This is a genomic window from Novosphingobium clariflavum, assembly GCF_026420865.1.
In the GTDB taxonomy this organism is placed as follows: domain Bacteria; phylum Pseudomonadota; class Alphaproteobacteria; order Sphingomonadales; family Sphingomonadaceae; genus Novosphingobium; species Novosphingobium clariflavum.
The window spans coordinates 1-57671 of the sequence record NZ_JAPCWC010000001.1 but is presented as its reverse complement, the minus strand read 5'-3'; the positions used below and the strand labels follow the sequence as shown (position 1 = coordinate 57671).

General features: G+C 66.3%; 42 protein-coding genes (1 of these 42 running past the window's edge). 16 read left to right on the top strand and 26 right to left on the bottom strand.

Annotated elements, in window-relative coordinates; genetic code table 11:
* From OKA11_RS00210 to OKA11_RS00185, 6 genes are all read right to left on the bottom strand, one after another.
* Positions 1-1976: the 5' portion of an SbcC/MukB-like Walker B domain-containing protein gene (locus OKA11_RS00210; protein ID WP_267218207.1), read on the bottom strand. 1471 nt of this gene lie to the left of the window's left edge; 1976 of the gene's 3447 nt are visible here — the first part of the coding sequence; its start codon is at positions 1974-1976; the stop codon falls past the left edge of the window.
* Entirely contained in the window at positions 1973-2686 is a 714-nt protein-coding gene (locus OKA11_RS00205; protein ID WP_267218206.1) for a DUF4194 domain-containing protein, read from the bottom strand. Before OKA11_RS00205 ends, OKA11_RS00210 begins: the two co-directional genes overlap by 4 nt.
* Positions 2683-4140, bottom strand: coding sequence for a Wadjet anti-phage system protein JetA family protein (locus OKA11_RS00200; RefSeq protein ID WP_267218205.1), 1458 nt, complete (start codon positions 4138-4140; stop codon positions 2683-2685). The genes OKA11_RS00205 and OKA11_RS00200 overlap by 4 nt, the downstream gene beginning before the upstream one ends.
* 168 nt (positions 4141-4308) lie before the next feature.
* A complete protein-coding gene (locus OKA11_RS00195) occupies positions 4309-4881 on the bottom strand; it encodes a cysteine hydrolase family protein (protein ID WP_267218204.1) in 573 nt (190 codons plus the stop codon).
* Positions 4882-4894: 13 nt separating this feature from the next.
* On the bottom strand, positions 4895-6094 hold the full coding sequence (locus OKA11_RS00190) for an adenylosuccinate synthetase (protein ID WP_267218203.1): 1200 nt from the start codon (positions 6092-6094) through the stop codon (positions 4895-4897).
* Between the two features lies 1 nt (position 6095).
* Complete coding sequence (locus OKA11_RS00185) at positions 6096-6995, bottom strand: hypothetical protein (RefSeq protein ID WP_267218202.1); 900 nt, start codon at positions 6993-6995, stop codon at positions 6096-6098.
* Positions 6996-7067: 72 nt separating this feature from the next.
* On the opposite strand from OKA11_RS00185, the gene OKA11_RS00180 reads away from it, so the two are divergent.
* Positions 7068-7736, top strand: coding sequence for an NUDIX hydrolase (locus OKA11_RS00180; RefSeq protein WP_267218201.1), 669 nt, complete (start codon positions 7068-7070; stop codon positions 7734-7736).
* A 69-nt stretch (positions 7737-7805) separates the two neighbouring features.
* Complete coding sequence (locus tag OKA11_RS00175) at positions 7806-8717, top strand: 3'-5' exonuclease (RefSeq protein WP_267218200.1); 912 nt, start codon at positions 7806-7808, stop codon at positions 8715-8717.
* Between the two features lie 60 nt (positions 8718-8777).
* On the opposite strand, the gene OKA11_RS00170 is transcribed toward OKA11_RS00175, so the two are convergent.
* Both OKA11_RS00170 and OKA11_RS00165 read right to left on the bottom strand, forming a co-directional pair.
* Complete coding sequence (locus OKA11_RS00170; RefSeq protein WP_267218199.1) at positions 8778-9419, bottom strand: DJ-1/PfpI family protein; 642 nt, start codon at positions 9417-9419, stop codon at positions 8778-8780.
* A gap of 107 nt (positions 9420-9526) precedes the next feature.
* The gene (locus OKA11_RS00165) at positions 9527-11968 is read right to left on the bottom strand and encodes a zinc-dependent metalloprotease (RefSeq protein ID WP_267218198.1); all 2442 of its coding nucleotides are present in this window, start codon (positions 11966-11968) and stop codon (positions 9527-9529) included.
* A 190-nt stretch (positions 11969-12158) separates the two neighbouring features.
* On the opposite strand from OKA11_RS00165, the gene OKA11_RS00160 reads away from it, so the two are divergent.
* The 3 genes from OKA11_RS00160 to OKA11_RS00150 all read left to right on the top strand — a co-directional run bounded on the left by OKA11_RS00160 (position 12159) and on the right by OKA11_RS00150 (position 17788).
* Positions 12159-12680: an Lrp/AsnC family transcriptional regulator gene (locus OKA11_RS00160; protein ID WP_267218197.1), complete on the top strand. Its 522-nt coding sequence runs from the start codon at positions 12159-12161 to the stop codon at positions 12678-12680.
* Between the two features lie 411 nt (positions 12681-13091).
* The gene (locus OKA11_RS00155) at positions 13092-16016 is read left to right on the top strand and encodes a TonB-dependent receptor domain-containing protein (RefSeq protein ID WP_267218196.1); all 2925 of its coding nucleotides are present in this window, start codon (positions 13092-13094) and stop codon (positions 16014-16016) included.
* Positions 16017-16084: 68 nt separating this feature from the next.
* Positions 16085-17788, top strand: a complete 1704-nt coding sequence (locus OKA11_RS00150; RefSeq protein WP_267218195.1) for an amidohydrolase — start codon at positions 16085-16087, stop codon at positions 17786-17788.
* A gap of 69 nt (positions 17789-17857) precedes the next feature.
* Here OKA11_RS00150 and OKA11_RS00145 read toward each other — a convergent pair whose 3' ends face one another.
* The 3 genes from OKA11_RS00145 to pcaF all read right to left on the bottom strand — a co-directional run bounded on the left by OKA11_RS00145 (position 17858) and on the right by pcaF (position 21342).
* Positions 17858-18535, bottom strand: coding sequence for a M24 family metallopeptidase (locus tag OKA11_RS00145; RefSeq protein ID WP_267218194.1), 678 nt, complete (start codon positions 18533-18535; stop codon positions 17858-17860).
* 127 nt (positions 18536-18662) lie between these two features.
* On the bottom strand, positions 18663-20114 hold the full coding sequence (locus OKA11_RS00140; RefSeq protein WP_267218193.1) for an NAD-dependent succinate-semialdehyde dehydrogenase: 1452 nt from the start codon (positions 20112-20114) through the stop codon (positions 18663-18665).
* 16 nt (positions 20115-20130) lie between these two features.
* Positions 20131-21342 (bottom strand): 3-oxoadipyl-CoA thiolase, encoded by a 1212-nt coding sequence (gene pcaF, locus OKA11_RS00135; RefSeq protein WP_267218192.1) that lies wholly within the window; start codon positions 21340-21342, stop codon positions 20131-20133.
* A 208-nt stretch (positions 21343-21550) separates the two neighbouring features.
* Between pcaF and OKA11_RS00130 the strand changes: the two genes are divergently transcribed.
* From OKA11_RS00130 to OKA11_RS00110, 5 genes are all read left to right on the top strand, one after another.
* The gene (locus OKA11_RS00130) at positions 21551-23527 is read left to right on the top strand and encodes an alkyl/aryl-sulfatase (protein WP_267218191.1); all 1977 of its coding nucleotides are present in this window, start codon (positions 21551-21553) and stop codon (positions 23525-23527) included.
* A 77-nt stretch (positions 23528-23604) separates the two neighbouring features.
* Positions 23605-24375, top strand: coding sequence for an enoyl-CoA hydratase/isomerase family protein (locus OKA11_RS00125; protein WP_267218190.1), 771 nt, complete (start codon positions 23605-23607; stop codon positions 24373-24375).
* A gap of 33 nt (positions 24376-24408) precedes the next feature.
* On the top strand, positions 24409-26436 hold the full coding sequence (locus OKA11_RS00120; protein WP_267218189.1) for a 3-hydroxyacyl-CoA dehydrogenase NAD-binding domain-containing protein: 2028 nt from the start codon (positions 24409-24411) through the stop codon (positions 26434-26436).
* Positions 26433-27581, top strand: a complete 1149-nt coding sequence (locus tag OKA11_RS00115) for an iron-containing alcohol dehydrogenase (protein ID WP_267218188.1) — start codon at positions 26433-26435, stop codon at positions 27579-27581. Before OKA11_RS00120 ends, OKA11_RS00115 begins: the two co-directional genes overlap by 4 nt.
* Positions 27578-28009: an acyl-CoA thioesterase gene (locus OKA11_RS00110; protein WP_267218187.1), complete on the top strand. Its 432-nt coding sequence runs from the start codon at positions 27578-27580 to the stop codon at positions 28007-28009. The genes OKA11_RS00115 and OKA11_RS00110 overlap by 4 nt, the downstream gene beginning before the upstream one ends.
* 61 nt (positions 28010-28070) lie before the next feature.
* Here the strand turns inward: OKA11_RS00110 and OKA11_RS00105 are convergent, their stop codons facing one another.
* From OKA11_RS00105 to OKA11_RS00095, 3 genes are all read right to left on the bottom strand, one after another.
* Entirely contained in the window at positions 28071-29399 is a 1329-nt protein-coding gene (locus OKA11_RS00105; protein WP_267218186.1) for an MFS transporter, read from the bottom strand.
* Between the two features lie 42 nt (positions 29400-29441).
* On the bottom strand, positions 29442-30200 hold the full coding sequence (locus OKA11_RS00100; RefSeq protein WP_267218185.1) for an enoyl-CoA hydratase/isomerase family protein: 759 nt from the start codon (positions 30198-30200) through the stop codon (positions 29442-29444).
* A 102-nt stretch (positions 30201-30302) separates the two neighbouring features.
* On the bottom strand, positions 30303-31868 hold the full coding sequence (locus OKA11_RS00095; RefSeq protein ID WP_267218184.1) for an SDR family oxidoreductase: 1566 nt from the start codon (positions 31866-31868) through the stop codon (positions 30303-30305).
* Between the two features lie 199 nt (positions 31869-32067).
* Here OKA11_RS00095 and OKA11_RS00090 point away from each other — a divergent pair, with 199 nt between their 5' ends.
* Positions 32068-32826, top strand: coding sequence for an SDR family NAD(P)-dependent oxidoreductase (locus tag OKA11_RS00090; protein ID WP_267218183.1), 759 nt, complete (start codon positions 32068-32070; stop codon positions 32824-32826).
* A gap of 101 nt (positions 32827-32927) precedes the next feature.
* Here OKA11_RS00090 and OKA11_RS00085 read toward each other — a convergent pair whose 3' ends face one another.
* Entirely contained in the window at positions 32928-34637 is a 1710-nt protein-coding gene (locus OKA11_RS00085) for an acyl-CoA dehydrogenase (protein ID WP_267218182.1), read from the bottom strand.
* Positions 34634-36796: an acetate--CoA ligase family protein gene (locus tag OKA11_RS00080; RefSeq protein WP_267218181.1), complete on the bottom strand. Its 2163-nt coding sequence runs from the start codon at positions 36794-36796 to the stop codon at positions 34634-34636. The genes OKA11_RS00085 and OKA11_RS00080 overlap by 4 nt, the downstream gene beginning before the upstream one ends.
* A 358-nt stretch (positions 36797-37154) precedes the next feature.
* On the opposite strand from OKA11_RS00080, the gene OKA11_RS00075 reads away from it, so the two are divergent.
* Both OKA11_RS00075 and OKA11_RS00070 read left to right on the top strand, forming a co-directional pair.
* Positions 37155-39314 carry a TonB-dependent receptor gene (locus OKA11_RS00075; RefSeq protein WP_267218180.1) on the top strand — a complete coding sequence of 720 codons (2160 nt, stop codon included), beginning with the start codon at positions 37155-37157 and terminating at the stop codon, positions 39312-39314.
* 371 nt (positions 39315-39685) lie between these two features.
* Positions 39686-40267, top strand: a complete 582-nt coding sequence (locus OKA11_RS00070; protein ID WP_267218179.1) for an outer membrane protein — start codon at positions 39686-39688, stop codon at positions 40265-40267.
* 106 nt (positions 40268-40373) lie between these two features.
* On the opposite strand, the gene OKA11_RS00065 is transcribed toward OKA11_RS00070, so the two are convergent.
* The 6 genes from OKA11_RS00065 to OKA11_RS00040 all read right to left on the bottom strand — a co-directional run bounded on the left by OKA11_RS00065 (position 40374) and on the right by OKA11_RS00040 (position 47004).
* Positions 40374-42017 (bottom strand): flavin-containing monooxygenase, encoded by a 1644-nt coding sequence (locus OKA11_RS00065; RefSeq protein ID WP_267218178.1) that lies wholly within the window; start codon positions 42015-42017, stop codon positions 40374-40376.
* Between the two features lie 111 nt (positions 42018-42128).
* Positions 42129-43247: an acyl-CoA dehydrogenase family protein gene (locus OKA11_RS00060; protein WP_267218177.1), complete on the bottom strand. Its 1119-nt coding sequence runs from the start codon at positions 43245-43247 to the stop codon at positions 42129-42131.
* A 7-nt stretch (positions 43248-43254) separates the two neighbouring features.
* The gene (locus tag OKA11_RS00055) at positions 43255-44430 is read right to left on the bottom strand and encodes an acyl-CoA dehydrogenase family protein (RefSeq protein WP_267218176.1); all 1176 of its coding nucleotides are present in this window, start codon (positions 44428-44430) and stop codon (positions 43255-43257) included.
* Positions 44431-44496: 66 nt separating this feature from the next.
* Positions 44497-45369 carry an SMP-30/gluconolactonase/LRE family protein gene (locus OKA11_RS00050; protein WP_267218175.1) on the bottom strand — a complete coding sequence of 291 codons (873 nt, stop codon included), beginning with the start codon at positions 45367-45369 and terminating at the stop codon, positions 44497-44499.
* Positions 45369-46121: a carboxymuconolactone decarboxylase family protein gene (locus tag OKA11_RS00045; protein WP_267218174.1), complete on the bottom strand. Its 753-nt coding sequence runs from the start codon at positions 46119-46121 to the stop codon at positions 45369-45371. Before OKA11_RS00045 ends, OKA11_RS00050 begins: the two co-directional genes overlap by 1 nt.
* Positions 46122-46221: 100 nt before the next feature.
* The gene (locus tag OKA11_RS00040) at positions 46222-47004 is read right to left on the bottom strand and encodes an IclR family transcriptional regulator (protein ID WP_267218173.1); all 783 of its coding nucleotides are present in this window, start codon (positions 47002-47004) and stop codon (positions 46222-46224) included.
* Between the two features lie 296 nt (positions 47005-47300).
* Between OKA11_RS00040 and OKA11_RS00035 the strand changes: the two genes are divergently transcribed.
* From OKA11_RS00035 to OKA11_RS00025, 3 genes are all read left to right on the top strand, one after another.
* Positions 47301-48953: a long-chain fatty acid--CoA ligase gene (locus tag OKA11_RS00035; protein WP_267218172.1), complete on the top strand. Its 1653-nt coding sequence runs from the start codon at positions 47301-47303 to the stop codon at positions 48951-48953.
* A 17-nt stretch (positions 48954-48970) separates the two neighbouring features.
* On the top strand, positions 48971-50152 hold the full coding sequence (gene bktB, locus OKA11_RS00030; protein ID WP_267218171.1) for a beta-ketothiolase BktB: 1182 nt from the start codon (positions 48971-48973) through the stop codon (positions 50150-50152).
* Between the two features lie 112 nt (positions 50153-50264).
* Positions 50265-51326, top strand: coding sequence for an aromatic ring-hydroxylating oxygenase subunit alpha (locus OKA11_RS00025; protein ID WP_267218170.1), 1062 nt, complete (start codon positions 50265-50267; stop codon positions 51324-51326).
* Between the two features lie 12 nt (positions 51327-51338).
* Here the strand turns inward: OKA11_RS00025 and OKA11_RS00020 are convergent, their stop codons facing one another.
* From OKA11_RS00020 to OKA11_RS00005, 4 genes are all read right to left on the bottom strand, one after another.
* The gene (locus tag OKA11_RS00020; protein ID WP_267218169.1) at positions 51339-52247 is read right to left on the bottom strand and encodes an ROK family protein; all 909 of its coding nucleotides are present in this window, start codon (positions 52245-52247) and stop codon (positions 51339-51341) included.
* Complete coding sequence (locus OKA11_RS00015) at positions 52244-55474, bottom strand: glycoside hydrolase family 2 TIM barrel-domain containing protein (RefSeq protein ID WP_323748292.1); 3231 nt, start codon at positions 55472-55474, stop codon at positions 52244-52246. Before OKA11_RS00015 ends, OKA11_RS00020 begins: the two co-directional genes overlap by 4 nt.
* Positions 55471-56850, bottom strand: coding sequence for a family 43 glycosylhydrolase (locus OKA11_RS00010; protein WP_267218168.1), 1380 nt, complete (start codon positions 56848-56850; stop codon positions 55471-55473). Before OKA11_RS00010 ends, OKA11_RS00015 begins: the two co-directional genes overlap by 4 nt.
* Positions 56851-56853: 3 nt before the next feature.
* Positions 56854-57671: MFS transporter (locus OKA11_RS00005; protein WP_267218167.1), on the bottom strand; the 818-nt coding region annotated here is incomplete at its 5' end.

The window sequence follows — 57671 nt, the reverse complement described above, 5'->3', positions numbered from 1 at the left end:
GCCTTCAGCGCGCCCGCCTGCGCTTCGCTGCTGGCCAGCGAGCGTTCCTGCCCGGCGACCAGTTCTTCCAGCACCGGGATATTCTTGCGGCTGGCTTCCTTGCCCAACCGGTGGACCTGCGCCGGGCGGCGGTTCTCGATCGAACCGCCCGAGGCGAAGAGGCAATCCGGGGTAACGGCGCGGTCGTGCCGCAAGAGGTCGTGCTCGGTCTCGACCCGGCGCACGCCGTTCATGCGGCGGTTGATGAAGGCCCGCGCGTGGGGATTGTCCGTCTCGATCACGTCGGCAAGGCTGCCGGCCGCGGCAAGCTGCGTGCCCTCGCCGGTCTTGGTCGTGTTGACGATCTGGGTGCCGGGATAGTCGCGGCGCTGGCGGCGCAGCAGGGCGATGGCTTCCTGCGCCTGACGGGGCTCGACCACCAGCGCATCGCGCGCGGCGCCGAGCAGCGTTTCGGCCGCATCGACCCAGCGCTCGTCGGTTACCTCGACCAGTTCGGCAATCGGCCTTGCGGCAATGCCGTGCGCTTCGAGATAATCGATCAACCGCGCCGTCGGCCCTTCGACCAGCGCACCGCCGCGGGCGAGGGTCTGCAACTGCTCGCGGTTCTCGCGAAGCTGGCCGCGCAGCGTGGCGCCGGTCCGGAGATGGCCCTCGCGCGCGTCCTGCGCGGCGGCCACATAGCGCACCAGGGGATCGACGAGACGGGTGACGATCTGGTCGATGTCGCGCGCGGCAAGGCCTGTCTCGCCGGCAACGCGGCTGCGCAGCGCCTCCAGCGCTTCCTTCGCGCGCAGATATTCACCCTCGCCGTACGTCAGCAACAGCCGGTCGGCGAGGCCCGCCGCGCCGCCGATGGCGGCGAAATAGGCCTGATAGTCCTTGTCCGCCTCGGCATGGGCGCGCTGGGCGATGGGCAGGTTGAGATCGCGGAACTCGCGGATCGCCTGTTCGCGCGTGTCGTTTTCCAGCGCGCGCGAAATCTCGCGGATTTCCTCGGTCACGCGGGCGATCGCCTCGCGCGTGCGGGTCAGGCGGCGGTCGGCCAGCGCCTGTTCTTCCAGCTTGCTCTCGTGCTGGATGGTGACGAGGCGCAAGTGCTCTTCCAGCCGGTCACGCTCGGCCTTGCCCGCCACCCAGCGCAGCCGGGTTTCCTCCGAGGTCTTGTCGGTGAGCTCGCGGTAGGCGGCAATCGCCTCGCCAACCTGCTGCTTCTGGACTTCGAGGTCCTCGATCTTCTTGAGCAGCCCGCGCCAGGTCGAGACCGACTTGCGCAGCGCCTCGACATCGAGCCCGGCGGGATCGAGCAGGAACTCGCGCACGAATTCGGTGGCCGACTTCATCTCGCGGATGCGCAGGCCGTTCTTGAGCGTCTTGAGGAACTTCTCCGGGTCCGCGTGATGCCCCTTGCCGCCCAGCACCGTGAGCACGCGGCGGGTGAAATGGGTGGGCCGGTGGCCAAGGTTCTCGAAACCGGGAACCTTGCGCAGCCGCGCGGTCAGTTCGCCCCAGGGCAGGACGTAAGGCGCACCGTCGACGTCCTCCAGAAAGTCGCTGTCGCGCAGCGACTGGTCGGGGGCGATGAAGGCGCCAAGCACTTCCTCGTTCTGCTCGCCGTCGACCGCGCTCATGCCGATGCCCACGGTCCAGCACTTGCCGTCATGCTCGCGCTCGAACACCAGCGAGACATAGCTGATGCAGTTGGAGCGCAGCGTCTCGCCCGCCACGCGGCCGAGGCAATAGTCGAAGACGGAACGGTTCTCGCCCACCTTGCGCGTCTGCCCGGCGGTGACGTTCGCACTGGCATTGAGCTGGAAGTAATTGCGATTGTTACCGGTAAGCACGACCTGGATCGCGTCGAGGATCGACGACTTGCCCGCGCCGTTGGGGCCGATCAGCGAAGTGCTGCCCCGCAGGTCGATCGACAGGCGTTCGAAGGTGTACCAGTTGATCAGGTTGATGCGGCTGAGCTTGATCATTCCGCGATCTCCTCGTGTTCGCGCGCTTCGATCGGAGCGGCCTCTGCCCCGGCTTCCTCCGCATGGCTGGCGGGCAATTGCCCCTGCGCCTCGGCGGCGAGCCTTGCCTGCGTCGCGGCGATCCATTCCTCGATGCGCGTCTGCCAGGCATCGCCGGTGACGCTGCGGATCGAGGGACGGATGGTGATGCCCACGCCGTTTTCCAGCGCGATCTCGTCGCCCAGATCAATGAAGCGGCGGCGGCGGAACGCGTCGAGGATCTTGCGCACGCGCGCCCATGGCGGACGCGGCCGGGCGACCCACTGGTCATAGCGCTCCATCACTTCCATCGAGGTCGTCTCGATGTGGCCGAATTCCTCCTGGCTCATCGTCAGCACGCCCTGCTCGAACGTGGCGCGCAGCGCCAGCAGCACGATCGTCTCGTCCACCGAAAGCACGGTGCGCGAAAGGCTCTCCTGCGGGCGCAGTTCGATCATCATCTCGTCGGCGCGGATCACCAGATCGCGCCCGAGCGCGTCGAACAACCCGCGAAAATAGGCCGCTTGGCGCACGATGAGATCGTAGGTGCCTGAGGCATTGTAGTCATCGCGAAACAGGCATTGCTGGGCAAGCAGGCGGTCCGCCGCCCGCACCATCATTTCCTTCGAGACATCGCGGTTCTGCGGGCGTTCCAGCAGCTCTTCAAGGTCGTACAGCGTGGCGGCGGTCATTGTTCTGCACTCGGAAAATCGGGAGAAATGCGTTCGATGCGGAAAGCGGAAAAGACCGACCAGTCGGTCTCCACGACACGCCCCGGGTCATGGATCACGCGGAAACGCCGCAGCAGTTCCTTGTTGCCGAACATGTCGAGCTGGCGGGCGCCTTGCAGCAGCAGCGCCTGCTCGGGGCTGTCGATGCGGAACTGGCCCGCATCCAGCCCCTCGTGCGCCCCCAGATTGCGCTCGATGTAGTCGGCGATCTTCTGCGGAGTGACGGCCAGTTGCAGCAGATAGACCTTCTGCGACTGGTCATAGGCGATCAGCGCGGGATCGACCTCGACCCGGCGCACCGGGCTGGGCGCCGCGATCGGCCTCCGCATCGTGGGCGAGGCAAGGCTTTCCGGCCCCCAGTGGCGCACCGGATCGGCCAGCTCCGAGGGGACCTCCACCGGCTCCTCCCAGTCGCTTGGCACGGCGGCCACGGCGCGCAGCAGATGGGTGAGGCGCAACAGGCTCGAACCGTCGACCTCGTTCATGTAGCTGACGGTGCGGGCGATCCGCTGTTCAAGGCGGCTGCGGAAGGCGTCGATATCGTCGAGCCGTTCCTCGGCCGCATCGAAGATCCGCTTCACTTGCGCGAGATGCTGGCGGACCTTCGATAGCGCGGTGTCATGATTTCCAGCCAGCCCCTGCGCGACGTAGCCCTGCGCAAAAGCGGTCACCACGGCCGGATCATGCTCGTAATCGGAGATCATCTGGATGATCCGGTTACGGTGACGGAACGGGTTGTTGGTGGTCTTGATGACCCGGTAATCCGAGATCAGCACGTCCTCCACGAAGTGGAAGAAGCTCGCCAGGATGCGGGTGGGCTGCGGATCGGAAACGATGCGCTGCTCGTGCGCGCGCAAGTTGCCGATGATCGCCGAAAGGTGCTGCTGGAACCGCCGCGCCCGCAAGGCCGCATCCGCCAGCGAGGAGGCCTTGTCGAGCGGATTGTCGCCCAGCCGCTCGATCACGCTCTCGAGCGCGGCGATGGTCCCGCCGAAGTGAACCGCCTCGCCCTCCTCGATCGCGCTCAGCGTTTCGAGCAGCATCGAGACCGAAGCGTCAAGATCGACCATCTGCACATAGCCGCGCGAATGTTCGACCAGCCAGCCGGCCTGCTTCAGCCGGAGGTAGACATTGTGCGGGTTCTGGCTGGCATCGGCATTGGCGGCATCGGACGAAAAGTCCTCGGCAATGTCGGAAAGCCGGTCGATCTGGGTGGCGATGAAGGCGACAAGATCGTCCTTGCGGACCTGGTCGGCGTAGTTCTCGCCGAAGAACGCGCGGTAGACCCAGAGGATCAGGCGCGCATAGTCACGCCGCGCGGGCGAGGACAGCACCCCGAACAGGCTGGGCGGCAGGTGCCCGAACAGCGCATCCCGCTTTTCCTGCCCATTTTCTCCAGTACCGCCGCTTTGCATCGAAATCCCATGATCGCCTCCGCGAGAATCAGCGGGTCGGCGCAAGGGGGCGGCACATAGGAGCGCGCCGCAGCCACGGCAACTGCATGGAGCAGACTGTAAACAGGGCGATCAACAGGGATGCGGCGACCCGTTCCGCACGAAACGCCACCCGGCGGATGTCCGCTCCTACACCACCGTCACCGCGGGGCTTTGCCCAAACACGCCTTCGACACCGCTGACGATCCCGCGCGTCAGCACCCTTGGCACTTCAACTGCAAACCCGCGCGTGACCAGCCCCTCTACCGCCCAGCGCACGCAGAAGTCGGCGGCGACACCGACGACCGTCACGCGGTCGATCCCCGATGCCACCAAGGTACCGAAAAACAGGTCCCGCTCGATACGCGTGCCCTGCTCCGTCACCAGTTCCAGGCCGGGCTCCGCCCACATGTCGAACACCCCCTTGTCGAGCGTGTAGACAGGAATGCCCGCATCCACGGCGGCAATGTCGAGCACGCTCTGCCAGCCCGGCGTCGCCTTGTCACAGTGGATCGGAAACTGCCGGGCCTCGCTGGAGGCGGCATAAGTCACCGGATCATGCGTGTCGAAGGTCAGCAGTACGCCAGCCGTTTCCGCAGGCGTCAGCGCGGCAAGCCATTGCTGCATGGGCGCGACGATGGCCTCGGCATCCGGCACCGGCAGCGCGCCCGAGGCTTCGACAAAATCGCGCTGCATGTCGACGACGATCACGAAACTGCGCATGGCGGATGGTCCTTCATCGGTATTGGGTCGTGAAATCATTGTTAGGCGAGGCGAACTGCACGGCAAGCGGCAAGCCCGCCGCCTCCACGAGTTTTGCCGCAAGGGCATCGGCATCCCCGGTGACGACCGCGCCCCGCTCAAGCCAGGCGAGACACCCGCCCCGCGCCTGATCGAGGCAGGTCAGGGCCAGCGAAGCGGTGATCGCCAGTTCCCCGCCCAAGCCGCGACCCAGCCCGAGATCGGCGGCAATGCGTTCGCCCAGCCGTTCGGGGCAGAGCAGGCCGAACCGCAACGTCTCCTGCCAGGGGTTGGCATGGTTGGTGGCATCCTCCACCACGAACCACCCATCGATAGCGCGTTCATCCTCCATCGGCCCGCGCCCGTGCCGGGTCAGATAGCAACGCGTGGCGTAAGTCACCTCGAGCGCGGAAATCCCCGCCTCGCCGGCAATCGCGGCGATATTGGCCAGCCCCGTGCTGGAGCGGGTAACAAAGGGGAAGCCCTCTGCCCCCTGATCGAGCAGCAGCCCCTGTGCCGCCTCGAAGATCACCGGCCCCTGCCTGCCGAGCGCGGCATCGCCGGAGAGTTCCACGCGGGATCGGAAGGCGGCGCATTGGTCCAGGAAGCGCTCCAGCACGCCATCCGCCGATGCATGCTCCAGCGGGCCGTCATGCGGATCGAGACCCAGTTCGGCTGCCCGAGCGCCCAGCCATGCACTCCGGATCGCATGCAATTTGCCGCGCAGATCCGCGCTCCACAGATCGGCGACGGTGAGTGCAAAAGCCGTCTGCTCGCAGCGCCCCACCGTCTCCCCGAAACCGAGCCCGCAGCTGCCATGCCGCCCTTTGCCGCGCGCCAGTTCGGCCGCCTGGTTGACCATCATGTCCCAAGGCGTCGTCACCCAGCCACGCGGATCGGCGGTGATGCGGGGCGCAAGGCCCATGGCGCCCAGCGCCGCGCACTCCTCGGCGAGCAGGATCGGGTGCGACACCATGAAGCGAGAGAGATGCGTGGCCGCACCGCGCAATGCTGCCGAGCCGATATGGTGGAACACGTGCCGCTGACCGCCGGTCTCGACCGTGTGCCCGGCCTGCGCACCGCCATTGCTGCGCACTACGACCACCTCCGGGCCAAGCGAGGCAGCCAGCCAGTCGACCGTGCGCCCCTTACCTTCGTCGCCGTAGCTGGCGCCGATCACTGCCTGCGCACGCATGTCACTCGCTCCCCCATCCGCGGCCGCCAGGCCCGCCTTCGGCAAACCGCCGCAGCGGCTCCGGCAGCAGCGCGGCCAAGCCTCCGGCAGAGCGGCGCGGACGACCGCTCGCCGCCTCGATGGTGGCGACAATGGTTTGCGCCAGCCGCGTGGGATCCTTTAGGTGGATCACCCGCTCGGGCAGGATCGCTTCCCAGGACGCCCTGACCTTGCCCATGTTACGCGCCGCGTAGCTGCCGTCGACGATGATGTGAAACACCTCGTACCCGGCGCTCGCCAACCGCACCGCCTCGCGCCCGGAAATGCCGCGCCTTGCATCAAGACCCAGGACCCGTGCCAATTGGTCACGCTCGATCCCGTCAAGCACAGGCTCGTCACCCACCGTGAACAGGAAACCCTTGCGACCGCGTCTTTCCTGCGCGTCATGCACCGTCTTCAATCCGGCAAAGGCATGGGCAAGGCAATAGCTCTCGCCATCGTTGCCGCCCCCACCGCCTTCCAGCCAGAGTTGGCGGAGCTGCTCGACGATGCGCAAGTCGGCCTCGAACTGGGTGACCTGCAGGGGCGCCCGGTCGCAATAGGCATCGCCGATCGCCATGGCCATGACGTGCGGATCACTTACCGGACGGCGGTCCATCAGCGCGGTGAACGTTTCGTTGAGGCCGCGCACGACCAGTTCCTCGGCGAGCATGCCCATCGATCCGGTGACGTCGACGCCGATGATGATCGGCGTCGCTTCCGGGTTCTGCGCGCTGTCGCGCGATTCGCGCTGAACCACCCGGGCGGGGTCGAAAGCCTTGTCCATGCCCAGCGCGCCGAACAGTTCGCGGCGGCTCCGGCCATGGATCGATCCGGCAGCATAGGCTTCCCAATCCCGCGCGCTCCAGTTGCCATGTCCCATCGTATGGTCTCCATCTGCCGACTCAATAACCGACATTTTGCATTTTAATTTATAAGATGCAATATGCAGTTTATGAGCAATCCATCTGATCGACCCATCCTGACTGTCGACATCGTGCCCCTGACGCTCGCAAATGGCCGTCTCTGCGTGCTGCGCGCGCTGCGCCCCGAGGCCCCGTTCGCGGGCCGCGCGGCGCTGATCGGCGGTTACGTCCACACTGACGAGGACCGCCATCTCGGCGATAGCGCCCGCCGTGTGCTGACCGCCAAGGCCGGGCTCAGCGCACTCTACGTGGAGCAGCTCTCCACCTTTTCCGGTCCCGATCGCGATCCGCGCGGCTGGTCTGCCAGCGTCGCCTATTTCTCGCTTTCGCCCCTCACCGCGCTGCAACCGGCGCTGGAGGCCCCCGGCCTCGAACTGGTGCCTGCGGACGAGGCGGGCGGCATGCCGTTCGACCATGACACGATCCTCGCCGCCGCGCTGGCGCGGCTGCGCGGCAAGGGCGCCTATTCCGACTTGCCCGCGCGCTTTCTGGAGGCGGAGTTCACCCTTGCCGAACTCCACGCCGTCTACGAGATCGCGCTTGGCGAGACACTCAACATCGATGCCTTCCGCCGCAAGGTGATGGAGCGTGGCTTCATCGAGGAAAGCGGCGCCAAGCGCCGCGAGCCCGGCGCCAATAGGCCCTCACTGCTCTATCAGCTGAAAGCGGGCCACGCGGTGTTCGACCGCCGGATGTAACCGCTACCGCCCCACCCTGCTCCGCTGCCACCTTTTCCTGACCGGCGCGGGCCGCTATCGATTGTTCCAATGCCTGCCTCCCCCCAAGCCGCAGCCCCCCGCGCGGCATCCGTTGACGATCTTGCCCGCGCGGCCGACTTTCTCGCCACCAGCGAGGACTACCGCGTGCTGCGCAAGCTGCGCCCGATTGCGCGCTTCCACGTCCCGCGCCCCGGCAGCGAGGGCCGCATCGGCGTTGCCCTCGACGTCGAGACGACCGGGCTCGACCACGAGGCGGACCGCATCATCGAACTCGCCGTCCAGCGTTTCCGCTACGATGACGCCGGACGCATCGTACAGGTCGGACAGCCCCGCGTCTGGCGCGAAGACCCCGAGCGCGCGCTCGATCCGCGCATCACCAAGCTGACCGGTCTCACCAATGCCACGCTCGAAGGACAGGCGATCGACGAAGCGGCAGCCATCGACATCCTCGCCTCGGCAGACCTCATCGTTGCCCACAATGCCGCATTCGACCGGCCCTTTGTCGACCGGCGTCTGCCCGCCATCGCCGACAAGACCTGGGCCTGTTCGATGGCCGAACCCGACTGGCTGGAACTCGGTTTCGACGGGCGGGCGCTGGCTTACCTCGTCTCGCAATGTGGCTGGTTCTACGAAGGCCACCGGGCCGAGAACGACATCCTCGCGCTGATCTACCTGCTGGCGCACGGCCTGCCGGACGGCCGCACGGTGATGGCGGAACTCATCGCCCGCTCCGAGCAGCCGGGCTGCCGCGTCAATGCCGTCGACGCCCCGTTCGGCGCCAAAGACCTCCTCAAGGCCCGCGGCTACCGCTGGAACGCCATCATGCGCTTCTGGTCGAAAGAAATTCCCGAGGTCGAGCGCGACGCCGAAGAACTATGGCTGAAGACCGAGGTCTACACCGGCCACGGCAGCCCGGCACTGCACCCGGTTACCGCTTGCGACCGCTACAAGGGCTTGTGACCGGGGGGCTTGTGACCGGGGGGCTTTTGACCCGGGGAGGCGTTTGACCGGGAGGGCCCATCACCGGGCAGGTTCATACTGCATCTGCCGGGCCGTCCTGCGCGCAAGGTCCGGCCCCGCAAAACGGGCGACAAGGTGCAGGCTCATGTCGATCCCGGCGGAGATCCCCGCCGAGGTGACAATGGCGCCCTGATCGACAAAGCTCACGCCCTCCACCACCCGGACGGCGGGGAACATCCGCCGCATTTCCGGGATGTCGTCCCTGTGGGTCGTGGCCTCCCGCCCATCGAGAAGTCCGATCCTCGCGAGGATGAAAGCCCCGGTGCAGACCGAGGCGGTCAGGGCCGCCTGACCAGCGGTCCGGCGCAGCCAATCCAGCGTGACGGGATTGGCCAGCGGTTCGTCGACAATCCCGCCGGGCACGATCACCACGTCGCATCGCGGCGCATCGTGGAAGGCATGATCCGGCATGACCTTCAGCCCGTGACGCGCGGACACTGGCGCTGCCGTCTCCGCGATGGTGACGACTGAGAAGGGCCCGTGCTCCTGCCCTGGCCTGCGCGGAGCGATCCGCGCTGCGACCGAAAAGACCTCGTAAGGCCCCGCGAAATCGAGCACTTCCACGTCCCGGAACAGCAGAATGGCCACGGTCAGGGGGCGTTCTGCCGTGTCGATGGAGGGCAAGGGTGCTGGCTTCGTCATCTCGGCCAGCGTAGCGTGGATGGGCCGGAATGTCTGCCCGCCCCGAACACCGGCAAGGCCGGAAACCACCGGTCCCGTACGCGACCGGCAGCCTCCACGGCCAGCGATCAGATTGGCATGCCGGGCGGGATCGCCGGGGCCGCGCCGGGGGCGATGGCGCGGGCAAGGGCGTCCTTGTCCTCGAGCATCCGCGCCGTTCCCCGTGCCCAGCGAGCGTCCTCGCCGCTGCCGCTCACTTTCGCGAGGCCGCGCGCTTGCTCGTGAAGCTTGTCGGTGAGGATCGCGGCAATGTCGCCGGGCATGTCCTTGTCGTGCGCGGCCCGGGCGATCGAAACCAGCGTACGATAGGCGATCCGCCGCCCGACCGCCGAACTGCGCCCATCGAGCGTCGCCGCGATCAGCTTGTCGACCAGTTCATCGACGCCCAGCAGCGATGCTTCGTTCTGGTGCTGGAGATAGACGCGGGTCAGCCGCGCCGGCGCCAGCAGCGAATCCAGCGTGACTTGCGCGGCGACGTCGGCCGCCACCAGCGGATCGAACGCGGAAGCCCCGGCCGTATCGAGCACTTCGGTATCGAACTGCGCATCCCCGCGCCCGTTGACGCCGTAGGACAACAGGGGCAGCAGCCGCGCCGGTACGGTCAGCTCCTTTTCGGAAAGCGTCGCCAGCAGCGCCGAAAGCGCGGCCTCCTGCTTGTCCGCCGCCGCAGGCGTGGGCAGCGCGCTGCCGTCGCCAGCCACCGCATAGGTGTAGTTCACACCGCCCACCAGCTTGCCGACGGCGTCGATCTCGTAGCGATGGAGCAGCCACATCGGCACGAACTTGCGCCGCAAGTTGGACAGCGCTTCGCCCGGACGCAGGACAGCCGGGCCGAAATTGTTCATGGCGATGCGGCGCACTTCCATGATGTGCTGGAGGTCAGGGGCTTCGTCCGCGCCGTCCGTCCACATGCTGTCGCCCGGCACCCCGAGGTCGGCGCTACGCCCGTCGATATCGGTCATATAGCGCATCCCGGCCTGCTGGATCGCCAGCGCCTTGGCGGCGGCAGCCTTGTCGTGGTCCTGCCCCGGCTGCGGCTGGCCATAGAGCCAGTCGACAGTGAACTTGTCCCAGCTGCCGATGCCGCTGGCATAGGCATCGCCAAGGTCGATTTTGCCGTCCATGACGTTCATCCGGGCAATCGGATAGTCCATCACCGAGGTGCGATCCTGGGTCGAGCCTTCGAAATTGTGCACGAAGCCGATGGCATGGCCCACTTCGTGTGCACCGAGCTGGCTGATGCGGGCGAGAGCGATCCGCACTGGATCGTTCGGCCCGCCGGTATTCTCCTGCGCGGTGCCGACAAGGCTTTCGTAGAGGATGACATCCTGCCGCACGCGCAGCGCGCCCAGCACCACGTTACCCTTGATGATCTCGCCGGTGCGCGGGTCGATCACGCCGCCGCCATAGGACCAACTGCGGGTCAGGCGGTCACCCCAGTTGACGACATTGTAGCGCACGTCCTGCGGATCGGCATCGGGCGGCAGGATCCTGACCTGGAACGCATCGATGTAGCCCGCCGCATCGAAAGCCTGGTTCCACCACGCCACACCTTCGGCCAGCGCGGTCCGGATCGGCTCGGGAGCCGCTCGGTCGATATAGAAGACGATCGGCTTGCGCACCCTGGAACGCGATGCTGCGGGATCGAGCTTGTCGAGACGGAAGTGGTTCGCGAGCTGATACTGCACATCCTCGCCAAGCGGAGTGCCGAAATCGTAAACCTGAGTACCGTGCGAGCCGGAACGGATGTCAAACCGGCGCACGGTGAAGCCAGCATCCGGCAGCCTGACCAGCGAGTGATGCACGACAAAGCTGACCTTGCGGCCGTCCGGGGCAATATTGTCCACTTCCTTGCCGGGACTGTCATTGGAATAGGTCTGCACCGCCTCCAGTTCAATATTGTCGGGAAACACCTTGACGGCGGAAGGGTCTGCGGCGCTCAGGCTCTCGTCCAGCTTCCAGCCCTTGGCGTCCTGGCCCAGCGCGCGAGTGATATTCATCGTGTCACGGGTGAGGAACGGCGCGATGTCGATCGTCACCGCGCCGTCGGCATCGGCGGCGACAACATCGACCATGCCCACCGTGCTGAAGGGAAAGCTCTCGCGTGCGCCCTTTTCGATTTCGGCAGCACCACTCGCGCGGAAACGCGGGTTCTCGTAAGTGATCGCCACCTTCCTGCCAAAGCGCCGGAAGGCGAGCAACTGCGTATCCCCCAACATGCCATGGTCAAGCCGGACCGGGGCAGAACCGAGGCCGACCTTGAGCGCCGTGGCATAAAGAAAACGCCCACTCACGCCGTCCTTGTCGGGCGCAGGCAGCTTGAGCAGGATGCGCCCGCTCTCCTTGTCGACGCTGACCGGCAGCAAGGCGCCATCGCTCGAAGCCACCGTCACCGGAGCCGCCATGGCGGCAAGGGGCAGCGCGGCCCCGCCCAGCAACAACCCCAACGGGAAGGCAAGCGTCGCGGCGCGCGAACGGCGCGAAGAATGACGCGAGGTGCGACACGGCATGTAATATCTCCCTGAAATTCACGGCGAAAACCCCGGCCTTGCGCCATCCGGACCCTGTACGACAATCTTTCGTGCCGCTGCGATCAAGCTATCACAACAAAGCATGCGTAACCCATCAAAGTGCGGCAATTTTCACACGGGTATTGATCGATTCATGTGCAGAACGATCAAAAGCAGGGGAAAGTCGAAGATGATAGAGATCGAAAGGACCGACTATCGCATCTTGCAGGAGCTATCCCAAGACGGTCGCATGTCGGACGTGGCACTGGGCGAACGCGTGCACCTTTCCAGCACCGCCGTGGCCCGCCGCCGCAAGCTGCTGGAAGAACGCGGCGTCATCAAGGGCTACAACGCGCAACTCGACATGGGCACGCTCGACCTCAACATGGTCGTCATCATCATGATCGAACTGACGTCCCAGGCCGAACATGTGCTCAACGAATTCGAGCAGGCGGTCGTTGCCTGCCCATCGATGTCCTATTGCAGCTTCATTTCGGGGGAAACGGACTTCCTGATGTTCGTTCACGTCCGCTCGTTCGAGGATTATGACAAGGTCTACCGCCGCGAACTCTCCACCCTTCCCCATGTCGCCAAGATCCGTAGCAGCTTCGTCATGCGCAAGGTGCTGGAGCGGACACTGCCGCCGGTGCTGTTCGGCTCCGGCGCAGGCGCGGCGAATCTACAGCGCCATCGGTCGATCGAGACGGTTTGAAACCCCAAGGCCCTGCCGCGCAGCGTGCCGAAATCCTGCGCGCGACGGCACGATCGTGATGGATTCCAGCGCGGAGGCTGCGCAATTCGGCAAAATGAGCAAGGATGCTTCAGCGTAGTTATGTTATATATTTTGACAACAGCATGAAATGTTCAATCACATCTAGACGTTTTTTAAATGATAATATAACCAAACCTATGTAAGCGACTGAACAAGACTGTAGCACACAATGGCCATAAGCGCCCTCCAGCGTCTTCGGGTCGCGTAAACATATAACAGAACAGAAATGGCGCCCTGACCACAACGGACAAGGCGCTCGTGGCGAAGCCTGCCCTTGCAATGGAGGGGCTGCGCGACGGGGAGAAGGTGTGCCCGGAAGCGTCGTGAAGACTGCCTATGAGGGGGCCCATTATGTTTTCCAGCACGACCGCCTATCCTGTGAACCATTCCGGGGCGCGGTTCCATCGGGCTCGCACGCTTGCCCATGCCCGCCTGACGCTGCTTGCCGGCGCCGCATCGCTGGCGCTGGGCGCCGCTGCGGCACACGCCCAGGACACCGCCGCGACCACCGGCGGCGATGAAGCCGCCGCACCCGCAGGCGATATCGTCATCACCGGCAGCCGCATCGTGCGCGACGGCTACAGCGCGCCGACCCCGGTGACAGTGCTGGGAGCGCAGGAAATCAACGCCCAGAAACCGGCCAACATCTCCGACTTCGTCAACCAGCTTCCCGCCATCACCGCTGGCAGCACTTCAGCCAACAGTTCAGGCAGCCTTTCCAACGGCAACGCAGGCATCGCCTCGGTCAACTTGCGCGGCCTCGGCGCGGGCCGCACGCTGGTGCTGCTCGACGGCCAGCGCTCGGTTGCCTCGAGCGTGAACGGCACGGTCGACGTCAACACCATCCCGCAGGACCTGGTCGAGCGCGTCGAAGTGGTGACCGGCGGCGCTTCGGCGCAATATGGCTCGGATGCGGTCGGCGGCGTCATCAACTTCATTCTCAACAAGAAGTTCACCGGCCTCAAGGTCACCGCCGACGAGGGCCTGTCGACCTACGGCGATGGTTTCAACTACCGGCTTGGCGCCACCGCGGGCCTGTCGCTGCTCGACGACCGGCTGCACATCCTGCTCAACGGCAGCTATTTCAAGCAGAATCCGGTCACCTCGATCAAGCGCAGCTGGAACGACAGCGCCTATTTCCAGATCACCAACCCGAACTACACCGCCTCCAACGGCGAGCCCGAACGCCTGGTCGGTTCGGGCTATGCCCCCTATACCTACACGGCTGGCGGCCTGATCACGTCCGGCGCGCTCAAGGGCACCTATTTCCTGGGCGAGGGGCAGACCGGGCAACTCGACTACGGCACCTACAGTTCCACCTCCAGCCCCTACATGATCGGCGGCGATACCGACGTAACGCTGGCCGGACATGTCGGCACCAATTCACTGCTTCCCGATGAAAGCAGGATCTCGGTCTTCAACCGTACCTCGTTCGACGTGACGAGTTCGATCGAGATCTTCGGTCAGGTATCCTACAATCGCTATCACGGCATCAGCGACTACCAGCAGACCCCCAGCACCGGCGTCTCGATCAAGTCGGACAACGCCTATCTGCTGACCCAATATCCCGAAGTGGCCGCGGCGATGGCGGCAAACAACCTGTCGTCGATCACCATCGGCACCAGCAATGCCGGCTTCCCGGTGCCGGGCAGCAACAATACCCGCGAAGTCTACCGTTATGTCGGCGGCGCCGACGGCAGCTTCAACGCGCTGAGCCGCGACTGGACCTTCAACGCCTATTTCCAGCACGGCATCACCAAGTCCCACGAAGAGCTGATCAACACCTGGAACACCGCGCGCATGGCGCTGGCGCAGGACGCGGTGCTCTACAACGGCCAGATCGTCTGCCGCTCGACCATCACCGATCCCGGCAACGGCTGCGTGCCGATCGACCGCCTCGGTACCGACGGTCCTTCGGCCGAAGCGCTTGCCTATATCTACGGCGACGCGCAGCCGCAGCGCGACCAGACGATCAAGCAGGATGTCGGCGCAGTCAGCTTCAACACCCAGCTGTTCGACATGCCCGCAGGCCCGGTGGCCGTGGCCTTCGGCGGCGAATGGCGCAGGGAATCGATCAACGGATCGGTAGAGTCCCAGTTCAACTCGGGATGGCTCTACGGCAACTATCTCGTCAACAAGGGGGCCTACAACGTCAAGGAAGGCTTCGTCGAACTCTCGGTCCCGGTCTTCACCGGCTTCGACATCGACGCCGCCGGCCGCTATACCGACTATTCGACCTCGGGCGGCGTGGCCACCTACAAGATCGGCGCGACCTGGCAGCCGATCCCGGACATCAAGCTGCGCGGCACCTACAGCCACGATATCCGCGCGCCCAACCTGCAGGAACTCTTCGCCGCCGGCACCGCGCGCACCAATACCGTGATCCTGCCCGACAATGCGCCGCTGACCGGCTCGCAGCAGTTCATCGAGAACACCGTCGGCAATCCCAACCTCAAGCCCGAGAAGGCCAATACCTGGACCGCGGGCGTCGTTGTCTCGCCGCGCTTCCTGCCCGGCTTCACCGCCTCGTTCGACTATTACGACATCAAGATCACCGACGCGATCGGCTCGGTCACGTCGCAGAACACGGTCGACAACTGCTACGAGCTTGGCCTGGCCGACTACTGCGCCAACATCGTCTATTCGGGCGGCGCCCTCAGCACGATCACCATCCAGCCGTTCAACTTCGCCAGCCAGCGCGAAAAGGGCTTCGACGTTGCCGCCAGCTATCGCACCGCGATGTCCGCCATTTCCGAGAAGATCCCCGGAAACTTCAGCATTTCTGCCAATCTCACCCACTACATCTCGAACGTGGTCGACAATGGCGTCTTCCCGATCGACTATGCCGGTGTCAACGGCGGCAGCCTCTCGGGCAGCTACTCCTCACCCAGCTGGGTCTATCGCATCAGCGCCTTCTACGACATCGACCCGGTGACGCTCAACTTCGTCACCCGCGGCTTCAGCGATGGAGTCTACGGCAACGATTATATCGAGTGCACCTCCAGCTGCCCGGCCTCGACCACGCAGTACCGCACGATCAACAACAACCACATCAATGGCGCGATCTACTTCGACACTTCGGCCAGCGTGAAGCTGCGCAGCGCCGGGCGCGAGGCAACGCTCTCGGTGGTGGTCAACAACCTGCTCAACCGTGCGCCCGAACTGATCGGCAACGGCCCGAGCGGCAACAACGTGCCCGCCTACGCCCAGACCAACCGGTCGCTCTACGACGTGATCGGACGGACCTACCGCCTTTCGATCTCCGTCTCGCTGTGATCCCCGGCGGGGCCGTTGTCCCCGCCGGCCTGACCTGTGTTTTTCCCACTTTTGCAAGGTTCGATGACATGATCCAGTTCACCCGCAAGACCCGGACCCTCGCTGCCCTCGCGCTTTCCGCCGCCGCCATCGCGAGCCTCGCTCCCGGCATTGCCACCGCCCAGAGCGCCGATGCCGCCGCGCTCAAGCAGGAAGCCGCCGCCGATGTCGATGCCCATGCCAAAATGATCCAGCAAGGCGTGGATTCGCTGTTCAGCTTCGCCGAGCCCGGCTTCCAGGAGTTCAGAAGCTCTGCCTATCTCGCGGACATCCTTGAAAAGAACGGCTTCAAGGTGACACGCGGGGTCGCCGGCATTCCCACCGCCTTCACCGCCACCTGGGGCACCGGCACCGGCGGCCCGACGATCGCGCTGGGCAGTGACATCGACGACTTGCTGGGCGTCTCGCAATACCCCGGCCTGCCTTACGCCAAGCCGATTGTCGAAGGCGCTCCGGGCCACGGCGAAGGCCACAATTCGGGCATGCCGATGATGATCGCGGCAGCCATCGCCGCCAAGAACGTGATGATCAAGCACCACATCCCCGGTCGCATCATGGTCTGGCCTGGTATTGCCGAGGAGAACCTCGCCTCCAAGGCCTACTTCGTGCGTGCCGGGCTGTTCAAGGACGTCGATGCCAACATCTTCGCCCATGTCGGCACATCGTTCGGCACGGCCTATGGCGAGATGGGCATGAACGGCATGGTCTCCGTCGAATACACCTTCAAGGGCCGGACCGCGCATTCCGCCGGCGACCCCTGGGACGGCCGAAGCGCGCTCGACGGGGTCGAACTCATGGACGTGGCCTGGAATTTCCGCCGCGAGCATCTGCCGGTGACCCAGCGCTCGCACTACGTCATCACCGAAGGCGGCGGCCAGCCCAACGTCGTGCCGGGCGAGGCCAAGGTCTGGTACTTCTTCCGCGATCGCACCTTCGACGCCGTCCGCTCGCTCTATGATACCGGCAACACCATCGCCGATGCCGCCGCGATGGCCACCGGCACCACGGTTTCGCGCCGAATCCTCGGCTATGCCGCTCCCAACTTCGGCAACAAGCCGATGGCCGAGGCGGCGCAGGCCAATATCGAAGCCGTCGGCATGCCCAAGTGGACGGCAGACGACCAGGCCTTCGCCAAGGCCGCGCAGGTCAACTTCGAGCGCAAGGTGGAGCCGCTGCACGACAGCGTCGATCCGCTCTCCACCCCCGAGAACCGCCCGCGTTCGATCGGCGGCGGCTCGGACGACATCGGCGACATCATGTGGACGGTGCCCACGATCACCGTGCGCTACCCCTCGAACATTCCCAACATTATCGGCCACAACCTCACCTCGGCGGTGGCGATGGCCACGCCGATCGCCCACAAGGGCGCGGTCGCGGGCGCCAAGGCGGTGGCGATGACGGTGATCGACCTGATGACCCGGCCGCAACTGCTGGCGGACGCCAAGGCCTATTTCAAGGACGTCCAGAACAAGGACCAGCACTACGATCCGGTGATCACCGCCAGCGATACCCCCGCCATCTGGCTCAACGCCGAAGTGATGAAGCGCATGCGTCCCGAGATGGAGAAATACTACTATAAGCAGGACAAGTACCCGAGCTACCTCGACCAGCTCGGCATCAAGTACCCCCAACTCGGCACGCCGCCCAAGACCTCGCAGGCCCCCGCGGACGTGACGGATGCCGCCACTCGCCCCGATGCCGGTGCCCCGGATCCGTCCCGCGTCGGCGGTTGACGATCCCGCCGGCCTGAACGAACCCACCCTGCCGCTGGTCGGGGCAAATGCTCCGTCCAGCGGCCGTTTTCAGGCGAGCAGGTCCTCGTAGAACGCGCCGAAAGGACGCTTCGGGTGGCGGATCTGCATCTCGAGGATCCACAGCCCCTTGCCGGGCACCGCATCAAAATCACCGAGGTTGCCACCCTTGTGGACCGAGTGCGGATCGTCGCTCACCCGGTGCCCCTTGATGTCGATATTGAGCACCCAGCCCATCGCGCGGGCTTCTTCTTCCGCGCGTTCGTAGAGCGCGCGGCCGGATACCGCGCCATGGTCCCAGATCGCGCGAACACGATCGAACAGCACACGCACAGCCTCGGCACAGGCCTGCATCTCGGCGTCGCTGCCCACCGTGTAGGTCGCCCCGACGTCACCTTCGTGCCCGAGGAATACCGGCCCCATGTCGATGAAAAAGATGTCGTTTTCGCCAAGCACCGCATCACCCTCGCTGCGGTCGCTGAATATCTTGAGGGTGTTGGCTCCGAAACGCACGAGCAGTGGATGCCAGGTACGCTCCATGCCCATTTCAGTGAGGATCGCCTCACCCGCCACGCGTACCTCGGCCTCGGTCATGCCCGGACGGACAAGCGCGGCGATGCGCTCGAGCGCTTGCCACGACAGCTTTTGCGCCTCCGCGATCGCACTGCGCGAATAGGCGGGACCGACCGCTTCGCGCGGCTGGAACGAGAGGGGGGCGTGGGTGGTCATGACACGTATCTCCGCTAGTGGATTGATTTTGACATTTGAGCGCGCCCTTTCCGATAGGGTAGCAAATGTCAGAAGCGAACCACTGGGCCAGCCCCGCGTCTGGCGGCACGTCCCCCTCCAGTCAAGTTCAAGCCGGCGTGATGCCCATGCAGAGGTATTTGACCTCCATGTAGTCATCCAGGCCGTAGTGCGAGCCCTCACGCCCGAGGCCGGACTGCTTGACCCCGCCGAACGGCGCCACTTCGGTGGAGATCAGCCCGGTGTTGATGCCCACCATGCCCGCCTCCAGCGCCTCGGCCACGCGCCAGACGCGGCTGAGGTCGCGGGCGTAGAAGTAGCTTGCAAGGCCGAACTCGGTATCGTTGGCCATGCGGATGGCATCGGCCTCGTCGGTGAAGCGGATCACACCGGCGAGCGGTCCGAAAGTCTCCTCGCGCGCCAGCTTCATGTCCGGCTTCACGCCCGCCACCACGGTGGGGTTGAAGAACGAACCGCCGCGCGCGTTGCGCTGGCCGCCCGCGAGTACGGTGGCGCCGCCGGCAATGGCGTCCTGAAGGTGCTCCTCCACCTTCTCGACCGCCTTCTCGTCGATCAGCGGGCCGACTTCGGTGCCCGCATCCATGCCGTAGCCGACTTTCATGGCGGAGACGCGCCTGGCCAGCTTCTCGACGAATGCGTCGTAGACACCGTCCTGCACGTAGAACCTGTTGGTGCACACGCAGGTCTGGCCGCCGTTGCGGAACTTGGAGATCATCGCGCCGTCGATCGCGGCATCGACATCGGCATCGTCGAACACGAGGAACGGCGCATTGCCGCCCAGTTCCATCGAGGTCTTCTTGATCGTCCCGGCGCATTCGTGCAGCAGGTCGCGGCCGATCTCGGTGGAGCCGGTGAACGTCAGCTTGGCGACCTTGGGGCTGGCTGTCAGCGCGCTGCCGATCTGCCCGGCGCTGCCGGTCACGACATTGACGACGCCCTTGGGAATGCCCGCCAGTTCGCACAGATGCGCGATGGCAAGTGCCGAATAGGGCGTGGCCGAAGCGGGCTTGATGACGATCGTGCAGCCCGCAGCCAGCGCGGGCCCGAGCTTGCGGGTGATCATCGCATTGGGGAAGTTCCAGGGCGTGATCGCGGCGACAACGCCGACGCCCTGCTTGATGACGACGATGCGGCGGTCGGCGGCGTGGCCGGGAATGGTGTCGCCATAGGCGCGCTTGGCCTCTTCGGCGAACCATTCGATGAAGCTGGCGCCATAGGCGATCTCGCCGCGCCCTTCGGCCAGCGGCTTTCCTTGCTCGCGGGTGAGCAGTTCGCCGAGGTCATCCTGATGCTGGATCATCAGGTCGAAGAGCTTGCGCATCAGTTTCGAGCGTTCGCCGGCCGTCTTGGCGCGCCATGCGGGAAGCGCGCGTTCGGCGGCATCGATGGCGCGATCCGTCTCGTCCGCGCCCATCTTCGGCACCGTGCCCAGCACCGCGCCGCTGCCGGGGTCGGTCACTTCGAACGTGGCCCCGCTGTCGGCGTCGCACCATGCCCCATCGATGTAGCACTGCTGACGGAGAAATTGGGTGAAAGCCATGAGTTCAATCTCCCTCTCAGACCCGCTCGACCGCAAGGGCCAGTCCCATGCCCACGCCGATGCACAGCGTTGCAAGGCCCCGGCGTCCGCCCGTCCGTTCAAGCTGATGCACCAGCGTCAGCGCCAGCCGTGCGCCGGACATACCCAGCGGATGGCCCAGTGCAATCGCCCCGCCATTGGCATTTACCTGCGGGGCATCGTCGGCAAGGCCCAGTTCGCGCAGCACCGCCAGCGCCTGACTGGCGAACGCCTCATTGAGTTCGATGGCATCGAAATCGCCGATGCCCAGCCCCAGCCGCGCCATGAGCTTGCGCGTTGCCGGAACCGGCCCGATCCCCATCACCCGAGGTTCCACGCCTGCCGAGGCCATGCCGAGGATCCGCGCGCGCGGCGTCAGCCCATGCGCCTTCACCGCCTCCTCGCTGGCGATAATCAGCGCCGCCGCGCCGTCGTTGATGCCCGAGGCATTACCCGCCGTGACGGTGCCGCCCGGCTCGAACAGCGGCTTCAGCCGCGCCAGCGTCTCCAGCGTAGTGCCACGCCGCAGATGTTCGTCCACCGAGACTTCGACGATATCCCCGCTCCGGCGCCCAGGCACCGGCGTGACGACGATCTCTTCCGCGAAGTATCCCGCCTCCTGTGCCGCCGCCGCGCGCTCCTGACTGCGCAAGGCGAAACGGTCCTGATCCTCGCGCGAGATACCATGATCCTTCGCCACGTTCTCCCCCGTGCGCGGCATCGTTTCGGTGCCATAGGCCGCATCGAGCGCGGGATTGACGAAGCGCCAGCCCATCGTCGTATCCTCGATCTTCTGGCTTCTGCCGAAAGCACTGTCCGCCTTGCCCATGACGAAAGGCGCCCGCGTCATGCTCTCGACGCCGCCCGCGAAAGCCAGTTCCATCTCGCCCAAGGCCACCGCCCGCGCGGCGGCGCCCACGGCTTCGAGGCCCGATGCGCAAAGGCGGTTGAGCGTGACACCGGGCACCGTGTGGGGGAGCCCCGCCAGCAGCAGGCTCATGCGCGCGACATTGCGGTTGTCCTCGCCCGACTGGTTGGCGCAGCCGTAGAACACTTCCTCCACCGCCGCCGGATCGAGCGAAGGATTGCGCGCCAGCAGCGCGCGCAGCGGCACCGCGCCCAGATCGTCGGCACGGATCGCCGCCAGCCCGCCGCCGTAGCGGCCGATCGGGGTGCGCACCGCGTCGCAAATGTAGGCAGGTCTGGTCATCGGCTATCCTCGCTGGGTTTTCCCCGGCCTAGCAAGGCGATGCGCGATCCTCGGCCTTAACCGGAACGCTTCGGGAGAATATCACAAGCGGGAAAGACGCTGCGCGCGCCCGGGCAGATTTGCCTCGCATGGCAGCATCCCGACAGTGCATTCGGCATATCGAAGGCGCAGTCGTGAGGGCTCGTCGCGGTCGCAAGAGAGGATATCCATGGCCCACCGCACTCGCTTCCAGGCGGCAATCACTGCCGTTTCGCTTCTCGCCCTTGGCTGCGCCGACAGCCTGAGCGCGCAAGACGATGCCGCACAAAAACCCGCTTCCGCCGCGACCTTGCGCTACTTCGAGGAAACCACCGCCAGCCTGCCGTGGAACGACAAGGAGGACTTCGACCTTGCCACGCGCGGCTTCATCGCCGGCATTCCGGGCGGCGAGATCGCCAAGCCGGACGGCAAGCGCATCCGCGACCTCAAGGAACTGGACATCTTCAAGGGCCCGCGCCCGGACACGGTGAACCCCAGCCTCTGGCGCAATGCCCAGCTGCTCTCGCAATCCGGGCTCTTCAAGGTGACCGACCGCGTCTATCAGGTGCGCGGGATAGAGCTGGCGAACCTGACCGTCGTGCTCGGCAAGACCGGCTACCTCGTGATCGACACGCTAACCACGGTGGAAAGCGCCAGGGCAGCCATGGACCTCGTGCGGGCCAAGCTCGGCGACAAGCCGGTGGTGGGCGTGATCTACACCCATTCGCACATCGACCACTTCGGCGGCGCGGCAGGCGTCATCAGTCCCGAGGAAGCCACCGCCCGCAAGGTGCCGATCATCGCGCCGGGCGGGTTCCTGAAGGAAGCGATCTCGGAAAACGTGATCGCCGGGCCCGCCATGAGCCGCCGCGCGATCTACGCCTTCGGCCATCTCATCGGCACCGGCCCCAAGGCCGACATCAGCGACGGTATCGGCCCCGCCTTCAACCGGCTGGGCAATGCCACCGGCTCGGTCCACATGCTGCCGCCCACGCATGAGGTGACGAAGACCGGCGAGACCATGACCATCGACGGCATCGATCTGGAATTCCAGTACATGCCCGATACCGAGGCCCCGGCGGAAATGGCGATCTACATGCCGCAGCTGCGCGTGCTGGACATGGCCGAGAATGCCAATTCCTCGCTCCACAACATCCTCACCCTGCGCGGCGCGCAAGTGCGCGATGCCAAGGCCTGGGCGGACGACCTCACCCGCTCCATCGCGCTCTACGGCGATCGCACCGATACGCTGATCACCTCGCACTTCTGGCCGCACTGGGGCAATGCGAAGATCCTCGACTACCTCGGCGCGCACCGCGACATGTACAAGTACCTGCACGACCAGTCGGTGCGGCTGATGAACGAAGGCCTGAACGGCGCCGAGATCGCGGAAAACCTCAAGCTGCCCGCACCGCTGGCGAACCGCTGGTTCAATCAGGGCTACTACGGCACCCTCAGCCATGACGCCAAGGCGGTCTACCAGCGCTATTTGGGCTGGTACGACGGTAACCCGGCAACCCTCAATCCGCTGCCGCCGGAAGCCGCGGGCGCGAAGTATGTCGAGGCAATGGGCGGGCCGGAAGCGGTGCTGACCAAGGGACGCGCGGCCATTGATACGGGCGATTATCGCTGGGCTTCGGAACTGCTCTCCCGCCTCGTCTTCGCCCAGCCGGACAACCATGCGGCAAAACTGGCGCTGGCCGACAGTCTTGAGCAGCAGGGCTATCAGGCCACCAGCTCGATGTGGCGCAACGCCTTCCTGACCGGCGCCAAGGAGCTGCGCGAAGGGGTGAAGTTCGGCGGCTTCGATTCGGTGGCGGGGGCGATCCCGGCCATGCCGCTGTCCGACATTCTCGACCTGCTGGCCGTGCGCCTTGTGCCCGAACGGGCGCTGGCGGCACCGATGGCGTTTGACCTCATGCTTGATGGCAGCGCGCAGGCCGAGCATGTCGAGATCCGCAACGGCGTGCTGGTGCATCAGCCGGTTGGGCCGGGCGTTCCCAAGGCTGCGGAGCTGAAGCTGACGCGCGCGCAGCTGGTCGCCGGGATCACGAAGAAGCCGCAAGACACGCCCCTGCCGCCGGAAACCGCCAAGCGCCTCGACGCCCTGCTCGCCCTGATCGAAGCCCCGCGCGGGACATTCGGGCTGGTGACGCCCAACCCATAAGCATCATATCCGTGAATATGGCCCGGCCGGTGCGCCGGGCCTCCCTGCCCCGGCGAACGCAGGCTTAAGCCTGCTGCATGTCCATCTCTCTGACCCGTGACGGCGCCGTCGCCGTCGTCGCTTTCGACCGGCCTGCCGCGAAGAACGCCTTCACTCTGGCGATGCGCGCCGAGTTCGTCGCCGCCTTTGCCGAACTGGAAACCGATCCCGCCATTCGCGCCGTAGTGCTGACCGGCACCGGGGGCAATTTCTGTTCCGGCGCGGATATCGGCGAGATGGGCGAGACACCGCCCGACGCCTTCCTTGCCCGCATGCGCCAGCTTCACGCCATGGCGCGCGCCGTCGCCCGCTTCCACGCACCGGTCATCGCCGCGGTCGACGGCGTCTGCATCGGCGCGGCCTGGGGCTTTGCCATGGCCAGCGACATCGTTCTGGCCAGCGAGCGGGTGCGCTTTGCCGCCACTTTCCGCCGCATCGGCTATGCCCCCGATGCCGGGCTTGCCTGGCAGTTCCTGCAAGCCATCAACCCCATGCGCGCGAAGGAAATCGTCTATTCGGGCCGCGAGGTTCACTCCGACGAAGCCCGCGCGCTCGGCCTCGCCATGGAAGTGCTGACGCCCGCAGCGCTGCTGCCCCGCGCCATGGAACTGGCCCGGATGATCGCGGACGGCCCCGCTACCGCGCTCCACCTGGCCAAGCGCCAATTCGCCGCCGCCCCGGCCATGAGCCTCGACGCCTTCCTCGATTTCGAAGCGACGATGCAGCCGCTGCTCGGCCAGACCGCCGACCACCGCGCCGCCGTCGCCGCCTTCCGCGCCAAGCGCGCGCCCACCTTCAACGCCGGCTGAACACCGCGCGTCCCTTTTCCCATGGAGTAGACGATGATCCGCAGCGAGAAGACCGGTCCGATCCTTCGGATCACCATCGACAATCCGCCGGTCAACGCCCTTGGCGCCGGTGTGCGCGCCGGGCTGGCGCAGGCCATTGCCGCCGCTGCCGAAGACCAGAGCGTCGGCGCAGTAATCGTCACAGGCAGCGGCAAGCTGTTCAGCGCCGGGGCCGACATTTCCGAATTCGGCAAACCCCTCGCCGACCCCCAGCTTCCCGACGTTCTTGCCGCGATCGAGACCTGCCCCAAGCCGGTGATCGCCGCGATCAACGGCACGGCGCTGGGCGGCGGGCTGGAGATTGCGCTCGCGTGCCACTACCGCGTGGCGCTCGCCTCGGCCAAGCTGGGCCTGCCCGAAGTGAAGCTGGGCATCCTGCCCGGCGCAGGCGGCACCCAGCGGCTGCCGCGCCTTGTCGGCGTGGAAGCCGCGCTGAAGATGATCGTCTCGGGCGATCCCGTCTCCGCCAGCACCGCAGCAGCCAGCGGTCTGGTAGACATGGTAGTCGAAAGCGCCGAAGGCCTGTTCGATGCCGCCGCCGCCTTTGCGAACTCTCCCGCCCGCCCGACCAGCGCGCGCGCGGTTTCCGGCGACGCGGCCAGCGCCGATGCCTTTGTCGCGGCCAATCCCCGCCTGTTCAGGGGCCTCACCGCCCCGTTCGCCTGCGTCGAAGCCGTCAAGGCCGCAGCCACTCTGCCATTGGCCGAGGGCCTTGCCACCGAGCGCCGCCTGTTCCTCGAACTCGTCTCGGGCGAACAGTCGCAAGCCCTGCGCCACGCCTTCTTCGCAGAGCGCAGCGCAGCCCGGATCGAAGACCTGCCCAAGGACATCGCCAAGCGGCCCGTGGGCCGCGTCGGCGTGATCGGCGCGGGCACCATGGGTGGCGGCATCGCCATGAACTTCCTTTCGGCGGGCCTGCCGGTCACCATGGTCGAGACCAGCGCCGAAGCGCTTGAGCGCGGCGCCGCGCTGATCCGCAAGAACTACGAAGCCACTGCCGCCAAGGGCCGCCTGACCACCGCTCAGGTCGAAGCCGCGATGGCCCTGCTGACCCCCACGCTGGAGTTCGGCGCCCTGGGCGAATGCGACCTGGTGATCGAGGCCGTCTACGAGAACATGGAGGTGAAGAAGCAGGTCTTCGGGCGGCTTGACGCAGTGGCCCGCCCCGGCGCGATCCTCGCCTCGAACACCTCCTACCTCGACGTCGATGCCATCGCCGCCTGCACCTCGCGGCCCCAGGACGTGCTGGGCATGCACTTCTTCTCGCCCGCCAATGTCATGAAGCTGGTCGAAGTCGTGCGCGGCGCCAAGACGGCACCCGACGTGCTCGCCACGATCATGGCGCTCGGCCAGAAGATCGGCAAGGTGCCGGTGGTGGCCGGCGTGTGCTACGGCTTCATCGGCAACCGCATGCTGATTCCCCGGCAGGACAATGCGCTGTCCCTGGTCATGGAAGGCGCCAGCCCCGAACAGGTGGACAAGGTCCACACCGATTTCGGCATGCCGATGGGCCCGTTCCAGATGACCGACCTTGCAGGGGTCGATATCGGCTGGCACCGCGATCCCGAACGCATCGACGACCTGAAGGACGCGCTCTGCGCGCAGGGCCGCTGGGGCCAGAAGACCGGCGCCGGTTTCTACGACTACGACGCCGCCCGCAAGCGCAGTTCATCGCCCGTGGTCGCCGCGCTGATCGAGGAGTTCCGCAAGCGTGAAGGCGTAACCCCGCGCGCCATTTGCGACGAGGAAATCGTCGTCCGCACGCTCTACACCATGGTCAACGAAGGCGCGAAGATCCTGGAGGAAGGCATCGCCCAGCGCTCCTCCGACATCGACGTGGTCTGGCTCTACGGCTATGGCTGGCCGCGCTGGACCGGCGGCCCGATGTTCTGGGCCGAACGCGAAGGCTTTGCCAAGATCGTCGCCGGACTGGAGCGCTACGCCAAGAGCATGCCCGAAGGCTTCTCCATCTCGCCGCTGCTGCGCCAACAGGCGACCGCCACCGAAGAGCCCGTGGCGTGAGCGGCGCCTTCGCCTTTTCCTATGGCCCACGCCTCATCAGCGGCGCGGGCAGCGCGGACCGGATTGCCGACCTGCTGCCGGCAGGCCCGGTGCTGTTCGTGACCGACCGCCAGATCGTCAGCCTCGGCCTTGCCGAAAGCGCGCTGGCGGCGCTGCGCGCATCGGGGCGGGAGGTCACGGTAGCGAGCGAAGTGGAAGCCGATCCCTCGCGCGCAACGCTGGAAGCCGTGGTCGCGCTCGGGTGTGAAAGCGGCGCGGGCAGCGTCGTCGGTTTCGGCGGCGGCAGCCCGATGGATGTCGCCAAGCTGGCCGCCTACCTGCTGGGCTCCGGCGACGATCTCGACGCAATCTGGGGCGTCGGCAATGCCCGGGCCAAAGGCCTGCCGCTGGTGCTGGTGCCGACGACGGCGGGCACCGGATCGGAAGCCACCCCGGTCTCGATCATCACCCTTCCCGGGGACGAGAAGCGCGGTGTATCCTCGCAAGCTCTCATCGCCGGGCACGCCGTGCTCGACCCGGCGCTGACGTTGGGCCTGCCGCGCCACGTTACCGCCGCCACCGGCATGGACGCAATGGTGCACGCGATCGAGGCCTATACCTCGATCCACCTCAAGAACCCGCTGTCCGACCTGCTGGCACGCGAAGCGCTGCGGCTGCTGGCGGCCAACCTGTTGCTCGCCTGCGAGGAACCCGGCAATGTCGCCGCGCGCGAGGCGATGCTGCTGGGCGCCCATCTCGCCGGAGTCGCCTTTTCCAATGCGCCGGTGGCAGGGGTTCATGCCCTTGCCTATCCCCTCGGCGGGCGTTTCCACGTGCCGCATGGCCTTTCCAACGTGCTGATGCTGCCGCATGTCCTGGCTTTCAACATGAGCGCGGCGATGCCGCTCTATGCCGAGCTTGGCCCATTGGTCGATCCCGCACTGGAAGGGCTTGGCCAGCAGGCGCAGGCACAGGGGCTGCTCGAAGCCTTGCGCACGATGGCGGCGCGTGCCGGGATGCCCGCGCGGCTTTCCGCCGTGGGCGTGAGTTCGGCCGACCTCGACCAGCTTGCCGCCGACGCCATGCTGCAGGAACGCCTGCTGAAAAACAACCCGCGCACGATCACGCAGAGTGACGCGCGCCAACTCTATGAGGCTGCACTGTGAGCCGTGCCCCCCTGCGTCCGCGCGGCGCCTATCACCATTTCACCCCGATCAGCACCCGCTGGCACGACAACGACGTCTACGGCCACGTCAACAACGTGGTCTATTATTCGTGGTTCGACACGGCCGTGAACGCCTGGCTGATCGAAGTCGGCCTGCTCGACATCGAGAACGGCAACCCCATCGGCCTCGTGGTCGAAACGGGGTGCCGCTATGCCGCTTCGGTAGAGTTTCCGCAGATGGTGGAGATCGGCCTGAAAGTGGCGCGGCTCGGCTCCAGCAGCGTGACCTATCACCTCGGCGTCTTCGTCGAAGGAGCAGAGGAACCGGCAGCGGAAGGGCAGTTCACCCACGTCTATGTCGACCGGGACAGTCGCCGCCCGACGCCGCTGCCCGAACCCTGGCGCACGATCCTGAACTCCATCGCCTGAGATACGAAAAGGGGCGGCGCGGTAATCACCGCGCCGCCCCTTTTTTGCGTCCTGTCGGGTCTTAACCCTCCGCCCGCTCCGGCGCACGGCGCAGGGCCAGCCAGAGCAGCAGCGCGCCCAGCGGACCGAACACCACCGCCATCGTCGTCAGCGCCAGATTGAGGCCCTTGGCGCCGTAGACATGATCGGTCATCAGCCCCACCAGCACGGAACCGAAGGCCCCACCCGTGAGGTTCACCAGCGCCATATAGAGCCCGGTATAGAGCCCGCGCAGCGTCGGCGGCACCACAGCCACGATCAGCACGAAGATCGAGGCCACCGACATCGAACTCACGAACAGGTTGGCATAGGACATGAACACCGCCAGCCCGACCGTCGGTACGATGGGCCCGATGATGGTCGTCACGCTCAGCACCGCCATCGAGGTAAAGGTCAGCCAATAGGCCGCCTTGCCGCCGAAGCGCCGGCGCAGCCAGGCGTGATAAGGATGAACGGCCAGGCACCCCGCAATACCCGCCAGCAGGAACGCCGGGCCATAGCTGGTCGCCACCATCGCCGGGGGCATCGCGTAGGAGCGCATCAGCATGGCCGGATACCAGTTGAGCAGCCCGTAATTGTTCATCGACCACGCAACGATGCCCAGCGCCAGCAAGACGATCAGCGTGCGGTTCTCACGCGCGAAAGCCAACGCCTCGCCCTTGGCGGGCGCGGCTGCAGCACGTGCGGCGGCGCTGTCGTCGCGCACCGTGCCCTGCACCAAGAGAGCCACCAGCAGGCCCGGCACTGCGAGCAGGAGGAACACCACACGCCACGGCTCGGCGCTATCGATGAAGGGCAGGTCGTAAGGACCGCCCGCGCTGAATTTCGCCAGCAGGTGCGCGCCCAGCATCATCGCCATGCCGCCACCCACGTAGAGCCCGGTGGTGAACAGCCCGATCGGCTTTTGCACCTTGTCACGCGGGAAACGGCTGGAGATGATGCCGATCGCCGCCGGATTGAGCCCCGCCTCGCCCACGCCCACGAACATGCGGGCGAGGAACAGCGTCAGGAAGCCGGTGGCCAGACCGCTCGCCGCCGTCGCCACCGACCAGACGAGGATACAGGCCGCCAGAATGGTCACCCGCCGCCCCTTGTCCAGCATGCGGCCGATGAACACACCGCCGAACACGTAGAGCAGAGCGAAGGCCATGCCCGTGACCGCGCCCAGTTCGGCATCGCTCAGGTTAAGGTCGCCCTTGATCGCCTCGACCAGGAAGCTGAGGATCACCCGGTCGACATAACCCAGCACCGATACCGAGAAGAGGATCGCGACCACGTACCAGTCGTAAGCGCCCGCCTCTCTTGCAGGCCTGGGAATTGGGGCCGCCCCCGTCTGCGCCGTGCTCGCCATTCTGTTCTCCCGACCCATTCTTTGTTGTCGCTATAGTATGACTTAGCGGCCCTGGAACACCGGAACTCGCTTTTCCCGGAAGGCGGCGATGGCTTCTTTCGAATCCTCGGTCTTCGACAGGGCATTGGTGTTGTTCTGTTCGTAGCGATAGCCGTCGCGCAGGGTCATGTTCTCGATGGTGCGCATCGAATCCTTGGCAAGGCGGGTCGCCATCGGGCTCTTGGAGGCGATGGTGCGGGCCATGTCCATGACCCAGGGCATCAGTTCCTCGGCCGGAAGGCACGCTTCGATCACGCCCCTGCGGTAGAGTTCCGCAGCCGGTGCGCGCCAGCCGGTCAGCATCATGCGGCGCACCATCGAATGCGGCAGGATGCGCGAGGCGTGCTTGCCGCCGCCCATCAGGCCCACGTCCACTTCGGGCAGCCCGAACACGGCAGTCTCGGAGGCGACGATGATGTCGCAGCTGGCGGCAAGGCCAAGGCCGCCGCCCAGCGCCGGGCCGTTCACGGCGGCGATCACCGGCTTGTTGCATTCGATGATGGCATAGCTCGATTCCCGCACCGCACGGTTGCGCTTCCAGGTCGCGCCGGGCGCGGAAACATCGGGCCGGTTCTTGAGATCGGCCCCGGCCGAGAAGCACTTGCCCGCCCCCGTCAGCACGGCAACGCGCACATCCTCGCGGTCGCTGATCTCGTCGAAGGCATCGGCAAGGCCGTGGATCATCTCCATCGACTGCGCATTGACGGGCGGGTTGTCCATCGTGACCACGGCCACGTAGTCGGCGATATCAAGCTTGATCATCTTCGGCATCCTTCCTGATTGCGGCCATCTAACCGCGCTCCCGCCGCCGCCGTCGCGCCCCGGCGCGCTCGTCGCGGGAGAATCCCATATGCGATGCAAAGTTCAGTCCACCTCGGCCGCATCCCCGGCATCGCCGAAGGCCGACCAGCCGCCGTCCACCGGCACGATGGCGCCCGTCATGTAGGCGGCGCGCGGAGAGGCAAGGAAGGCCACGGCATCGGCGATCTCCGCCGGATTGCCCAGCCGCCCGAGCGGGATCCGCCGCCGCACCGCGCGCAGGGATCGCTTGCCCTCCGCCTCCAGCGCCATGACGCCGGGCGTGGCAATATAGCCGGGTGCAACCGCATTCACCCGCACCCCATGCTGCGCCCATTCGCAGGCGAGCGAGCGCGTGAGCGCCTCCACGCCCGCCTTGGCCGCGCAATAGCTGTTGCGCCGGGGCAGACCGCCCCGCGCGGCAATCGACGAGAGATTGACGATGGCCCCGCCGCCACCCCGCAGCATGACCCGGGCCGCCGCCGCCGCCAGTTGCAGCGGGGCGATGAGGTTGATCGCCAGCCCGCGTTCGAACGCATCGAGACTCTGCTCGGTGGTCGGCGCGAAATCGTCGGCAATCGCGGCGTTGTTGACGAAGACGTCGATGCGGCCATGCTGCGCAGCAATCCGCTCCATGACCTGCGCGACGGCAGCCTCGTCCGTTACATCCAGCCGCAGTCCCTGCCGGTCTGCGGGAAGCGCCTCCAGCGCCTCGGCATCGCGATCGAGCACCACGACGCGCGCGCCTTCTGCGGCAAAACGATCCGCCGTCGCCGCGCCGATCCCGCGCGCGCCGCCGGAGATCACGACAACCGGAGCCTGCTGCACCTCAGGCACCGGCGCGGCCGCCAGAGCCGCAGGCGCGGTGCCGCCATAAGCGCCGTAACCGCCATCGACCGCCACGCTGGCGCCGGTGACATAGTCATTGCCCGCTGCCCAAAGCACTGCCTGCGCGATGTCCTCCGGCCGCGCCATGCGCCCCAGCGGCACACGCACGGCGACCGAGCCGGGATCGACCTGTCCTTCGGCCACCAGCGCCTCGACGATCTCGGTCGCGACGTAGCCGGGCAGCACCGCGTTCACCCGCACGCCCTGCCCCGCCCACTCGCAGGCAAGCGCCCGCGTGAAACCCAGAATGCCCGCCTTCGACATCGCATAGGGCGTGCGCCCCGGTATCGCCTGCAAGGCCGCGCCCGAGGACAGATTGACGATCACACCGCCGCCGTTTTCCAGCATCGCCCGCCCCGCCTCGCGCGCGGCAAGATAGCTGCCGCTCAGGTTGACGCGCAGGATTCGCGCTGTCGTCGCGCTATCCAGATCCAGCGCCAGAGTGCCCGCCGGATCGACGATCCCGGCATTGTTCACCAGCACATCGATCCGGCCATGCTGCGCAATGACGTGAGCGATCCCCGCGACGATGGAGGCTTCCTCTGCCATGTCCATGACCAGTGCGCGGTGCGGATCGCCCAGTTCCGCCGCCGCTGCGCGAACGGCCGCCTCGTCACGGTCGGCCAGCACGACGACGGCGCCCTGCCCGGCAAACACATGCCCGGCAAACAGCCGCGCGGTGGCAAGGCCGATGCCTTTGGCCGCGCCCGTCACCAGAACTACCTTCGGTCCGTTCTGCGTCACTATCTCTCTCCCGGCAGTGTGTTTTCCGGGCGAGCGAAGCATTCGCCGCGCCCTGTCTCAACCTGCCGGAAGCGGCTCCCCCGCCTATCACCTATGGGATAAGCCCCCGCGCCGCCCGCCGTCGGCTTGGGCCCGTACGCCAGGCCGCCTTATGCCGCTGAGCAAGCACATTTGGCCAAGCACATTACGGGAGAACTTCATGTCGCAGCGACTTTCCGGGCGCGTCGCGCTCGTCACCGGCGCCTCGCGCGGACTGGGCCGAGCCATTGCCGAACTTTTCGCGGCCGAAGGCGCGGCCGTCGCCGTTCTCGATCTGAAAGAGCACTGGGCGCAGACGGTCGTGGACGGCATCACGGCGCAGGGCGGCAAGGCACTCGCCATCGGCTGCGACGTCTCTGACCGGGAAGCCGTGCGGGCCGCCGTCGCCCGCACCGTCGAAGCGTTCGGCGGGCTGGATGTGACCGTCAGCAGCGCGATGTGGAACAAGTACGAGCCAATCGCCGAGATCACGCCCGAAACGCTGGCGCGCATGTCCGGCGTCGGCTTCGACGGCATCGTCTGGATGACGCAGGCAGCGGCCCCGCACATGGCCCGGCGCGGCGGCGGATCGATGATCAACATCGCCTCGGTCTCCGCGCTCAAGGGCATGGTCAACGCGCTGCTCTACTGCGGCATCAAGGCCGGCGTCGGCGGCCTCACCCGCGCAGCGGCGGTGGAACTCGGCGCACAGGGCATCCGCGTCAACGCGATCTCGCCCGCAACCGTCGCCACCGAGGGGGTCAAGGCCATGCTCGATGAAGAGGCGCTGGCCCAGCGCAAGGCCCGCATCCCGCTCGGCCGTCTCGGCGAGACCGAGGACATCGCCCAGACCGCGCTGTGGCTGGCCTCGGAAGGATCGGCCTTCGTGTCCGGGCAGATGATCACGGTCGACGGCGGCCTTGCCAACGCGATCCTTTGAACGGGAAGGGGCTTCGACAGGCTCAGACTTAGCGGAAAGGAGAAACCTGCTCTCCATCCCGCTAAGGCTGAGCCTGTCGAAGCCCCCGCGTGCAGGGCAAATCACATCCAGCCCGGATCGACTTCCAGAACCTCCGCGCCGGCCGCGCAGCACGCCAGCCACGCATTCACACGCGGCAATTCGCAGGCCGCGTAATAGCGCAGCGCCGCTGCCGTGCCTTGCTCCAGCAGCTCTCCCTTGCCCCGCGCGCTGAGCGCAAGGTCGAGCCAGATCCAGCCCACGACCGCATGGCCGAAGGCAAAGAGGAACGGGGTCGACACTTCCAGCGCCGCCTCGGTCTCGCGCAGCATTTCCAGCCCCGCCTCGACCTCAGCCCACACTGCCTTCAGCGCATCGGCCTGGTCGGCAAAGCCATCCGAAGCCGCCGCGAGGGTCGTCGTGATCCGCCCCTTGAGAACGGCCAGTCCCTCGCCCTGCCGGAGCAGCTTGCGTCCCAGCAGGTCGATGGCCTGAATGTCGGTCGTGCCTTCATGGATCGGATTGAGCCGGTTGTCGCGGTAGACCTGCTCGACATCGAAATCGCGGGTATAGCCATATCCGCCGTGGACCTGGATCGCCATGGCATTGGCCTCCAGCCCCATCTCGGACGAGAACGTCTTGACCACCGGCGTCAGCAGGGCCAGCAGCGCGGCGCTGTCGTCATCCCCGCCATCCACCAGCCGCGCGGCATAGAGACAAAGCGCCAGGGCCCCTTCGCCCAGCGCCTTCTGCGCCAGCAGCATGCGCCGTACCGCCGCGTGAGCGATGATCGGCACCGAGGCGCCTTCCGGCCCCAGACCCTGCAAGCGCCCCTGCAAGCGCTCCTGCGCGTAGCCGAGCGCATGGCCATAGCCCCGGCACGCCAGCGCCGCCGCGCCGAGCCCCACGCAAATGCGCGCCTCGTTCATCATCATGAACATCTGGCGCAGGCCCTGCCCTTCCCGGCCCACCAGCCAGCCGGTGGCCCCGCCGTTCTCGCCAAAGGCGAGCAGGCAATTAGGGATCGCGCGGTAGCCCATCTTGTGGTTGAGCCCGGCCACGGCAACGTCGTTGCGCGCACCGTCCGGCAGCACGCGCGGCACGATGAACAGAGACAGACCGGCGGTGCCTTCCGGCAGGCGGCCATCGCCCGCAGCGACCTTGGCCAGCACGAGGTGAACGATGTTTTCCCCGATGTCATGCTCGCCGCCCGAGATCCACATCTTCGAGCCGGTCAGGCGATAGCGGTGGCCGAGATGATCCTCGCCCACCCGCTCGGCGCGGGTCCGCACCGCGCCGAGATCCGATCCCGCCTGCGGTTCGGACAGGCACATCGTCCCCAGCCAGCGCCCGGCGATCTGCGGCCGGGCAAAGGCATCGACTTGCGCCGCGCTGCCGAATTCCGCAATCAGGCGCGCGTTGGCGACCGTCAGCATCGCATAGGACGAGGTGGCGATGTTCGCCGCCGCGAACCACGCGAAGCTGGCACAGGTCACCGTGAAAGGCAGCCCGTGTCCGCCAAGGTCCTCCGGGAAACCTGCCCCGAACAGGCCAAGCTCGGCATAGGCGCCGACCGCCGCCTTCACCTCCGCATGGACAGTGACGCCCTCCGGACCGATCTGCGGCTCCTGCGCATCGCCCGCCTTGAAGTGGGTGAGATAGCGTTCGCGGGCCAGCGTCTCGGAAAGGTCGAGCACGGCATCGACGGTCTCCCGCTCGGCAATCTCGCCCACCGCCAGCCAGTCATGCAGGCAGAAGTCGAGAAATTCGCGGTCGAGAAGGCGCAGGCTCACGACAGCAGAACCAACGCGTCGAGCGGCACCACCCCTTCCCCTGTCTGCATGACCTTGAGCGGGTTGATGTCCACCCCGGCCAGCCTGTCCTCGTTCGCCGCCGCAAAGCGCGAGAGGGCAGCCAGCGTCTCTGCCAGCGCCGCGATATCCGCAGGCGGCGCGCCGCGTACGCCTTGCAGCACTTTGCCCGCCGTGGTCTCGGCGATCATCCGGCGTGCTTCGGCGGCGTCGAACGGCACGGCGCGGAAGGTCACGTCCTTGAGCACTTCCACCAGCACGCCGCCAAGCCCGAACATGACCACCGGGCCGAGCGTCGCATCCACGCTGACGCCCGCGATCACTTCCACCCCGCCGCCGATCATCGGGGCGACGAGAACGCCCTCGATCACCGCATCGGGCAGCGCAGCCCGCGCGCGTTCGAGCACGGTTGCAGCGGCCTCCTGCACGGCGGCAGCGTCCTTCAGGTTGACGATCACACCGCCTACTTCAGTCTTGTGCGCGATCTGAGGCGAGCAGATCTTGACCACGACCGGATACCCGATGGCGTCCGCTGCCGCTGCGGCCTCTTCTGGCGTCGTGGCAAGGCGCTCGTCGGGGAATGGCATTCCGGCTTCGGCAAGGACTTGCTTGGCCGTGCGCTCGCTGAGTGTACCGCTAGCAGTGATCGGCACGGGCAGCGCGGCGGGCGCCGGGCGCGCCGCGCGCGCCAACGCGAAACTCTCGGTGAAACGCACCAGGGCGCCCAGCGCGCGGGTCAACGCAACACTGTCCTCGAAGACGAGGAACCCGCGCTGCTCATAAGCGCGCACGACTTCAGGCGGCGCGCTCATGGTGACGGCGCGGATCAGGCCCTCGCCGCCGGGACCGGCCGCTTCCAGCGCTTCGGCAAGGCGCGCCGAATAGCTGGGCAGCGCAGGCGTCGTCCCCAAAATCGCGACAAAGACATCATAGCCGCCCTGTTCCAGCACGACCTGGATGTAGCGCGTCATCAGCGGCAGGTCGGTCATCGCCTGCGCGGTCGCATCGATGGGATTGACCGGCGAGGCATAGGGCAGCAGCGCCTTCAGCTCAGCCTGCGCCGCCTCGGGCATCGGCGTGACCGCCAGCCCTGCCTCGTCGCCGTCATCCGCCATCTGGATGCCGAGCCCGCCGGACATCGAGAAGATGCCGAGCCGGTTGCCGCGCGGCAGGCCGGCGCGGGCGATGGCATAGGCGATGTCGATCTGCTCCGCCGTGCTGCGTGCGCGGTGAACGCCGTACTGGCGGCAGATCGCATCGAACACGCCGTCCGACCCCGCAAGGGCTGCCGTGTGGCTGCCCACCGCGTGGGCGCCGACTTCCGAACGGCCGACCTTCAGCAGCACCACCGCGATCCCGCGCAGGCGGGCCAGCGCCAGCGCCTCGAAGAACAGCGCGCGGTTGCGCACGCCTTCGGCATAGGCCATGACCACTTTCACGCCGTCGCGGTCGATCACCCAGCGCAGGGCCTCGGCCATGTCGACGTCGCACTCGTTGCCGGTGGTGATCCAGTGGCGGATGCCAAGCCCGCGATTGCGGGCAAGCTGGGCAACGTGCGAGCCATAGGCGCCGCTCTGCGAGACGATGGCGACGGGTCCGGGTTCGAGAAACCCGTCGTCCAGCATCACCGAGAACGTGCCGTAATAGCCGATGGAGCTATCCGCCGCGCCCAGGCAGTTCGGCCCGAGCAGACGCAGACCGCCCGCGCGGGCAATCGCGACGATGCGCGCCTGTTCCTCGCGGCCTTCCTCGCCCATTTCGGCAAACCCGGCGGCAAAGATGATCGCCGCCTTCACCCCCGCCGCCACGCAGTCCTCCACCGCCTGCCGCGTCGCGGCGGCAGGCACGGCCAGCAGCGCGAGGTCCGGCACCTCGGGAAGCGCGGCGATGGCAGGCCAGGCCTGTTCGCCCTGCACCGTCTCGCGCCTGGGGTTCACCGGGTAGACCCGCCCCTGATAACCGCTGGCCCTCAGGTAACGCAGCGGCCGCCCGCCGATCCGCGCGGCATCGTCCGAGGCGCCGACCAGCGCGATCGAGCGCGGCGCGAAAAGTGCGTCGAGACCGGTTGTCTCCGCTGCGCCCTCAAGGTCTCCCGCAGGCCGGGTGCCATCGCAGATCGTCACGTCGCCTCTCTCACTCATTCCTGTTTTCCGAACGAAAAGGCCTGCCACGGGCGCTACGGCATCGTTACCGGGGAGAAGGAAAGAGCCCCTGTTTCATATCCGTGATTTGCAGACGGCGAACGCCCCTCCATCCCATCCGTGATAGCGCAGCATGAGCGGGGCTGCCGCGCGCTATCAGCCTTGTGATATTCCCCTGCGGCCCCCTGCCCGCGATTGAACGAAAGCCCTGCAGCGAGGACGTCGGTGTCCCGTCACGAGGCACTTGGCGCAGCAACACCTGCTTGCGCAAGCCGCCGAGAGCGAAGAAGGCGCCAGACGCCTGGGGCCAATAACAAGGGCGCAAGACGCCGGGGTTTGTGGGAGAAGAAAAGTGAAGATGTCCTCGATCATCAAGTGCGGCCTGCTGGCGACCAGCGCCGGGTTTGCACTGTGCCAGGCTTCCGCCGCGCTTGCGCAGGAGGCGAGCGACGCGCCTGCCGCCAGCGCCCCCACCCTCGACGAGATCGTCGTCACCGCCACCAAGCGCGGTCAGGCCTCCAACGTGCAGGACGTGCCGTTTGCCGTCACCGCCTTCGGTGCACAGCAGCTCGAGGACCAGCACTTCACCACGGTCCAGAGCCTGAGCTACAACATGCCCAACGTGCAGCTGAATGCCGTGGGCACGACGCCGGGCTATGCCAACTTCTCGATCCGCGGCCTCGGCATCAACAGCTCGATCCCCTCGATCGACCCGACCGTCGGCGTGTTCATGGACGGCGTCTACCTCGGCGTCAGCGCCGGCGTGGTGTTCGGCAACTTCGACATCGAGGGCCTCGAAGTGCTGCGCGGACCGCAGGGCCTGCTGTTCGGCCGCAACGTGACCGGCGGCGCGATGGTGATCCGCACCACCACGCCCAAGGACACGTTCTCGGCAGACTTGCGCGCCTCGGTGTCCTCGGGGCCCGAATACAAGATCAGCGGCGTCGTCACCGGGCCGATCGTGCAGGACAAGATCTCGGCCAAGCTGGCAGTCTACTACGACAAGGACACCGGCTATTACACCAATGATTACAACAACAACCACGATCTCGGCAAGAACCGGACGCTGATCGTGCGCCCGGCGCTGCGCTTCACCCCGATCGACGGCTTCGAATCCGTGTTCCGCTACGAATACGGCAAGTACGACGGCGACGGTGCTGTGGCGAGCAATCACGGGCTTTATCCCCGCAACAGCTTCCACGTGAACATCGACGAAGAAGGTTTTGCCCACAACTACTGGCACATGGCCTCGAACGAGACCAACATCGACACCGCCTTCGGTGACGGCAAGATCACCAACATCATGGCCTACCGCGAATACAACGCACGGGTGTTCAACGACATCGATGCCTCGCCGTCCTATGCCTTCCACTCGGGCAACACCACGCACCAGAAGCAGTTGAGCGAGGAACTGCGCTGGGCCGGCACCTTCGGCAAAGTGGACGTGACCACCGGGCTCTACTATTTCACCCAGCGCATCGACTACAAAGAAGTGCGCAAGCTTTCGAACGGCGCCCGCACGCTGTCGGGCGGCGGCATCCAGAACCAGGACACCTACGGCATCTTCGGTTCGGCCGACTGGCACTTCACCGATACCCTGACCCTCAATCTCGGCGCGCGCTACACCACCGAGACCAAGGACGTGAAGGTCGCCAACCTCACCGCCACCGGCTGCGACTACGAAGCGCAGACCTGCAACTACACCTTCAACGACAAGCACACCTGGAAGGGCCTCACCCCGCGCGTCGGCCTGCAGTGGCAGCCCGACCGCGAAACCCAGGTCTACGGCTTCTGGACCCGCGGCTTCCGTTCGGGAGGCTACAACTTCCGCAACGTATATACCCAGGTCGATCCCGGCCCATTCAACGACGAAGTGCAGAACTCGTGGGAAGTCGGCGTGAAGAAGGACCTCTTCGGCATCGCCCGCATCAACCTGGCCGCCTTCTGGAACACTATCGACGACGTCCAGCGCGAGATCCAGATTCCGGTCGTCGGCGTCGGCACCGCGCAGGTCATCACCAATTCGGCCAATGCCCGCATCCGCGGCCTGGAAGGCGAATTCACGCTGAAGCCGGGCGCCGGGTTCACCCTGAGCGCGCAGGCCGGCTACACCGAGGGCAAGTACACCGACGTGTTCTATGACCTCAACAACGACGGCGTGATCGACGCCAAGGACTATGGCCTCAAGCTGCCGCGCCTCGCCCCATGGAGCTATGGCGGCACGGTTGCGTGGAGCGGCGACTTCGGCGATCTGGGCGTGGATGCCCGCGTCAGCGCCAACTACCGCGATGCCGACTGGTACAACGATGCCAACACCGGCCTGATGCGCGCCGCGACCATGGTCGATGCCAATCTGACGTTCAAATATTCGAACTACAGCCTCTCGTTCTACGGCACCAACCTCCTCAACGAGGCCACTTTCGGGGCCGAGGCGCCGCTGGCGTTCTTCTCCGGATCAACCTTCTCGCCGCTCAACAAGGGCCGTGTCTACGGCGTCGAAGTCGCCGCGAAGTTCTGACGCGCATCAGGGGCGGGTCGCCAGCGATCCGCCCCGGCGCACGGGGGCCGGCGGGCCTCTCCACCCGTACCAGCTGCCCGCCGGCCCTTCTTTTCAAGAGACATGCCTGAAGCACGGCCTTCCCCGCTTCCCCCGCCTGGCAGGCCGGCACCGCCACGCGGCGCCCCGGACCGACGCGACAAACCACAAGCAGAAAGCGTCTGATCCCGCACGCGCACCGCGTCCCCGGGGGTCCCCAAGGTCCCGTTTCCCCTAGATCCATTGTCTCCCCGGAGGCGACAGTCTGTCGACAATTTTCGGAATTATCCCGGCGCGATTGGAGGACCATATCGCCGCTGTCCCAGGAGGACAGCAATACAGGGATAACAAAAATGAAGACGTTCATCGCAGGGATTCTGGCCGCCGCATCGGTGTTTTCGGTCACGCCGGCTTTCGCGGATGCGTTCCAGGGGCCCTATGTCGGTGTGCAGGCCGGCTGGAACCATGACCGCGTACATGGCGCCGATACCGACATCGGTGACCTCGATGTTCGCGACAATCGCGATTCCTTCATCGGCGGCGCCTTCGCCGGCTACAACTACAAGATCACGCCGAACGTCGTGATCGGCGCCGAAGGCAGCTTCGACCTGGGCGCCAGCGACCGCGTGCGCGGTGCAGGCGGCGTAGTTGACCCCAACTACTCGTTCGACCTCTCGGCCCGTGCCGGCTACCTCGTCGACCAAAAGACCATGCTCTACGTGCGCGGCGGCTACGAGAACCTGCGTGCCCGCGTTTCGGACGGGGTCGTGCAGGGTCATGACACCTTCGATGGCTGGAGCGTGGGCGGCGGCGTCGAGCGCGCGATCCTCGACAACGTCACCGCGCGGATCGAATACCGCTATTCGGACCTCGGCAGCAACGGCAACGGCTTCGACCGTCACCAGGCCCTGGTCGGCGTTGCCTACCACTTCTGAGGATTGAACAGGCAAAAGGCCGAAGCGCGATCCCCGCGCTTCGGCCTTCCTGCATTTCGCTGAGAACGGGGGCGCCGCATTGAACCGCGGACGCCGAGCGTCCCGATCAGTCCACCGCCTCGCGCACCCCCGCCTTCTCGAAGACGAGGCCGCGCCAGTTGTCGTCGGCGGCATCCTGGCAGGCTTCGCGGTAAGCCTTGAAGCCGCCGGTATACATCGTCAGGCCCCGCGCCTTGCCCGCCACGTTGGCGCCGGTGTACCAGGTCTTCGCCTTGCTCACGAGCGTATTGAGCGAGAGGTCGTGGACCAGGTCCATCCACTCCTGCTCGGCCTCGCCGGTGGGTTCCATCGCCGTCAGCCCGCTGCCGCGCATGTGGTCGATCGCCTGCGCCAGCCAGTTCACGTTCTGCTCGTTGATGGTGAAGATGTTCGCCAGCGCCGAAGGGCCGTTGGGGCCGCAGATCATGAACAGGTTGGGAAAGTCCTTCATCATCAGGCCGAGGTAGGAATGGGCGCCGTCCTTCCACTCCTGATTGATCGTCTTGCCGCCGCGGCCCACGACGTCGAAGGCCATCAGCGCGCCGGTCAGGCCGTCGTATCCGGTCGCGAGGATCAGCATGTCCAGTTCGATCTCGCGCGTAGCCGTGCGCACGCCCTTTTCTGTCAGCCCGACGATCGGCTCCTTGAAACAGTCGACAAGGCTGACGTGCGGCTCGTTGTAGGTCTCGTAATAGTTGGTATCGAGGCAGGCACGGCGCGCGAAGATCGGATAGCCGCGCGGCTTCAGCGTCTCGGCGGTCTCGGGATCCTTCACCACTTCGCTGATCTTGCCGCGCACGAATTCGGCGACCTGCTCGTTGGCCTCCTCGTTCTGCATGAGATCGGCAAACGAGCCGAGGAAAGTGTGGCCGCCGTTCTGCCAGGCCGATTCCATGATCGCCACGCGCTGTTCAGGCGGCAGGCTGAAGTAGGGACGCGTGGTCGCCGGGCGGACACCGCCGAGCGGGCTGTTGCGCGCGCCTGCCCGCATCGCGGCGAGGTTGCGCTTGATCTCGGCGGTATATTCGGCGCTGTGCTTGTGGTTGCGCATCGGCATGGTGAAGCTGGGCGTGCGCTGGAACACCGTCAGTTCCTGCGCTTCCTGCGCCACCACCGGGATGATCTGGATGCCGGTGGAGCCGACGCCGACCACGCCCACGCGCTTGCCTTCGTAGCTCACCGGCTCCTTGGGCCAGCGGCCGGAGTAATAAAGCTCGCCCTTGAAGCTTTCGAAATCCTCGAAGTCCGGCTTCTTGGGCACCGAGAGCGGGCCCGTCGCCATCACCGCATACGTCGCCTCGAACGTCTTGCCGGTGCTGGTGCGGAATGACCAGAGCTGCCGCGCCTCGTCATAGGCGGCGCGTTCGACGCGGGTTTCGAACAGGTAATCCTTACGCAGTTCGTGGCGGTCTGCGACGAAGTTGATGTATTCGAGGATTTCCGGCTGCGCCGCGAACTGCTCGGACCACGACCATTCGGCATCGACTTCGGGCGAGAACGTGTAACAATAATCGATGGTCAGCAGGTCGCAGCGCGCGCCCGGATAGCGGTTCCAGTACCAGACCCCGCCGACGTTGTCCCCCGCCTCGATGCCCAGCACCGACAGCCCCATCTCGCGCAGCTTGTAGACCGCGTAGAGGCCGCCGATACCAGCGCCCACGACGATCGCATCGTAAGTGGCGTCGACGTTTCCATTCGTATTTTCAACCATTTCGCCCATCTCTCCTGGGAAACCCCGATCCGCCGATCATGCCGCAGCACTTTGCCGGAGGCCGAAGGTTTGGGGTCTCGCGGACCCAAAATCACATCCGTGCAGTGCGCCTCACGCCGCCGCGACGAAGCGGGCGAGGTGATGTTCGGCAGAGCCGTAGGCACTTTCGAGCATCATCTGCCGCTTGAGGTGATGGCTGATGATCAGTTCGTCCGAGAAACCGACCCCGCCGTGCAGCTGCACCGCCTGCCGCCCCACATAGAGCCCGCATTGTCCCACCCGCGCCTTGGACGCGGACACCACACGGCGGCGTTCCGGTGCCGGCAGGCCAAGGCTCAGCGTCGCGCGGTAGGACAGCGAGCGCGCCTCTTCGAGCGCGATCGCCATATCGACCGCGCGGTGCTGCAAGGACTGGAAACTGCCGATCGCCACGCCGAACTGCTTGCGCGTGCGCAAGTATTCCAGCGTGCCGGAAAGCGCCGCGTCCATCGATCCCACCGCTTCGGCCAGATGCGCGCAGATCGCCTTGTCGACCGCGAGTTCCACGTCCGCCAGCGCGTCGTCGGCCTCGCCGATCAGAATCGCGGTCACGCCGCTGAACCCGAGACGCGCATGGCGGTGCTGGTCGATGGCGCGAAACCGCCGGACCGAGAGCCCCGGCGCATCGGCGCGCACGAGAAACAGGCTGACGCCTTCAGCATCCGAAATCCCGCCGCCGCTGCGGGCGGTGACCACGAACCAGTCGGCATCGCCGCCGTCCTCGACATGCAGCTTCTCGCCGCTGAGGGTCCATTCGCCGCCGCTGCTACGCTGCGCCGAGAGACCGACCCACGAAAGGTCGTAGCCGCCATCGGGCTCCAGCAGCCCGGCGGCGGCCTTTGCACTGCCTTCACCGATGGCCCCCAGCACTTCGGCAGCCGTATCCCCGCCATTGCCGAGCAGCGCGGGCACCAGCACCGCGCTGGCGACATAAGGCACCGCGACCAGATGCCGGCCCATGCCTTCCATCACCGCCATGACATCGACCGGCGATCCGCCAAGCCCGCCATGATCCTCGGCGATCGGCAGCATCAGCCAGCCCAATTCGGCCATCTGCGCCCAGGTCTGCGCGGCGAGCCCGTCAAAGTTCTCCAGCAGTTTGAGCCGGTCGCTCGAGGGCCAGAGGTCCTTGCCGAGCCGGTCGGCGCTGTCGGCCAGCATGCGCTGTTCGTCGGAATATTCGAAATTCATGGCAGCCTCACAGACCCAGCGCGCGGCGGGCGATGATGTTGTGCTGGATCTCGCTCGATCCGCCGTAGATCGAGGTGACCCGCGAATAGAGAGCGCCCTGCATGGCATAGGGCATGTCGGCCGGCCCTTCGCCGTCGAGCGCGCGGAAATGCGCTGCCTCCGGGCCGTGCGCGTCGATCCACAGCGCGGTGGCGCGCTGGTAGAGATCGGACCAGCGCAGCTTCACCATCGACCCGCGGGGGCCGGAATCTGCGCCCGAGGCAAGGTCGGCGAGCAGGCGCAGCACCATGGTTTCCAGCGCCATCGCCTCGATCTCGAGCTGGGCAAGCTGGGCAGCGAAAGCGGGTGTCTCGATCAACGGGACGCCGCGAACCTTGCGGGCAGCAGCCGCCTCGCGCACGCCGTCGAGCACTTGCGGCAGGTGGATGGCGGTGGCCGAACAGACCATGCGCTCGCGGTCGAGCAGCACTTTGCCATATTCCCAGCCGCGCCCTTCCTCGCCGACGAGGTTGCCCACCGGCACCCGCACATCGTCGAGGAAGACTTCGTTGGTGGTGTACTTCTCGTCCATCGTCTCGATCTTGCGGATCGCGATGCCCGGCGTGGTCATATCGACCAGCAGCAGCGAGATGCCCTGCTGGCGCTTGGGCTCCTGCGAGGTGCGCGCCAGCACGAACATGTGGCTGGCGACCTGCGCGTAGCTGGTCCACATCTTCTGGCCATTGAGGACATAGTGGTCGCCATCGCGCACGGCGGTGGTGCGCAGCGAGGCGAGGTCGGACCCCGCGCCCGGTTCGGAATAGCCCTGGCACCACCAGTCATCGGCATTGATGATGCCGGGCAGGTAGCGGTCCTTCAGTTCCTGCGAACCGTACGTGAAGATGATCGGGCCGATCAGTTCGAGGCCCTGATGGAACTGGATCGGCGCTCCCGCACGGGCGGATTCGCTTTCGAAGATGTAGTTCTGCGCAGGAGACCAGCCCGGCCCGCCATATTCGACCGGCCAGGTCGGCGCGCCCCAGCCTCGTGCGGCGAGCGCCTTCTGGTAAGCGATCAGTTCCTGCGGTTCGAGCCGCAGCCCGGCGCGCACGCGGGTGAGCCATTCGGCGGGCACGTTCTCGGCGAAAAAGGCGCGTACCTCTTCGCGGAAGGCCAGTTCGGCGGGTGTGAATTCGAGGTCCATGAACAGGTCACTGCCTGCTCCCCCCGCCTCCTTTCCAGTGCGAGGGGGCCCCGCGCCCCGCTAATTTCAAGTGTGATAGATCGCCTCGGCAATCCCCCTTGCACCAAGCCCGGTGATCGCCAGCATCCGGCCCGCATCGGGGTGGTCGCTTTTCAACTTGTGGCCCGAATCCGCGATGGTGGTGACGTAGAGGGTCGCCATGTCCGCACCGCCGAAAGCCGGGCAGGCGGGAAAGGGCACCGGCAGGTCGATGGTTCGCAGCAGTTCCCCCTCGGGTGAGATGCAGCCGATCTGCTGCCTCGTCACCAGCGCGGCCCACAGCCGCCCTTCGCTGTCCACCGTTGCCCCGTCCGGTGCCGCGCCGATCGTGTTGCAATCGAAGAATGCCTCCCTCGGCCCCAGAGCGCCGGTCTCGGGATCGTAGGCATAGCGGCGGATCACACCCTCCAGCGTATCCGACAGGTAGAGCCAGTGCCCGCAGGGCGAAAAGCAGATCGAATTCGCCAGCTTCATCCCCGTTTCGAGCCTGGTCGCGCTGCCGCCGCGTTCGAGGCGCCAGACGCCCGCCAGCGCCTCTGCTTGCCCGCCATGCTGCATGGTGCCGGACAGGAACCGCCCTTGCCGGTCGGCCTTGCCATCGTTGAAGCGGATGGCGCCCTCTCCGATATCCGGCGCGACGATAGGCTGGGCATGGCCGTCATCCGCGATCAGGGCGAAGTGATCGGCAAAAGCCGCAACCAGCACCTTGCCGCCCATTGCCAGGCCGATCGAACCGACCGGCTGCGAGTATGTCCATTCGCGCTGGACGACGCCAAGCGCATCGGCGGCCAGGATCCGGTTGAGGCGAATGTCGACCCACCACAGCCAGCCGCGCCGCGCATCCCATACCGGACTTTCGCCAAGATCATTGCGACGGTCGGTGAAAAAGGCGATGTCCATCACGCTTGATCCCGCTCCGCCGCCGCCCGGACGATGGCCGGGACACCTTCGGAGCAGGCGTGCAGGCCAAGATGGGCAACCAGTTGGAAGACCTGCGCGATCTCCTCGGGACTGGCACCGGCATCCAGAGCCTCGCGCACTTCCGCACGCACTGCCTGCCGTGCCAGATGCGTGGGCGAGGACGCCAGCGCGAGCCGGATCAGGGCCCGCTCCGCCCGCGTCAGCGCCGAAGTCCGGTCGGCGGTTTCGAAAACCCCGGCCAGGGCCTCGGTCCATTCGGGCGAAACGGCGCCCATCGCCTCCAGCCATCGCGGCGATGCGCCGCGCAAGGCTTCATGACGGCTCAGCGCCTGAGCCCCCTTTGCCGATGTCGTCAGGGCCTGCCCGCGCCGGGCCAGTTCCTCGCCCAGCAGGTCCATGCCCATGGCCACGCTGTCCAGCCCCTGAAGCGTGGCGATACAGAGCACTTCGATGAGTTCCGCCGGTGTACAGCCCGCCTCGAGGGCGATGCGGATGTGAATTTCCAGCCCGGCCTGGAACAGGTGGGTGGTGGAGCCGTCGACCGCGACGTAGATGAGCTCGCGCATCCGCGCCGAGAGCGGCCCCGTGCGCGCAGGCGTGGAGGAATAGGCGAGGTAGGCGTCCAGCCATTCGGGCACATGCTCGAGCAGACCATCGTTGAACTCCGCCCAGTAGCCGCGCGCCTCAATGTATCGGCGCTTGAACGCCTGCATTTCCGCTTCCGACTTCATCGCTTGTCCTCTCTGCAAGGCGGCGAGGAAATCGGCCGGCAGGGGCCGTTGTCGATGGCCGGACGTGCCCCCGCCCCAATATCACGAACGTGATCGGAACCTATTCGGCGGCTTCTGCGTAGTGCTGCTCCTCGCGGATCGCCTTGAACTCGGCGATGCACTCCTTCATCGTCTCGATGATGTCGTACTGGGCCTTCGAGATCCGCTCCGCCAGCCCGCCGACTCCGACCGCGAGCGGGATCCCGTGGATCTTCTCGCCCAGCGTCATCGAGATCGAGGAGACGTCCGGCGTCGGCTTGTTGGCCATGTAGGCATAGCCGGTATGCCGCGCCCAGCGGATCTCGCGCATCAGGTCGGCCAGATCGAAGCGCTGACGCTCGGCCAGCTGGTAATAGTTGGTGTAGCGACAGATCTTGTCGATCTCGCGGTCCTTCATCTCGCTCATGAGCGCGAGCCCTCCGGCGGAATCGACCAGCAGGCGCATCGTGCCCACCGGCGGCGGCACCTTGAACTCATGCTCGGGCGCCTTGAGGATGATGTACTGGACAAAGAGGTCGTTCTGGGTGCTGAGCCCGACCGTCTCGTCGGTGCGGCGCTGCAGTTCGTCCACCAGCCAGCGGTAGCTCTCGTCCGAATAGACGTAGCCCGGCAGCCAGTTGCCCAGCGCGCCCACGCGCATCGTCGGCAGATAGGTGCGCGTCATGCGGTTGTAGTTGAGGTACCCCATCACAACCATGCTCTTGAGCAGGTTGGTCGCGCTCGACTGAGGGTAGTCGAGCCGGGTGTAGACCTCGTGCAGACGCATGGGCCGGCGCTCCTCGGCAAAGAGTTCGAGCACCTCCAGGGTCCGTGACGCCGATTTGACCGTTCGCCGGATCATCATCGCCTCTCCATTTTTCGGCCGGCTCTTGCGACCTTGTTTTATGCATTCGTTTGTAGACCTGGATCATCGCAAAACGGAATGCCCGTCAAGCGCTATCACATATGTGATTTGCGCGGGGGCGCCTGAACCGGGCGTCCCGCAAACCCCCAGGCAACGAGACTCGCGCCCGCCCATATTCCGCCTGTGATATTGGCCGCACCGCTTGCCCGCGCGATTGCCGGAAAGCCCGCGCGCTCTACCTCCGGGGTTCAAGGGTCCACACAGGGCCGAACCAGCGGGAACAGGAGTCTAGGCGCGTGAACGACCAGTTGATGGGGCTCATGCAGTGTCTGCCACTGACCATCGGCAGCGTGATCGACCATGCCGAGCGCAGCCACGGCGCCACCGAAGTGGTCTCGCGGCGCGCGGACGGCACCCTGGAACGCACCACCTGGGCCTGCGTCGCCTACCGTGCCCGGCGCCTTGCCAGCGCACTCGATACACTCGGCGTGGCGGCGGGCGAACGGGTCGCCAGCCTCGCCTGGAACCGCACGCCGCACCTTGAGCTCTATTATGGCGTTCCGGCCAGCGGACGCGTGCTGCACACCCTCAACCCGCGTCTGTTCGAGGAGCAAATCCGCTACGTCCTCGCCGACGGCGGGGCACGGGTGCTGTTTGTCGACCCCGATCTGCTAAGCCTTGCCGAAGGCGTGCTGGCGATCCACGACGTCCCGGTCACCGTGGTAGTGCTCTGCGCGCGGGAGGACTTGCCGCCCTCCTCGCTCTCCGATCTGATCGCCTACGAAGACCTGCTGGCAGCCTCCCGCCCTCTCGCTTCATGGCCGGACCTCGACGAACGCTCCGCCGCCAGCTTGTGCTACACATCGGGCACCACGGGAGCGCCCAAAGGGGTGCTCTACAGCCACCGCTCGACGGTGCTGCACGCCTTCTCGCTGCTGACTGCGGATTCGATGGCACTTAGCGCACGCGACAACGCACTGCTGCTGCCGCCGATGTTCCACGTCAATTCCTGGGGCGTGCCTTATGGCGCGGCGATGTGCGGAGCGAAACTGGTGCTGCCCGGATCGCAGCTCGACGGCGCCTCGCTCCACACACTGCTGCGGGACGAGGCGATCACTTTCTCGCTCGGCGTGCCGACGGTGTGGTTCGCCGTGCTCGACCATATCGAGCGCACGACCAACGCCGAGGAACGCGCGGAGCTTCGGCTGGAGCGCGTGTTCATGGGCGGCGCCGCCACCCCGCGCGCGCTCGTGCAGCGCTTCCGCGACACCCTCGGCGTCGAGACGATGCAGGCCTGGGGCATGACCGAGACCAGCCCGGTCGTCGCCGTCACCCGCCCGATGGGGCGCCACCATGGCCAGCCCTGGGACGAGGAACTCGACCTGCGCGCCAAGGCCGGGCGCTGCCTCTACGGCTGTGAAGTCGGCGTGGCCGATGCCGAAGGTAACGTCACCGGCCCCGGCGCCGATGCCGTGGGCGCGCTGGTGGTGCGCGGGCACTGGGTCGCAAGCGCCTATTTCGGCAGGCAGCCCGGTTCGGCGCTTAACGAGCAGGGCTGGTTTGACAGCGGCGATATCGCCCGCATCGATGCCGACGGCTTCATCCAGATCACCGACCGCGCCAAGGACGTGATCAAGTCCGGCGGCGAGTGGATTTCCTCCATAGACCTGGAGAATGCCGCCGTCGCCCACCCGGCGGTCAAGGAAGCTGCGGTGATCGGCGTACCGCATCCGCGCTGGCAGGAACGGCCGCTGCTGTTGCTGGTATGCCATCCGGATGCGGACGTGGGCCGCGACGAGATGCTGCGCCACCTTGAGAGCCATGTCGCGCGCTGGTGGTTGCCCGACGACATCGTGATTGTCGACGAACTGCCACACACCGGCTCGGGCAAAGTCGTGAAGGCCGATCTGCGCCAGCAATACCGCCACCACCTCGATCCCGCACACTGACCTCAAGGCTTTCGATCATGACCACCATCTATGCCGTCGCCGCGGCGCGCACTGCCATCGGCGCCTTCGGAGGCGCGCTCAAGGACCAGACGCCGGGCGATCTCGGCGCCCATGTCGCCCGCGCCGCCGTGGCCCGCGCCGGAATAGCGCCCGAGGCGGTGGGCCATGTCGTGTTCGGGCACGTCATCACCACCCACCCGCGCGACCACTTCGTGGGCCGCATCGCCGCGCTGGGCGCCGGTCTGCCGGTCGAGACGCCGGCGCTCACCGTCAACCGCCTCTGCGGATCGGGTCTGCAGGCGATCCTCTCGGCCGCGCAGGCGATCATGCTGGGCGACTGCGCGGTGGCGCTGGGCGGCGGCACCGAAGTGATGAGCCGCGCGCCGTTCTACCTCCCCGACATGCGCTGGGGCCGCAAGATGGGCGACGGCGCCGTGATCGACGGGCTCAACGGCGCGCTCACCGATCCCTTCCACGAGATCCTGATGGGCGTAACGGCGGAGAACGTAGCGCAGCGCCACGGCATTACCCGCGAAATGCAGGACGCGCTCGCCCTCACCAGCCAGACCCGCGCCGCCCGCGCCATCGCCGAGGGCCGCTTCCGCGAGCAGATCGCCCCCTTCGAACTCACCACCCGCTCCGGTACCCGGCGGTTCGAAGAGGACGAATATGTGCGCCGCGACGCGACCCTCGCCGATTTCGAGACGTTGCGCCCGGTGTTCCGCAAGACCGAAGGCACCGTCACCGCAGGCAATGCCTCGGGCATCAACGACGGTGCGGCGGCGGTCGTACTGGCCAGCGAAGAGGCCGTGCGCGAGCATGGCCTGACGCCGCTCGCCCGGCTGGTTTCCTACGGCCATGCCGGCGTGGAACCGGCCTACATGGGCATTGGCCCGGTCCCCGCGACCCGCGCTGCGCTGGCCCGCGCCGGCCTCGGCGTCGCCGATCTTGACGTGATCGAGGCGAACGAGGCTTTCGCCGCGCAGGCCTGCGCGGTTGCCGCCGAACTCGGACTCGATCCGGACAAGGTAAACCCCAACGGCAGCGGCATCGCGCTGGGCCACCCGGTGGGCGCGACGGGGGCGATCATCGTCACCAAGCTGATCCACGAACTGCACCGCAGCGGTGGCCGTTACGGCCTCACCACCATGTGCATCGGCGGCGGGCAGGGCATCGCGGCGATCTGGGAGAAAGTGTAGGGACTGCACACCCTATCTAATTTTTGCAACAAGACGTCAAAATCATTGCGTTTGATAGGTCATGGCAATTCGCCGATGGGTGGGCGCAACACTCCCCTACCGGACGAATACCATGGCCACTGCCGCCCAGATCGACACTTCCAAGCCCCCACTCCCACATGGCTGCACCTTCGATGCCGATGACTGGTACGTGCTGGCCAGGCACTGGTATCCGGTGGCACTGGTTCGCGAAGTCGGCACCGCCCCCGTCGGCACCAAACTGCTCGACCAGCCGATCCTGGTCTACCGCGCGGGTGAGGACATCGTCGTCGCCACCGACGTCTGCCCGCATCGCGGCGTGCCGCTCAGCATGGGCACCCAGCAGGGTGACGGTGTCGTCTGCCCTTACCACGGCCTCAAGTTCGGCAGGGGCGGCAAGTGCGTCCACGTGCCGGCCCACCCCGCCCGCGACATTCCCGCCCGCCTGCACTTGCGCACGTTCCCCAGCGTGGAGCGCTACGGCCTCGTCTGGACCTGCCTCGATGCTGAAAGCGACGTGCCGCCTGCAGGCGCCATCCCCGACATGCCGCACTGGGACGAGGCCGAATTCCAGCAGATCACCTGCCCGTGGATCGACATCAAGGGCTTCGCGGGCCGCCAACTCGAAGGCTTCCTCGACGTTGCCCACTTCGCCTTCGTCCACCACGAGACATTCGCCGATCCGGACAATGCCGAGGTGCCTTCCTATACCACCAAACGCACCGAACATGGCTTCGAGGCGGAATACTGGAGCAGCGTCGGCAACTATCCAATCGGCCTGACCCAACGCGGCGTGCCGGGCTTCCGCTGGCTGCGCCACTTCCGCTGCCACCTGCCCTTCACCGCGACGCTCGAGATCCATTTCCCGGGCAAGGACCGCCTCGTCATCATGAACGCGGCCTCGCCGGTCTCGGCCCGCACCACCCGGCTCTTCGCGCCGATCGCGCGCAATTTCGACACCGACCTGCCGGTGCAGGACGTCTACGATTTCAACCGCAAGGTCTTCGAGGAAGACAAGGCGATCGTCGAGGCGCAGATGCCCGAATGGCTGCCCCTCGATCCCACCGACGAAGCGCATATCCCCGCCGACATGAGCTCGATGACCTATCGCCGCGCGCTCAAGGCCATCGGCCTCAAGCGCTTCTTCGGATATTGACGCGGTGCTGCCTCAAGCCTTGCTCGATTGCCGCCAGGCCTCTTCGGCGATCAGATAGGAACCGACAAGGCCCGAGGGCTCCGGCGAACGAGGCAGGAGGAGTGCCTCGTTCGCCTTCGCCGCGTCCCACTGGACGCAGTAGCCATTGAGCCGCGCCAGCGTTGCGGCACGGACCCGTTCAAGCAGGAATGGCTGGCTCATCACCCCGCCGCCCAGCACGATCCGCTGCGGCGCACTCGTCAGGATCAGGGTCATGCAGAGCTGCGCGAGATAATCGGCCTGAGCCTCCCAGGCGGGATGGTCTTCGGGAATCTCGCGCGCGGTCATCCCCCAGGCGGCGTGCAAGGCCGGGCCACTCGCCAGGCCTTCGAGGCAGTCTCCGTGATAGGGGCATACCCCCGCGAACCCGGCGTGGGCGGGGTGGCGCCGCACGGCGATATGCCCGCATTCCGGATGCCCCAGGCCGCGCACGCTATTGCCCTGGACCACGATACCCGCACCGATCCCGGTCCCGACCGTGACATAGGCCAGACTGTCGACGCCGTGGATGCGCATCTCGGCAAGGGCAGCGGCATTCACGTCGGTGTCGATGCCCACCGGAACGCCGTAGCGCCTCCCCAGACGCTCCGGCATGTCGGTGCCTTGCCAGCCCGCCTTGGGAGTGGCGAGAATTTGCCCGTAACGCGGTGAAACAGGGTCGAGATCGAGCGGTCCGAACGAGCCGAGACCGATGGCCGCAAGCGGGCCCAGTTCATCGATAGCCCTATCCACAAATGCCTCGACGTCCGCCAGCGTGGCCTCGGGATCGCGGGTCGGGATCGTCACCGTGCGAAGCGAACCCTTGCCGGTTCCGATACCACAGACAAATTTGGTGCCGCCTGCCTCGATCGCGGCGAACATAGGGGGTGCGGGCGCGCTCACTGGACCACCGTGGCCTGCGCGGCGCGGGCGCCGTCATTTTCAAGGGCATCCACGACCGGCGTGAGGCGGAAAGTGAAACGCAGCGGAGCAACCGGGACACGGTATTGCAGCAGCGGCCGCCCTACCTCGTTCCAAGTCGTGTCACCGCCCACGCCGGACTGGATCGCATCGACCATCAGCGAGCCGGTCTCCTGCGGCACGATGTCGGTGCTCCTGCGTGTGCCCGGCGCGCGGCGGGAGAGATCTGCATAAGGGAAGGCAAGCGCGTTCATCGTCAGCGGCCGGTCCCCGGCGATCCGCAAGGATGTCCCTTGCTCCGGTGAGAGCTGCATCCAGCGCACATCGGTCTTGCTGCCGGTTTCCTGCGGGCGCTGGTAATCGTGGTTCTGGTCGGCAATCGCCCCGCGCCAGAGCGCGATCATCGCGCTGGTCTTGCGGTCGGCGTAGCTCTCATGCGGGCCGCGTCCATACCATTCGACGGTCTTGAAGCCGCCGACCGTGGCGAAGGCAAAGCCGATGCGCAGTGGATCCGGCAGATCGGTGGCGACCGGCGTGAAGGCGCCTTCCACCTCCACGCTGCCGTCGCCCGCCATGCGGTAATGCGTCTCGAAGCGGACGGCCTCGTTCTTCCCGGTTTCGTCGGCGAATGCATAACGCACCGTCACTTCCGCGCCGGTGGCCGTGCGCGCCGCGGTGATCGCGGTCACCTTGCGCGCCGCCTCGATCGCTTCCCAACGCGCATCGGCGCCGTCGGGGCGGGTGCCGATATCGTTGTCGGTCAAGGCACGGGTGAAGGATGGCGCAGCCCCCGTCACCAGTGCCTTGCCGCCGGCGGCATAGCTGGTGACGAGCCCGGTCCTGCGGTCCACCGTCAGCGTCGCACCGCCTGCGGAAAGGCGATAGCTCCCCGCATCCTGTGCCAGCGCGACCTTGATCGGCCGCGCCGCGTCGGGCGCCGGGCTGGAGCCGAGCGAGAACTGCTCCCAACCGACCACCGCTCCCGCCTTTACCAGCGGCACCGCCCCTTCCTTGGCCGTAGCCCGCACGGTCAGCATGTATTCCGAACCAGGCTTGCGCGCGAACGCGGGCAGCGGCACCGCAAAGGCCTGCTTGCCCCGCGCCGGGGTGGCGAACGCGGACAGAGCGCCATGGGCGATGGCCACGCCGTCCTCGTCCAGTTCCCAATCGAAAGCGAAGCCAGACAGGTCGCGGAAATCGTGGCGATTGAGCACTTCGATCCGCCCTGCTGCAGCATCGAGCGCGGTAAACTGGATCGGCGAATAGACCTTCTGCACTTCGAAAAGCTGCGGGTTCGGCGTGCGATCGGACTGGTTGAGGCCGTCGCCGAACTCGATCTCGCCGCGCGGATTGGGTCCGAACGAACTGCCGTCTCCCCAATAGCGGCGCCCATCGGCGGTATAGCGGTAGATCGACTGGTCCACCCAATCCCAGATGAAGCCGCCCTGCAGACGGTTCTCATGGGCGTGGATAGTGTCCCAGATCTCCTTGAAATTGCCGCCCGAATTGCCCTGCATATGGGCATATTCGCATTGGATCATCGGCTGCGGATATGTCTCGGGATGCGCGGCATAATCGACCATCTGCTCGATGGTGTCGTACATCGGTGCATAGATGTCGACGTAGGCGTTCGGGCGGTGGTCGCTGATCTGTGAGTGGCCGAGGAACGAGATCAGGCGCGTGGGATCCAGTGCACGGGCCGCGGCGGCGGCCTTCTCGAAGGTGGGGCCAACGCCCGTCTCGTTGCCGAGCGACCAGAAGATCACCGAGGCATGGTTCTTGTCCCGCTCGACCATGTTGGTGACGCGGCTGACATGCGCGGCTTCCCAGGCGGGATCGTAGCCGAGCAGATAGGTGGCATTGTCCTTGGCGCGGTTGGCGGCGGAGAGGTATTCGTGGCTCTCGATGTTGGCCTCGTCCATGACGTAGAGGCCGTATTCGTCGGCCAGGTCGTAAAGCCGCTCATCGTTGGGATAATGCGAAGTGCGCAGCGCGTTGACGTTGTTGCGCTTCATCAGTTCAATATCGCGGCGCATCGATTGCTCGGAGATCACGTGGAAGTGCTCCGGGTCATGTTCGTGCCGATTGACGCCGCGAATGGTGATCGGCTTGCCGTTGACCGTAACGAGGCCGTTTGTGATCGCCACCGTGCGGAAGCCGATGCGCCGCGCGGTCGCCTGTACGGTCCCGCCGTTGCGATCGACCAGTTCGACCAGCAGCGTATAGAGATCGGGCGTTTCCGCCGTCCACGGACGCACGCCGGAGATCGTGCCGTTCAAGGCAACCTCGCCGCCAACGACTTTCGCGCTGCGGGTGAGCAGCGGCTTGTCACCGGCCAGCACCGTCGCCCGCACGGTCAGACCGCGCGCGGCAGGCGTAGTCTTGAGCGTCAGGTCGAGCGTGCCATCGCGGTAGTCGTTGGCGAGACCGGCGCGCGCGAAGACATCGTCCACCCGCGCGCGCGGCGCGGCGATGAGGTAAACCGAACGCTCGATGCCCGAAACGCGCCAGAAATCCTGATCCTCCAGATAGGACCCATCCGACCAGCGCCAGACCCGGATCGATACCGAGTTGGGCCCGGGCTTCACCAGGCGAGTCAGATCGAATTCCGAGGGGAGCTTGGAATCCTCGCTATAGCCCACTTCCTGCCCGTTCACCCAGACCCGGTAGGCCGAGCCGGCCGCGCCGATATGCAGGATGACGTCGCTGCCCTTCCAGTCCGCCGGCAGCTCGAAATCGCGGCGATAGGACCCCACCGGATTGGCATCGTGCGGGATCAGCGGGCGATTGGGCGGGAACGGATACCGGACGTTGTTATAGAGCGGGCGATCGAAGCCCTGCGTCTGCCAGTCTGCTGGAACCTGGATCGGCTTCCATCCCGACACATCATAATCGGAACGGAAGAACCCTTCCGGCGCCTTGTCGGCATCGGGGGTGAAATTGAACTTCCACGTCCCGTCCAGCGAGAGGAAGCGCTGCGAACGCACCGGATCATTGGCGATGGCCCGTTCACGGTCCTCGAACGGGAAACCGGTGGCGCGCGCGGGCAGCTTACCCTTGGCAAAGACCGCCGGATTTTCCCAATCCGGCCGCTCGGCGGATACTTGTGGCTGAATCGGCTTCGGCACCGGCGCGGCGGCAAAGGCGGACGGAGTGACGCCGATCGCAAGGCCTACGCTTGCCAGCAGGAAATGTCTCGGCGGCATCATCGGGGGAAACTCCATTCAAGGATAGCGGCGGGACCATCAAAGGCGATCCGCAAGTAACGGGCGGGTCCTGGCGACGGCAGCAGGATAGGAGAGCCGGACAGGTCCTTCATTTCCCCCACCGTGCGCCACTGCCTGCCATCATCCGATGCAAGCAGCCGCAACGAAATCGGCGTGAGCGGATCGGCCACGCGCAGTTCGCTCGCGCCCATCCGGCGCCTGCGCCCGGCATCGGCCTGAAGCCATGCGCTGCCCTGCGCTGGAGAGGCCCAACCGGTGGCGTAATTGTCATCGCCCGCCAAGGCAGCGGCATGGGCCGCATCCAGCACGGCGGACGCGCTTAGCCGGACAGGCTGCCCGGCACGGCGGCGCGTTGCGGTGCCTGGAATGTCCGGTCCGTCATGCGTTGGGCGGACCACCCGCAGACGGTCTCCCTCGACCACCAGCCGGTCTACCGCGACCTGGCGCCGTACCTTGCCGTCCGCCGAAGGGAACGGCAGTGCCTGCCGGTGGTAGAGGATGAAGTCCTGCCCTCCCGCTGCGAACACCGCATGGTGACCTGGGCTGATCACGCTGCGCGCCGCATCGGTCGCGAGGATCGGCGTATCCTCCGGCTCGGTGAACGGCCCCAGCGGAGAGGAGCCGACCGCGTAGCGCACCTGATAGGTGTCCTTGGTGGTATTGCCCCAGCTATAGGTCAGGAAATAGCGCCCGCCGCGCTTGAACAGGAACGGGCCTTCAAAATAGTGCGTCGGGGTCACGTCCTGCGGCTCGCCGTCGAAGGTCACCATGTCGGGCTTGAGGCGAACCACGAAGCAACGCCCATTCACCCAGTTGAGCCCGGCCCCCCAATAGAGGTAGGCGGTGCCGTCATCGTCGATGAACGCTTCGGCATCGATCATGTGGAAGCCGGGCCGGTAATTGCCGGGGATCAGCGGACGGCCACCATTGGCGTCGCGCCATGGCCCGGCCGGATGATCCGCCACGCCCACCCAAACCTCGCTGCCGACCGAGACGTACATCCAGAACCGCCCGTCGCGCCCGCGCACGACCGAAGGCGCCCAGACCTTGCTCTTGTTGGAAGTGGCACTGCTGGCCGCCAGCTTGGTCGGCCAGTTCGGTTCCGAGAACGTCCAGTCGCGAAAATTGCGCGAACGCCAGAGACCCAGCCGGTCGCCGCCCCAGGGATCCTCAGTGGCAAAAACGAACCACTCGCCCTCGTAATGCCCGATCGAAGGATCGGCGAAGTAGCCGGGCAGAACCGGATTGCGCGCGCCCGGATCGAGCGCCGCCGTTTCCTTTTGCGCTGCCCCGGCAGGAACGACGCCGCCAAGGAGTGCCGCCCCCGTAAGGCAAAGTGCCGCTGCAAGACGGATCATCTCTTACATGGCCTCGCCGATGGCTTCGAGCGAGCGGCGCTTGGTCTCGGGGAAGAACACCAGCACGGCCACGAACTGCAATGCCATCATCCCAGCGAAAAGCCAGAACGGCAGGGCGCGGGCATGCGCAGCCATCAGCGGGAAGCCGAAAGCAATCACCGCATCCATGAACCAGTGAACCGAGGAACCCAGGCTCTGCCCGCGTGCACGCACGTCGGTCGGGAAGATTTCGCTAATATAGACCCAGATCACCGCCCCTTGCGAGAAGGCGAAGAACGCGATGAAGCCGATCAGAAGATAAAGCAACCAGCTCTGCGGCGCCCCGCCGCCGAAGATCACGGCAACGCCCGCCAGCGCGGCGGTAAGACCGACCGAGCCGATCAGCAGCAGGGTCTTGCGCCCGATCCGGTCGATCACGGTGAGCGCCAGTGCGGTGAATAGCAGGTTGCACGCGCCGATGACGATGGCCTGGCGGTCCGCCGAGACGCCCGTGAAACCGGCCGCCGCAAAGATGTCGTTGAGGTAATAGAGGACTGCGTTGATGCCGGAGAGCTGGTTGAATGCGGCAATGGCGATGGCCAGCAGCATCGGGCGGTGGTGCCGCTTCCAGCTGAGGCGCGGGGCGTGCGCCTGCTCTTCCGCACGGCGCCAGACGGTGATTTCACCCGCGACATCGGCATTACCCAGCTTGGCGAGCACGGCGGCGGCCTCCGCCTCGCGCCCCTTGGCGAAAAGCCAGCGCGGGCTGTCTGGGATGGTGCGCATCATGACCAGGAGCACGAGCGCGGGAAGCGCCGTGATGCCGAACTTCACGTGCCAGT

Bases quoted from the DNA above. Each gene is read 5' to 3' on its own strand.
- OKA11_RS00205 (WP_267218206.1), bottom strand. From the start codon at position 2,686: ATGACCGCCGCCACGCTGTACGACCTTGAAGAGCTGCTGGAACGCCCG.
- OKA11_RS00200 (WP_267218205.1), bottom strand. From the start codon at position 4,140: ATGCAAAGCGGCGGTACTGGAGAAAATGGGCAGGAAAAGCGGGATGCG.
- OKA11_RS00195 (WP_267218204.1), bottom strand. From the start codon at position 4,881: ATGCGCAGTTTCGTGATCGTCGTCGACATGCAGCGCGATTTTGTCGAA.
- OKA11_RS00190 (WP_267218203.1), bottom strand. From the start codon at position 6,094: ATGCGTGCGCAGGCAGTGATCGGCGCCAGCTACGGCGACGAAGGTAAG.
- OKA11_RS00185 (WP_267218202.1), bottom strand. From the start codon at position 6,995: ATGGGACATGGCAACTGGAGCGCGCGGGATTGGGAAGCCTATGCTGCC.
- OKA11_RS00180 (WP_267218201.1), top strand. From the start codon at position 7,068: ATGAGCAATCCATCTGATCGACCCATCCTGACTGTCGACATCGTGCCC.
- OKA11_RS00175 (WP_267218200.1), top strand. From the start codon at position 7,806: ATGCCTGCCTCCCCCCAAGCCGCAGCCCCCCGCGCGGCATCCGTTGAC.
- OKA11_RS00170 (WP_267218199.1), bottom strand. From the start codon at position 9,419: ATGACGAAGCCAGCACCCTTGCCCTCCATCGACACGGCAGAACGCCCC.
- OKA11_RS00165 (WP_267218198.1), bottom strand. From the start codon at position 11,968: ATGCCGTGTCGCACCTCGCGTCATTCTTCGCGCCGTTCGCGCGCCGCG.
- OKA11_RS00160 (WP_267218197.1), top strand. From the start codon at position 12,159: ATGATAGAGATCGAAAGGACCGACTATCGCATCTTGCAGGAGCTATCC.
- OKA11_RS00155 (WP_267218196.1), top strand. From the start codon at position 13,092: ATGTTTTCCAGCACGACCGCCTATCCTGTGAACCATTCCGGGGCGCGG.
- OKA11_RS00150 (WP_267218195.1), top strand. From the start codon at position 16,085: ATGATCCAGTTCACCCGCAAGACCCGGACCCTCGCTGCCCTCGCGCTT.
- OKA11_RS00145 (WP_267218194.1), bottom strand. From the start codon at position 18,535: ATGACCACCCACGCCCCCCTCTCGTTCCAGCCGCGCGAAGCGGTCGGT.
- OKA11_RS00140 (WP_267218193.1), bottom strand. From the start codon at position 20,114: ATGGCTTTCACCCAATTTCTCCGTCAGCAGTGCTACATCGATGGGGCA.
- pcaF (WP_267218192.1), bottom strand. From the start codon at position 21,342: ATGACCAGACCTGCCTACATTTGCGACGCGGTGCGCACCCCGATCGGC.
- OKA11_RS00130 (WP_267218191.1), top strand. From the start codon at position 21,551: ATGGCCCACCGCACTCGCTTCCAGGCGGCAATCACTGCCGTTTCGCTT.
- OKA11_RS00125 (WP_267218190.1), top strand. From the start codon at position 23,605: ATGTCCATCTCTCTGACCCGTGACGGCGCCGTCGCCGTCGTCGCTTTC.
- OKA11_RS00120 (WP_267218189.1), top strand. From the start codon at position 24,409: ATGATCCGCAGCGAGAAGACCGGTCCGATCCTTCGGATCACCATCGAC.
- OKA11_RS00105 (WP_267218186.1), bottom strand. From the start codon at position 29,399: ATGGCGAGCACGGCGCAGACGGGGGCGGCCCCAATTCCCAGGCCTGCA.
- OKA11_RS00100 (WP_267218185.1), bottom strand. From the start codon at position 30,200: ATGATCAAGCTTGATATCGCCGACTACGTGGCCGTGGTCACGATGGAC.
- OKA11_RS00090 (WP_267218183.1), top strand. From the start codon at position 32,068: ATGTCGCAGCGACTTTCCGGGCGCGTCGCGCTCGTCACCGGCGCCTCG.
- OKA11_RS00080 (WP_267218181.1), bottom strand. From the start codon at position 36,796: ATGAGTGAGAGAGGCGACGTGACGATCTGCGATGGCACCCGGCCTGCG.
- OKA11_RS00075 (WP_267218180.1), top strand. From the start codon at position 37,155: ATGTCCTCGATCATCAAGTGCGGCCTGCTGGCGACCAGCGCCGGGTTT.
- OKA11_RS00070 (WP_267218179.1), top strand. From the start codon at position 39,686: ATGAAGACGTTCATCGCAGGGATTCTGGCCGCCGCATCGGTGTTTTCG.
- OKA11_RS00065 (WP_267218178.1), bottom strand. From the start codon at position 42,017: ATGGTTGAAAATACGAATGGAAACGTCGACGCCACTTACGATGCGATC.
- OKA11_RS00060 (WP_267218177.1), bottom strand. From the start codon at position 43,247: ATGAATTTCGAATATTCCGACGAACAGCGCATGCTGGCCGACAGCGCC.
- OKA11_RS00055 (WP_267218176.1), bottom strand. From the start codon at position 44,430: ATGGACCTCGAATTCACACCCGCCGAACTGGCCTTCCGCGAAGAGGTA.
- OKA11_RS00050 (WP_267218175.1), bottom strand. From the start codon at position 45,369: ATGGACATCGCCTTTTTCACCGACCGTCGCAATGATCTTGGCGAAAGT.
- OKA11_RS00045 (WP_267218174.1), bottom strand. From the start codon at position 46,121: ATGAAGTCGGAAGCGGAAATGCAGGCGTTCAAGCGCCGATACATTGAG.
- OKA11_RS00040 (WP_267218173.1), bottom strand. From the start codon at position 47,004: ATGATGATCCGGCGAACGGTCAAATCGGCGTCACGGACCCTGGAGGTG.
- bktB (WP_267218171.1), top strand. From the start codon at position 48,971: ATGACCACCATCTATGCCGTCGCCGCGGCGCGCACTGCCATCGGCGCC.
- OKA11_RS00025 (WP_267218170.1), top strand. From the start codon at position 50,265: ATGGCCACTGCCGCCCAGATCGACACTTCCAAGCCCCCACTCCCACAT.
- OKA11_RS00015 (WP_323748292.1), bottom strand. From the start codon at position 55,474: ATGATGCCGCCGAGACATTTCCTGCTGGCAAGCGTAGGCCTTGCGATC.
- OKA11_RS00010 (WP_267218168.1), bottom strand. From the start codon at position 56,850: ATGATCCGTCTTGCAGCGGCACTTTGCCTTACGGGGGCGGCACTCCTT.